General features: G+C 37.2%; 40 protein-coding genes, 1 tRNA gene and 1 other annotated feature. Of the genes, 32 read left to right on the top strand and 9 right to left on the bottom strand.

Annotated features, from left to right (window positions below; all coding sequences use genetic code 11):
- The coding region (locus tag D8Q48_RS14120; protein ID WP_121056924.1) for an IS4 family transposase at positions 1-1,310 on the bottom strand (1,310 nt) is incomplete at its 3' end.
- A gap of 450 nt (positions 1,311-1,760) precedes the next feature.
- On the opposite strand from D8Q48_RS14120, the gene D8Q48_RS14115 reads away from it, so the two are divergent.
- From D8Q48_RS14115 to D8Q48_RS14080, 8 genes are all read left to right on the top strand, one after another.
- Positions 1,761-2,093, top strand: a complete 333-nt coding sequence (locus D8Q48_RS14115) for a DUF3784 domain-containing protein (RefSeq protein WP_117990845.1) — start codon at positions 1,761-1,763, stop codon at positions 2,091-2,093.
- A 217-nt stretch (positions 2,094-2,310) separates the two neighbouring features.
- Positions 2,311-2,631 carry an SdpI family protein gene (locus D8Q48_RS14110; RefSeq protein WP_121056922.1) on the top strand — a complete coding sequence of 107 codons (321 nt, stop codon included), beginning with the start codon at positions 2,311-2,313 and terminating at the stop codon, positions 2,629-2,631.
- Positions 2,628-3,035 carry a nuclear transport factor 2 family protein gene (locus tag D8Q48_RS14105; protein ID WP_117990850.1) on the top strand — a complete coding sequence of 136 codons (408 nt, stop codon included), beginning with the start codon at positions 2,628-2,630 and terminating at the stop codon, positions 3,033-3,035. The genes D8Q48_RS14110 and D8Q48_RS14105 overlap by 4 nt, the downstream gene beginning before the upstream one ends.
- Positions 2,995-3,501: a hypothetical protein gene (locus D8Q48_RS14100; protein ID WP_347562306.1), complete on the top strand. Its 507-nt coding sequence runs from the start codon at positions 2,995-2,997 to the stop codon at positions 3,499-3,501. Before D8Q48_RS14105 ends, D8Q48_RS14100 begins: the two co-directional genes overlap by 41 nt.
- Positions 3,502-4,118: 617 nt before the next feature.
- Positions 4,119-5,432, top strand: coding sequence for an ABC transporter substrate-binding protein (locus D8Q48_RS14095; protein ID WP_172697010.1), 1,314 nt, complete (start codon positions 4,119-4,121; stop codon positions 5,430-5,432).
- 122 nt (positions 5,433-5,554) lie between these two features.
- Positions 5,555-6,451, top strand: coding sequence for a sugar ABC transporter permease (locus tag D8Q48_RS14090; protein WP_121056920.1), 897 nt, complete (start codon positions 5,555-5,557; stop codon positions 6,449-6,451).
- 9 nt (positions 6,452-6,460) lie between these two features.
- Complete coding sequence (locus D8Q48_RS14085) at positions 6,461-7,312, top strand: carbohydrate ABC transporter permease (protein WP_118688824.1); 852 nt, start codon at positions 6,461-6,463, stop codon at positions 7,310-7,312.
- Positions 7,313-7,331: 19 nt separating this feature from the next.
- On the top strand, positions 7,332-9,671 hold the full coding sequence (locus D8Q48_RS14080; protein WP_121056918.1) for a glycoside hydrolase family 95 protein: 2,340 nt from the start codon (positions 7,332-7,334) through the stop codon (positions 9,669-9,671).
- Here D8Q48_RS14080 and D8Q48_RS14075 read toward each other — a convergent pair whose 3' ends face one another.
- The gene (locus D8Q48_RS14075) at positions 9,672-10,676 is read right to left on the bottom strand and encodes a LacI family DNA-binding transcriptional regulator (protein ID WP_117990864.1); all 1,005 of its coding nucleotides are present in this window, start codon (positions 10,674-10,676) and stop codon (positions 9,672-9,674) included.
- Between the two features lie 207 nt (positions 10,677-10,883).
- Between D8Q48_RS14075 and D8Q48_RS14070 the strand changes: the two genes are divergently transcribed.
- From D8Q48_RS14070 to D8Q48_RS14025, 10 genes are all read left to right on the top strand, one after another.
- The gene (locus tag D8Q48_RS14070; protein WP_118688826.1) at positions 10,884-12,683 is read left to right on the top strand and encodes a histidine kinase; all 1,800 of its coding nucleotides are present in this window, start codon (positions 10,884-10,886) and stop codon (positions 12,681-12,683) included.
- Positions 12,671-13,423: a response regulator gene (locus D8Q48_RS14065; protein ID WP_117990869.1), complete on the top strand. Its 753-nt coding sequence runs from the start codon at positions 12,671-12,673 to the stop codon at positions 13,421-13,423. Before D8Q48_RS14070 ends, D8Q48_RS14065 begins: the two co-directional genes overlap by 13 nt.
- Complete coding sequence (locus tag D8Q48_RS14060) at positions 13,407-14,672, top strand: extracellular solute-binding protein (protein WP_117990871.1); 1,266 nt, start codon at positions 13,407-13,409, stop codon at positions 14,670-14,672. Before D8Q48_RS14065 ends, D8Q48_RS14060 begins: the two co-directional genes overlap by 17 nt.
- 214 nt (positions 14,673-14,886) lie before the next feature.
- Complete coding sequence (locus D8Q48_RS14055) at positions 14,887-16,188, top strand: ABC transporter substrate-binding protein (protein ID WP_117990874.1); 1,302 nt, start codon at positions 14,887-14,889, stop codon at positions 16,186-16,188.
- A gap of 70 nt (positions 16,189-16,258) precedes the next feature.
- Positions 16,259-17,194 (top strand): sugar ABC transporter permease, encoded by a 936-nt coding sequence (locus D8Q48_RS14050; protein WP_330514699.1) that lies wholly within the window; start codon positions 16,259-16,261, stop codon positions 17,192-17,194.
- Positions 17,195-17,212: 18 nt separating this feature from the next.
- Positions 17,213-18,067 (top strand): carbohydrate ABC transporter permease, encoded by an 855-nt coding sequence (locus tag D8Q48_RS14045; protein WP_117990877.1) that lies wholly within the window; start codon positions 17,213-17,215, stop codon positions 18,065-18,067.
- Between the two features lie 32 nt (positions 18,068-18,099).
- Positions 18,100-19,407, top strand: a complete 1,308-nt coding sequence (locus D8Q48_RS14040; RefSeq protein WP_121056916.1) for an alpha-L-fucosidase — start codon at positions 18,100-18,102, stop codon at positions 19,405-19,407.
- A 22-nt stretch (positions 19,408-19,429) separates the two neighbouring features.
- Positions 19,430-20,692 (top strand): Gfo/Idh/MocA family oxidoreductase, encoded by a 1,263-nt coding sequence (locus D8Q48_RS14035; RefSeq protein ID WP_121056914.1) that lies wholly within the window; start codon positions 19,430-19,432, stop codon positions 20,690-20,692.
- 63 nt (positions 20,693-20,755) lie between these two features.
- Complete coding sequence (locus tag D8Q48_RS14030; protein ID WP_118688827.1) at positions 20,756-21,868, top strand: aminoglycoside phosphotransferase family protein; 1,113 nt, start codon at positions 20,756-20,758, stop codon at positions 21,866-21,868.
- A 15-nt stretch (positions 21,869-21,883) separates the two neighbouring features.
- Entirely contained in the window at positions 21,884-24,115 is a 2,232-nt protein-coding gene (locus D8Q48_RS14025) for an alpha-galactosidase (RefSeq protein ID WP_121056912.1), read from the top strand.
- 116 nt (positions 24,116-24,231) lie between these two features.
- Here D8Q48_RS14025 and D8Q48_RS14020 read toward each other — a convergent pair.
- A tRNA-Leu gene (locus D8Q48_RS14020) sits at positions 24,232-24,315 on the bottom strand.
- A gap of 238 nt (positions 24,316-24,553) precedes the next feature.
- On the opposite strand from D8Q48_RS14020, the gene D8Q48_RS14015 reads away from it, so the two are divergent.
- The 3 genes from D8Q48_RS14015 (at position 24,554) to D8Q48_RS14005 (ending at position 26,811) form a co-directional block, all read left to right on the top strand.
- On the top strand, positions 24,554-25,123 hold the full coding sequence (locus D8Q48_RS14015) for a DUF6465 family protein (RefSeq protein ID WP_207723245.1): 570 nt from the start codon (positions 24,554-24,556) through the stop codon (positions 25,121-25,123).
- Positions 25,124-25,439: 316 nt separating this feature from the next.
- The gene (locus D8Q48_RS14010) at positions 25,440-26,027 is read left to right on the top strand and encodes an HD domain-containing protein (protein WP_118688828.1); all 588 of its coding nucleotides are present in this window, start codon (positions 25,440-25,442) and stop codon (positions 26,025-26,027) included.
- 55 nt (positions 26,028-26,082) lie between these two features.
- Complete coding sequence (locus D8Q48_RS14005) at positions 26,083-26,811, top strand: NAD-dependent protein deacylase (protein ID WP_121056910.1); 729 nt, start codon at positions 26,083-26,085, stop codon at positions 26,809-26,811.
- A gap of 62 nt (positions 26,812-26,873) precedes the next feature.
- Here the strand turns inward: D8Q48_RS14005 and D8Q48_RS14000 are convergent, their stop codons facing one another.
- Positions 26,874-27,899, bottom strand: coding sequence for a substrate-binding domain-containing protein (locus tag D8Q48_RS14000; RefSeq protein WP_117990897.1), 1,026 nt, complete (start codon positions 27,897-27,899; stop codon positions 26,874-26,876).
- Between the two features lie 222 nt (positions 27,900-28,121).
- Between D8Q48_RS14000 and D8Q48_RS13995 the strand changes: the two genes are divergently transcribed.
- The 5 genes from D8Q48_RS13995 to D8Q48_RS13975 all read left to right on the top strand — a co-directional run bounded on the left by D8Q48_RS13995 (position 28,122) and on the right by D8Q48_RS13975 (position 34,300).
- Positions 28,122-29,060: an ABC transporter permease subunit gene (locus D8Q48_RS13995; protein ID WP_117990900.1), complete on the top strand. Its 939-nt coding sequence runs from the start codon at positions 28,122-28,124 to the stop codon at positions 29,058-29,060.
- Positions 29,061-29,076: 16 nt separating this feature from the next.
- Positions 29,077-29,973 carry a carbohydrate ABC transporter permease gene (locus tag D8Q48_RS13990; protein ID WP_172697009.1) on the top strand — a complete coding sequence of 299 codons (897 nt, stop codon included), beginning with the start codon at positions 29,077-29,079 and terminating at the stop codon, positions 29,971-29,973.
- A gap of 21 nt (positions 29,974-29,994) precedes the next feature.
- Positions 29,995-31,674, top strand: coding sequence for an ABC transporter substrate-binding protein (locus D8Q48_RS13985; RefSeq protein ID WP_121056908.1), 1,680 nt, complete (start codon positions 29,995-29,997; stop codon positions 31,672-31,674).
- A 25-nt stretch (positions 31,675-31,699) separates the two neighbouring features.
- The gene (locus D8Q48_RS13980) at positions 31,700-33,184 is read left to right on the top strand and encodes a glycoside hydrolase family 32 protein (protein WP_121056906.1); all 1,485 of its coding nucleotides are present in this window, start codon (positions 31,700-31,702) and stop codon (positions 33,182-33,184) included.
- Between the two features lie 150 nt (positions 33,185-33,334).
- Positions 33,335-34,300: a carbohydrate kinase gene (locus D8Q48_RS13975; RefSeq protein ID WP_118688835.1), complete on the top strand. Its 966-nt coding sequence runs from the start codon at positions 33,335-33,337 to the stop codon at positions 34,298-34,300.
- 96 nt (positions 34,301-34,396) lie between these two features.
- On the opposite strand, the gene D8Q48_RS13970 is transcribed toward D8Q48_RS13975, so the two are convergent.
- From D8Q48_RS13970 to ugpC, 5 genes are all read right to left on the bottom strand, one after another.
- Positions 34,397-34,846, bottom strand: a complete 450-nt coding sequence (locus tag D8Q48_RS13970; protein ID WP_022074632.1) for a threonine/serine exporter family protein — start codon at positions 34,844-34,846, stop codon at positions 34,397-34,399.
- 54 nt (positions 34,847-34,900) lie between these two features.
- The gene (locus tag D8Q48_RS13965; RefSeq protein WP_330514695.1) at positions 34,901-35,695 is read right to left on the bottom strand and encodes a threonine/serine exporter family protein; all 795 of its coding nucleotides are present in this window, start codon (positions 35,693-35,695) and stop codon (positions 34,901-34,903) included.
- A gap of 107 nt (positions 35,696-35,802) precedes the next feature.
- Positions 35,803-36,303 carry a hypothetical protein gene (locus tag D8Q48_RS13960; protein WP_121056904.1) on the bottom strand — a complete coding sequence of 167 codons (501 nt, stop codon included), beginning with the start codon at positions 36,301-36,303 and terminating at the stop codon, positions 35,803-35,805.
- A gap of 1 nt (position 36,304) precedes the next feature.
- On the bottom strand, positions 36,305-37,213 hold the full coding sequence (locus tag D8Q48_RS13955) for a helix-turn-helix domain-containing protein (protein WP_121056902.1): 909 nt from the start codon (positions 37,211-37,213) through the stop codon (positions 36,305-36,307).
- A gap of 150 nt (positions 37,214-37,363) precedes the next feature.
- The gene (gene ugpC / locus D8Q48_RS13950) at positions 37,364-38,476 is read right to left on the bottom strand and encodes a sn-glycerol-3-phosphate ABC transporter ATP-binding protein UgpC (RefSeq protein WP_118724972.1); all 1,113 of its coding nucleotides are present in this window, start codon (positions 38,474-38,476) and stop codon (positions 37,364-37,366) included.
- A 262-nt stretch (positions 38,477-38,738) separates the two neighbouring features.
- Here ugpC and D8Q48_RS13945 point away from each other — a divergent pair, with 262 nt between their 5' ends.
- The 6 genes from D8Q48_RS13945 to tyrS all read left to right on the top strand — a co-directional run bounded on the left by D8Q48_RS13945 (position 38,739) and on the right by tyrS (position 44,577).
- Positions 38,739-39,257: a peptidylprolyl isomerase gene (locus D8Q48_RS13945; RefSeq protein WP_022074637.1), complete on the top strand. Its 519-nt coding sequence runs from the start codon at positions 38,739-38,741 to the stop codon at positions 39,255-39,257.
- Between the two features lie 208 nt (positions 39,258-39,465).
- Entirely contained in the window at positions 39,466-40,329 is an 864-nt protein-coding gene (locus D8Q48_RS13940; RefSeq protein WP_118738286.1) for an energy-coupling factor transporter ATPase, read from the top strand.
- Positions 40,330-40,343: 14 nt separating this feature from the next.
- Positions 40,344-41,192: an energy-coupling factor transporter ATPase gene (locus D8Q48_RS13935; protein WP_121056900.1), complete on the top strand. Its 849-nt coding sequence runs from the start codon at positions 40,344-40,346 to the stop codon at positions 41,190-41,192.
- A complete protein-coding gene (locus D8Q48_RS13930; RefSeq protein ID WP_117990926.1) occupies positions 41,185-42,009 on the top strand; it encodes an energy-coupling factor transporter transmembrane component T in 825 nt (274 codons plus the stop codon). Before D8Q48_RS13935 ends, D8Q48_RS13930 begins: the two co-directional genes overlap by 8 nt.
- A gap of 16 nt (positions 42,010-42,025) precedes the next feature.
- Positions 42,026-42,802 carry a tRNA pseudouridine(38-40) synthase TruA gene (truA, locus tag D8Q48_RS13925; protein WP_121056898.1) on the top strand — a complete coding sequence of 259 codons (777 nt, stop codon included), beginning with the start codon at positions 42,026-42,028 and terminating at the stop codon, positions 42,800-42,802.
- A gap of 100 nt (positions 42,803-42,902) precedes the next feature.
- Positions 42,903-43,147 (top strand) — a binding site (T-box leader).
- A gap of 206 nt (positions 43,148-43,353) precedes the next feature.
- Complete coding sequence (gene tyrS, locus D8Q48_RS13920) at positions 43,354-44,577, top strand: tyrosine--tRNA ligase (RefSeq protein ID WP_121056896.1); 1,224 nt, start codon at positions 43,354-43,356, stop codon at positions 44,575-44,577.
- The last annotated feature ends 93 nt before the right edge of the window (positions 44,578-44,670 follow it).

Here is a 44,670-nt window from a genome sequence, read left to right as displayed (position 1 = left end):
GGCTTTACAGTTTGTGATCTGACCTGTCGAGCGGTCTGTTGTTTCACCTTAATAGCTGTTTGATGTCGTAGCATTAGAGCTTTTACTATATCATTTGTCATTCGATGTTTTATGAATCTTCGTGCAATAGGAAGAACATCTTCAAAGGATATTTTGTATTCATATTTCCTTTTTTTCTTTCCTTGCTCTTTATTTTTTTCTTCTGTAGCAAAGGCGTGAAGAAGTGAGGCAAAGTTATACATAATAAGTTTTGCATATACTTCTTGAATAATCAGTTCCCGATTAACCGAATGTAAATACACTAGTGAAAGCGCATATTTTAGGCGTCGGAAAGAAGTTTCAATAGACCATCTTTTCCAGTAAAGTTCTCGTAGATCCAGTGCAGAAAAATTTTTTAATGGTAAATTAGAAATCAAATATTCGTAGTTTCCATTTTCAAGTTGTATACAGGTGCATCGAATTTTCATGGTATATACACTTTTCTTATCATCAATCGGAATCAACTCGAAAGTTCTTTTATTTTTTACTATTTTCATTTTATCCCCATGACAAAGATGCTTGTTTTTTTTCGATCTTGTTACGTCCAAAACAATCTCTCTATCTGATTCTGTTTCAGCTGGCAGAATATCTTTCAGAAAAGCAGATGGTGCAGACGGAGATTTCCAGCGAATGAGAAAAAATTCCTTTTTTTCAATTAAATGAGCCATTGTGTTTAGCGAGGCATATCCTCTATCTGCGATAAGTATCGTATTTTCTGGCAGATTACAGTGATCGACCATATGACAGAAAGCCTGTGTTTCATTCATTTTAGGGCGTGGTTGGGTAACAGCAGTAATATACCTGTTTTCACAGATATCAAACAAAGCGTTCAAATGCATCTGAAAAAACACATTGTCACTTCGAGCCTGTTTTATACGATATTCAAAATCATTTTTATTAGTAGGAAGATTAATATCAGAACCATCTACTGCAACAAGATGAAACCCTTTATACGTTTTGGTAAAAGGAATTTTTTCATTAAAAGATTTTAAAAGATACGGGAAAAAATCAGCAGTTAGTTTTTTTCGCTGTTGTGTGAAAGCTGATTTAGATGGAACTTTCTTGTTTTGGGACATAAAAAAGTTAAATAATTCTGTATTTGTCCTATTCATGGTGAGGCAGAGAGTAGATTTTACCGTATCAGAAAAAGGACAGAGTCTGTGTCTGGTCATATCTGAACCTGGAGTATTAACATACAAATGAATATTTTTCTCTGCTGTTTCAAGAACAGAGAAGAAACGTTTTCGAATAGTTGCTGGTGTCATGTACATGTGTGGTACCTCCTTGAAGTAAAAATATATCTAACTTCAAAGGGCACCTTACTGATTATAATAATCAGTAAGGTGCCGCACATTTTTACGATTTTGTCAACTATTAATTTGAAAAAAGCTTAACTAAATGTTATTGGGACGGGGATTTCCGGCTTTTTTCATAGAAAAAAGCCGGAAAACTCCGTCCCTATCTGGTTCATGGATAACTACCGCAGGTATCTGGAAAAATAGTTAAGAAGTTAGCGGGTGAAAATATAGATTACGAGATTATCCTGTGATATATTTTAAGAACGAATCTGTGAATAGAAAGCATAGCATTAGATGGTTTTGGCTGTGCATGGAGATCCAAGAAAAGAGGTCATTGCATTAGGTCAGAAAATTCTTGATTACATTGAAGAAAAATATGATATCATATGAGTAATAAAACAGAATTTAAGGAGGAGACTGTAAATGAAATTATCAGATTTAGCAACAGGTTCTGATTGGACAGTGTGGATTGTCTTTGTGATATTTGCTGTACTTTCTATTATTTTACTTTCTGGACACGGAAGCTGGTTCATTTCTGGATATAATACAGCTTCAAAAGAAGAAAAGGAAAAATATAATGAAAAGAAGTTATGCAGAACAATGGGAATTGGAATGTCTATTATAGCAATTCTTCTATTAACTATGGGCTTGTTTGAAAATGTTTTACCTGCATTTTTTGTATATATTGCATCGGGAATTATTTTGGTTGATGTCGTGGTAATTATCATTTTAGGAAACACGCTATGCAGAAAGTAACAATTATTTACTACTCCAGAAACAACGGCTTTATTTGGAAATAAAAAGGCGAGATTTATCGGAAGAATATTAGGTATGATACTTATAGCGGTTGGAATATGGGTAGGGTTTATTTGATGACAATTTCAGTCTTTGGAGCAAATTAATCAGAAGTTGAGAGGAGAACTTTATAATGTTTATATTTTTATCTGTGTGTTAACTTTTAGTACCGCTATCTATGATTATATTGGGATATACGTGGAAAGATAAGCCTCCTAAAGATCGGCAGGGGAGTTCGGGATATCGAACTACTATGTCAAGGATGAATGATGAAACATGGAGATATGCACACAGGTGTTGGGGCTGGATAAACTTTGTTTTAGGAATTATCCTGGTGATACTATCGATTTTTATTTTGATTTTAACGAAAGATAATACAAACTTTGAAATAATTTCTGTTTATTTGGTGTTTTTACAATTAGGAATTATGGTGCTTACAATTATTCCGACAGAATTTTTGTTGCATAAGCATTTTACAAAGCAAGGAATGAAAAAATGAATATACATGAATTTTGGAAAGCAGTTCTCGTTCAAGATGAGAATGAAATCAGAAAATATTTTCATGAGGATGCATATGTAAATTGGCATTGTACGAATGAACATTTCAATCTGGACGAGTATATTATCGCGAATTGCGAATATCCCGGAGAATGGAATGGAGTGGTTGAAAGAACAGAAGAAATGGGTAATTTACTGGTAACAGTTGCTAATGTATATCCGAAGGATAAGAGTGTTTCATTCCATGTAACGTCATTTATTAAAATTATTAATGATAAGATTATTTCATTGGATGAGTATTGGGCTGATGATAGTGATGCTCCGCAATGGAGATTGGATAAGCATATTGGAACTGTGATAAAATGTGAACCAGATAGGGACGGGGATTTCCGGCTTTTTTCATAGAAAAAAAGCCGGAAAACTCCGTCCCTATCTGGTTTGCGTCCCTATCTGGTTTGCGTCCCTATCTGGTTTGCGTCCCTATCTGGTTTGCGTCCCTATCTGGTTTGCGATGTTAAGTGGTGTGTTTGATAATTACTGGAATCAGACAGAAACCTATGAGGCATTAAAATCCTATATAAAGTTAAATTATGATGGTCTGAAAGATGCAGTGGTACGGATGCTTGCAGGAGATAAAGTTCAGATTAATACGGGAACATTTTCTAATGATATGACGAGCTTTCAAGGAAAAGATGATGTGTTGACATTGTTAATTCATCTGGGATATTTGAGTTATCATTGGCCGGATAAGACAGTTACAATTCTAAATAAAGAAGTTTCACAGGAATATATTAATGCAATTAGTACAATGGACTGGTCAGAAGTGACAGCATCTGTTGAGGCTTCAAGATTAAGGAAAAGAAATATATAGATACTTTAAATCATTATCGGGGGAATTTGCTGTTGGTTGGAATCAATTATGATAAAATTACGAAAGAGCATACGTGTGTGATAGAGAAGGAATACAAAGTTGGAATCGGATTTCTTTGGATTTTTCAGACGTTCATCATTAAGGACGAATCCCTATCTGGTTCCTGGATAAAATAAAAAAATCATGCATTCATATGGGTTTCTGCCTAGTGCGTAAGAAGAGTCTTGAACCTTGTGCCGCATCGGAAACACTAATAGAAAGGGGATTTCCACACATCATCATGCCCAGATAACCATAGTGGTAACCAAAATATACTAAAAAGATGGGTTTGTGGCGAATTCTGTAAATTTGAGTAAAGGCTTAATCAATAAAATTCCTACGAATGCCAAATTAATAACCTTAAAATTATTAAAAATTAAAGTAACAGAAAAAAAATAACTGTACATATTGCATTAAAAAATAGAAAAAATATTGTATAATATGACAAAATGAACAAAACGGATTGACACATGTGTTAGATATATGTATTATAAGAATTAGAAAGTGTTATTTTTAAAGAAAAAATGAACCGGTTCACTTTTTGAAAACACGAAAACAAAAGATTCAGGAGGATGTTTATGAAAGCAAAAAAAGTATTGGCTATGACGTTAGCTACAGCAATGACAGTTGGTATGCTTGCAGGATGTGGATCTACAGGAGAGAATAAAGAAAGTGGTTCAGATAGTGAGCAGATCACATTAAATTATTGGACATGGTTCCCAAGTAAGGATCAGATTCAAGAAACAGTTGATGCGTTTGAAAAAGAAAATCCTAATATTAAGATAAATATGACAGTAATGGAAAGTAAAGCTTTCCAAGAGAAAGTCCCGCTGGCATTAAGTACAGAGGAAGATATTGATGTTATTGGAGTTCAGCCATCAGCATTTGCAGAAGAAGTTCAGGATTATCTGGCAAATCTGGATGAATTAATGCCAGAGATTGCTGGTGCAGATTGGAAAGATGCTTATTCAGAAAAATGTCTTGAGCAGGGAAATCAGCTGACAAGTGGAGATACAAAGATGCTTGTGCTTACAAATTCTGGTTCAATGGTAGGATTTTATAATGCAGCCCTGTTAAAGGATATCGGAGCAGAAGTTCCAAAGACATTTGCAGAGTACAAAGCAGTGGCAGAAGCATTTAAAGCTAAATATCCTGATAAATATGTAAGTGTATTTGCCGGAAAAGACTCTTGGGTTGTAGACGAAATGATGCTGACAGTTCTTGGCCAGCAGGGAGATTATTATAATAAGTGGAGATATGAAGGTGCCCCTGTTGACAGCGAAGAGTTTAAACAAGCAATCAATGGATTAAAGAAATATTTTGATGAAGGAATCTTCTCAGCAGATGTTCTTGACCTGGATTATGCAAGTGCAACAGAGGAATTCACAAATGGTGATGCTCTTGTTTACTATATGGGTTCTTGGGAAGCACCATTATTATCTAAGACATTAAGAGAAGGAAATGGAATCGAACTTGAAAATGTTGGAGCAATGGCTCTTCCGACAGCAGAGGATAATGGACAGCTTACAGTACGTTCTTATATCGACTCCGGGATCGGTGTAGTTGATTATTCAGAGAAGAAAGAAGCAGCAGCTAAGTTTGTTGCTTACCTTACATTAGGAGATGGAGCTGACATCTTTGGAAAACAGCTTACAGGAACTTCCGCTAAAAAGGATTTTACAGTAGATGCTTCTTTATTTGATACAGATGAATCCAAGGCTGGATGGGATACAGTTGTTGATCTGATTAATACAGCTACAGCTGACAGAAATAACGTTTCGGGATATTCTGATATTGAAGGTGCTGCAGTACAGAGTGTACTTAACGGATCTGCAACTACAGAGAGTGCATTGAAAGATCTTCAGAAAGAATGGACAAGTGGAAAATATTAATCAGTAAGACAATTGAGGATCTGATGTTAATATAAAAAGGGGGCTTTCAGCTGCATGACTGGTATGAAAAACAAGTAAAGCAGTTGATGGTCCCTTTTTTTACAGGAATTGAGGATATAAACATGACAAGTAAAAAGACAAAATCAAAGGTGATGAAAAGAAATAACAAGGCGGGATTTTTATTTCTCCTTCCGCTGATTGTTATTTTTATAGGATTATTAGGATATAGTTTTTATTTTCTAATTTCAAATAGTTTTAGAGATGTAACGATAACATTTCGCAGATCCGAATTTGTCGGTTTAGCGAATTATCAAACAATATTCAAAGATAAAAGTTTTTGGAAATCACTTTTAAATACTTTTATTTTATCAACGGCTAATATTTTTTGTGGTTTAACTTTTGGATTTATTATAGCAATCATACTGAATTTTAAAATTAAAGGAAAAAGATTTTTTCATGCATTGTTTTTTATTCCGTCAATGCTTCCGATTGCATTGATGGCAACAGTTTTTGGATCAATGCTCGAGTATAAGAATGGTATTGTGAATCAGATTTTAAGAGGAGTTGGACTTGGTGCACTTGCACAGAGATGGCTTGCAGATCCAAAACTAGCAATGGGAGCTGTATGTTCCGTATCTATTTTTATGATAGGTATTCCGATTATGTATTATACGGCTGATTTAACAACAATCAGCAGAAGCATTTTGGAGGCAGCTACAATTGATGGTGCAGGTATGAAAGACCAGTTATTACTTATTATTTTCCCAGTTTTGAAAAATACACACAAAACAATCATTCTTTCCATGCTTCTTGGTGGATTTAGAGAAATGGAACGTGTTTATTTGATGACAGATGGAGGTCCAGGAGGAAGCACAGAGATTATCGGAACCTATATTTATCGTGCTACACGATCAGCAGGATCAAATATAGGGCTCGTGTGTGCAGCTGCGATTATTGTATTAATTGTTGCATTTATTATTTCATTTATTCAGTTAAAGATAACATCAAAGAATTGGTAGGTGTTGGATATGAGAAAGAAAAAAGAAAAAGACTATGAACTCGAACAAGATTTATTTGCGATTTCAAAAGCGAACAGAAGAGTAATGATCATCTTCCTTATCATAATGTTAGCTTTGTGGTGTGTGCCTATTTATTCTTTGTTGAAAGATTCTTTAAAGGTACATGGAATAGAGAACTACTGGTATGTTCTTACAAATGAAGTAAATGGTGTTCCATTTTACCAATACTTTGTAAACTCCATTATCAATGCAGTATTTGCATCTGCATTACTGGTTCTAATCTGTTCATTTTCAGGATTTGCATTTTCTAAAATTGAATTTGCGGGAAGAAAAGTGATTTATAATCTTGTTTTAATGTGTCTTGCAATTTCAGGACCGATTTTGATTATACCTTTCTTCTATATTTATAAGACTGCACATTTGTATAATACACATTTAGCAATTATTCTTTCAGAGTGTTTGATTACAATTCCGTTTGGTGTACTTATGATGAAAAATTTCTTCGATGGACTTCCGACTGAATTGATGGAATCAGCAAATGTTGATGGTGCGTCTATCCAGCGTTGCTTTTTCAGTATTTATTTACCATTGGCAAAACCAGCGATCATTAACCTTGCTGTATTGCAGATTATGTGGTCTTTCCAGGATTTCCTTTTCCCATTGATGTTCCTTACGAAAGACAAGGCATATACAACAACAGTTGCAGTAAATGCATTTAAGGGAGCTTATGGAATGACACCGCAAAATTTGGGACGATATAATGCAGCTCTTGTATTGATATCTATTCCAAGTATCTTGATATTTACTTTTGCACAGAAATTTATTGTAAATGGAATTACTTCAGGTGCGGTAAAAGAATAGATATGAAAGGTTTAATGCTATGAATAAAACATTAAAATATATTTCACCGGCAAAATCATTTACAGAAGCGCTGCCACTAGGAAATGGATCTCTTGGAGCAATGGTTTATGGAGGCGTTCCAGAGGAAAAAATCACTTTAAATTATGACACATTTTGGTCAGGAACAGGACATAGAGAAGAAAAAGAAGTTGATGCAAGTACACTTGAGCAGGCAAGAAAATTAATCTTTGAAGGAAAATTCTGGGAAGCAGAAGAGTATATGAAGAAGAATATGCTCGGATTTTATAATGAGTCTTATATGCCTTTAGGAAGTCTCAGTTATGTGTTTGAAAAGGTCGATAAACCAGAAGAATATGTGCGATTCCTTGACTTAGAAAATGCTATATTTACTTCAAAATTCAAAAATCATGAAACAGAATATATCTCTAAGATGTTTATATCAAATCCGGCAAAAGCACTTGTAATTAAGATTACAGCCAGCGGAAAGGACACACTGGATTTAAAAGTGAAGCTTGATAGCGAAGTGCAGCATACAATCAAGACAGAAAAGGATTGCTGTTTGTATGTAAGCGGAAATGCGCCGTCTAATGTACAACCTAATTATGTTGCTTGTGAAAATCCGATTGTATATGATGAGAAGAATCCAGGAATGGCATTTTGTTGTTATTTGCAGGTTACTCATAAAGGTGGAACTGTTAGTGCAGATTTAGACGGCTTGAAAATTCAAGAAGCTGAAGAAGTAGTGTTTTACTTGACAGCAGCGGATGGATATAAGAAGTACAATCAAAGGATTGAAACGAATCCAGAAGTGTGTGAAAAGAGTTGCGGTGATCAGATTCAGAAGTTGAATTCAAAAACATATAAAGAACTTGAAGAAGAACATATAGCAGATTATCAAGCTGTTTATAAAAATGTATCCCTTGAATTAGAAGAAATAGAAAATGATCTACCAACAGATGAACGTTTGAAACATGTTCAGAATGGAAAACAGGATTTGGGGTTGTCATGTCTGTTTTTCCATTATAATCGTTATCTGATGATAGCATGTTCACGAAAAGGAACTCAACCGGCAAATTTACAAGGTATTTGGAGCGAAAGTATAAGACCTGTATGGAGCAGTAACTGGACAGTCAATATTAATACCGAAATGAACTATTGGCTTAACGGCCCATGTAATCTAATTGAAAGCTTTACACCATTTGTAGATTTTGTCGAAGAATTAAGTCATGCTGGAGAAGAAACAGCAAAGAAACAGTGTCATTGTTCAGGTTGGACAGCAAATCATAATGTTGATATATGGAGACAGACTGGTCCAGTAGATGGCGAGCCTAAATATGCGTACTGGCCGATGGGCGGTGTATGGTTGTGCTCACAAAGTTATGAATACTATAGATATTCAAGAGATTTGGAGTACTTGAAAAATAAAATATATCCATCATTGAGAGGATCTGTTTTGTTTTGTCTTGATTGGTTGCAACAAAGAGAAGATGGGCTTTATTATACAGTACCTTCTACTTCACCAGAAAATACATTTAAAGATGGGGAAGGACATGCTTGCGGCGTGAGTTACATGACAACTATGGATTTGGCAATTATAAAAGAATTATTTGCTAATTATTTGGAAGCATGTAATGTTCTTGGAATCAAAGAGGATTTGATCGAACAAGTGAATGAGCGCAGTAAGTTATTACCAAATTATCAGATTGGAAGAACAGGAAAGATTCAGGAATGGATTAAAGATTTCGAAGAATTTGATGTTGGACATCGACATTTCTCTCCGGTATTTGGATTCCATCCGGGACACTCAATAAAGAAAACAGATACTGAATTAGTAAAAGCATGTCAGAAGTTCATTGAAGAAAAGGTTGCAAACTATAAACAGCAAATAGGATGGAGTTGTGCATGGCTCATTAACTTGTGGGCAAGATTAGGTGATGGAACGAAAGCTAATTACTACTATGAAGAGTTGTTACGGCAATCAGTTTATAACAATCTTTTTGACCTTCATCCGCCATTAGGTGAAACGGAAGGAGAACGGGAAGTATTCCAGATCGACGGTAATTTTGGAAGTGCAAGTGCTGTTGCTGAAATGCTTTTGAGCAGTGAAGATGGAAAAATTACTATTCTTCCAGCATTACCAGAGAGTTGGGAAAGCGGAAAAGTAAAAGGTCTTCTGGCTGTAGGTGGAGTTGAGGTGGATATCGCATGGAAAAATAAAAAACCAATTTCGATTTCACTTTGTTCTTCTGTAGATCAGTTTATAAATATTTTTTATGGAAATAAGAAGTTAACGGAAAAAATAGAATTAAAAAAACAGGAGCAGCAAATCATAGATCTGCACTCCTGTGAATGGATTTAATCATGTTAATTGACGGATGCTTTCCTTATAATGCATGGTTGGTTTGTGCATTATCGTTTTTGGATAATCAGAGTAGTCACCACAAATACGTCTGTAAAGAAGTTTTCCAGCCTCTGTGCCCATGACATTAGTAGGCTGTTCTGCAAAAGACAGAGGTGGATTCACTACATTCGCAAGTGGAAAGTTGTCAAATCCAATAACTGAGATATCATCGGGTATTTTTAATCGTAAATAGTTAATTGCAAGATAAGCACCAATAGTCATATCATAGTTACTGATGAATATGGCTGTTGGTCTTTTTGAGAGTTTACACAAACGCATCATAGCTTCATAACCACCGTCTATACAGTAATCTCCGCATTGAATATAATCATCCGTAATCGGTAAACCAGCGTTTGTTATAGCTTTTTTATATCCGTTTAGACGTCCATTACTTGTATAATGATTCGGACTTCCGGTGATAATAGCAATATCTTTATGCCCTAAATCAATCAAACGTTGGGTAGATTCATATCCAGCCAGTTCATTATCAAGAACGATACAATCAGTTGCATGATCCTGGATTTCCTGGTCAAGTAGAATTAATGGAATATTACTTTTCTGAATCATCTCAATTTGTTTGCCATCGGAGGCATACGGAATCAGAACAATCCCATCAACCATACGATCAATTAGATACTGGGTTTTTCGCAATTCCATTTCTGCATTGTTGTGGCATTCGCATACAATAACACTATATCCTAAAGGTAATAATGTTGATTCGATTGATGAAATCATAGAAGTACAAAAAGTAGAATCCAACATTGGCAACAAAATAGCAACAGAGAAAGATTTTGCATTACGTAATCCTTTTGCTATGTTGTTTGGATGAAAATCAAGTTCTTTGATTGCTTCTTCTATAGCTAAACGAGTATTTTCTTTTACAGTTTTGCCATTAATGTATTTAGAAACTGTACCGACAGAGAGCCCGGCACGAGCGGCAACATCTCGAATTGTTGAAGCCAAAATAATGCCTCCCTTCGTAAATATGATAGTTATATAAAAATTTTAGCATAATTGATAAAAGAAATCAAAGGTTATGAAAAATGCTGTCCGTCTTCATAATATTTCATTTTGCGTAGACGATAGAATAACGGGAAATCACTCGACTATATATACTAGGTGTGTTAGTATATATGAAATAAATAAACTTATTAAAATGGGGAAAATAAAATGAGAAAAAGGCATAGTTTAAAGAAAGAATTAACTGTTTTTATACTGATGGCATCATTAGTAACTTTGTTATCAGTGGCGATAGCAGTATGCTATGTGTTTTTCTCATTTTTTTTCAAAAATACGCAGGAAGATATAGAATATGTACTCAATAATACAACACAACAGTACCAGTCACATATGCAATTTATAGAAGATGGAGCAATTGCTATAAGACATAATAGTCTGTTGGAGAGTTTTTTTCAATGCGATGAATATGATTCAGAAGAAGCAAAAAAACAATTAGTATATAGTATGGAGTTATTTGCGGAAAGAAATAGAGTCAATCAGCAATATCCATTTGTTAAGAGTATGTATCTGTTTAATAATCAGGAAAAGTGTGTGAAAGAGCATTATTATGCTATAACACTGAACAGTGAAAAGGAAGAGGAAATATATTATCAAAATATGCAACAGTGGTTCAAATTAGAAAAAAATAGATATGCATGTGTTACAGATAGAGAGAATCTGAATATTCTTTTTCGTATCTATGATGATAATATGAAAGAGAAAGGAATCGGCATAGCACAAATTAGTTGTGATGCAATTCGAGAAATATTTAAGGAGGTAGAAGACTATCAGGATTATTCTTGGATTGTATTATCTAATAATGATTTGATGTTGCTATCAGGTGGAGATGAGAAACAAAATGAGCTGATGAAAGAAACATCTGTAGCTTGGGCGGGAAATAAGGAAATAGACGGAATAAAAGTAATAGGGAGTGCGGATTCGAGCGGATTTGGAACAAGAACCATTATTGCTGTGGGACAGAGTAATATTTTAGCAATTTTACAACCAACGTTATTTATCTTCTTGGTCGGACTTGTTATTGTAATACTCTTTACATTTTGTGTTTCCTACGGACTTAGTTATCGCTTTTCAAAACCAGTGACGAGGATGATCTCAAATATTCGTGCATTTGGAAAGCAGAACCTGGATGTGAGAATGGAGGATTCTACAATACAGGAATTTCATGACATTGGACAAGTGTTTAATGAGATGGCAGATCGAATAGAATATTTGATCACAGAGGTATACGAAAAGCAGTTATTGGCTACTAAATCACAGGTGAAATATCTTCAATCGCAGCTTAACCCTCATTTTCAGTTTAATATACTTGCGATGCTCAGTCTTAAAGCGAAAATGTCGGGCAACGAGGAATTATATGAAAGTTTGAATGCTTTTTCTAAATTAATGCAAGGTAAAATTTTCCGTGATAAGGAAATAAAAATAAAAGTGAAGGAAGAGCTGGAAATTGTTCAATTCTATTTATTTTTGCAAAAAGAACGTTATCAAGATAAATTGATGTATGAAATTAATTTATCAGACGAACAGATAAAAGAGAATCTTATTCCGCGACTTTTGATTGAGCCACTTGTGGAAAATGCTGTCTCACATGGATTGGAACCTCAAAAAGAGAGAGGAATGATAAAAGTATGTTTGTATGAGGAAAGTTCGTCAGAGAAATCTTCAAGGGAAGAAAAAATCAATAATACAGAACAGATAAAGAGGCTCCATATTATTGTTGAGGACAACGGAGTTGGAATGGATTATGAAAAGCTAAATGAGAATTATGAGAAAGAAACTTTGGAGAATGGGGAAATAGGTCATACTCATACAGGATTAAAAAACACACAAAGAATGTTACGGATTTTGTATGGCGAAGATTATGAACTTGACATTGAGAGTAAAAAAGGAAAAGGAACTAAAATTGAAATTATTCTTCCGTCAGAAAGGGGGACAATGTTATGTGGAAAGTAGTTGCGGCAGATGACGAAGGTTATATAAGAGAAGCATTAAAAAAACTCATTAATTGGGAAAAAATGGATTGTAATTTGATAGAAGTGTTAGAGGACGGACAAGAGCTTATCGAATGTATCGAAAAAGAATCACCGGATATTGTTATTACGGATATTCAGATGCCGGAAGTAAATGGACTTGATGTGTGCAAATATTTATATGAAACCAGACCTGAAACACAAGTAATAATATTAACGGCATATTCTAACTTTGATTATGCAAAATCTGCAATCAAATACAGTGCATGTGAATATGTTTTGAAGATTGCGATTATGGATGAACTTCCGGAAGCGTTAGGAAAAGCAATAGGAAAGCTATTAAAACTGAAAAAAGAAGTCGAGAAAGAGGAAGTTGTAATACCAGAGCAAAAGACACTTCTTCAGCAGATTGAACAATATGTAGAGCAAAATTATAAAAGCAAGATTTCTTTGGATGAAATAGCAGATGAATTGCATGTCAATAGAAGTTATCTAAGTAGATTTTATAAAAATAAAACAGGTGTAAATCTTTTTGACGAGATATTAAAGCTTCGAATAGAGTCGGCAAAAGAATATCTCTTAAAAACAGATATGAAAACTTACGAAGTTTCGGAAGCGGTTGGATTTGAAGATGCAGGTTATTTTTCAAAGATGTTTAAAAAAATTATGGGTGTTTCACCGAAGGAATTTAGGAAGCGAGAAAAGGATGAAAAGAAGAATTAGGCAAGTTGCATTTGTATTGGGAATACTGATAAGCTGCTGTTTGCTAGGTGGTTGTGAAGGCGAAGACAAACATAATGTCTCAATTACTTTAATTCATGCCTGGGGCGGTACAGAAAAAGATCATGCTGAAATGAGAGATATTTACGCTGAGTTTCAAAAAGAGTATCCGGAGATTGACTTACAGATTATTTCGATGCCGACGAGTGAAGAGATGATGAGAAAGGTAGAAGATATGGTAATGGTTGGTAATGTTCCGGATATTATCTCTTTTAGTGGAGTTGGTGAAAATTGTCTGTATGATTTTTTAGTTGAAAATGATATGGCATTAGATATTCAGCCATATATAGAGCGAGATAATGATTTTTCCCAAAGCATATCAGATGTGAATAAGGAATATTGGAAAACCAAGAATGGAGAGTTGTATTCTGTGTCAGATGTTCTTATGTTAAGTGGTGGATATTGGTACAATGAGGATATTTTAAATGCAGCAGGAATTGAGCAAGTGCCGAAAAGTTGGGATGAATTTCAGATGATGTGTAACCAGATTAGTGATTGGGCATTGAAAGAAGGAACAGAGATAACAGCACTTCAACCAGCGGCAGAGGGATATTTATATTGTATAGATCATATGCTTTCAGGTAGTGAACAAGCCAGGACAAAGGGACAGCAGTTTGTATATCAAGAGGAAGAGTTCACTACTGCGATAAATCAGCTGAAACAATTGTATAGTTTATCTGTTTCAAAAACTCCAGAGTATAGTTATCGAGATGAAACGAATCTCTTCAATGAAGGAAAACTGGCAATTTACATCAATGGTGTATGGAGTGCTCCAATGATTTCAGATGATATTAATGCAAAGTATGCTTTACTTCCATCATGTACAGAAAAAACTGTATCATGTGAATCTTCAGGTCTTGGATATGTATTAGGAAAGAGTGGAAATGAAGAAAGACAGGAAGCGGCAGTAAGCTTTTTAAAGTATATGCTTAGCAAAGATGTTCAGTTACAGATTCTTGAGAGGACGGAACAAATTCCGGCGAATCCGGATGTTTCGGTAGAGCTATATAAGGAAAATAAAGATAAATTATATCAAGCGGTATCATTGGTTCTTGAAGCTGATGAAAAAATAGAAGTTCCAAGTAACATCTGGTCACTAGAACAAAAAAATTATTTTACTGAATCAATTTTTGATTTATTGGCGGGAACAATTTCAGTACAAGAATTTGAAGAAAATATAAAAATGAAATAGTTGGAGAGAGTGCATATTGACTTAAAGTGAGTTGATACGCACTTTTTCTTTGTGCAAAACATGCAAAATATTGACAATAGGTAAAAATAATCCATGTTTTATTTAGCTATGTGTAAATAATACGCATGTTATTGTCAATACCATACATTCAAAATGCACAAAAAGTAAGGTAGAATTAATTCAACAAATAAGGAGAAACATAGGAGGAAAAAAGATGAGAAAGAAATTGGTAAGTGTACTTCTAGTAGCAGCAATGGGTGTATCCGTATTAGCAGGATGTGGAAGCAGTTCAGGAAACGAAGGAGATAAGAAAGCTTCCGGTGATGAAAATGTTTTGGAGTTTTATCATGGATATTATCAGGATGAAAGTGAATGGCCGGCAGCACAGGTAATGAGAGATATTTATGATGAATTTGCACAGGAACATGCAGACGGAGATGTAACTTTTAAACCGATTGCTGTTGAGAACAGAGATGATATTGTTAGTGCACAGGTTGCTGGTGGATCATACCCGGATATGGTAGATGTTGGAGGAAATGGAGTACCACAGGCTGCAATTTCACAGGAGCTTGTTTATGATCTGAAGCCATATATTGATGAAAATAATCTTCAGGACGCAGTAGGACTTAACTATACACAGCATGATCTAGATGGTCATATTTATGCTGTACATGATCAGATTGAAAGCCGTGGTCTTTGGTATAACGCAGCGCTGTTTGAAAAAGCAGGTGTTTCTGCAGATGCATTTGCAGACTGGAATACATTCAAAGATGCAATGACAAAGATTGCAGGTTTAGGTGATGAATCTTATGGATATATTGCCGGACAGGGATCTGGATGCATTATAAATGCAATTATGGCATCTACAGACGCTGGAAAGAAGATGGTAGAGTCTGAGTTGACAGAAGATATTATTAATTCTGATGAGTTTGCTAATGCATTCAAGACAACAGCAAAATTAGATCAGGCAAATGGTTCAGAGCATACAACAGATGATAATGGAAATCTGATGGCTGAGTTTAATACAAATGGAAAAGTAGGAGTACTTTTCAATGGTGTATGGAACGCAAGTGGAATTGATGAATCTTTAGTTGATGCTATTGAGCCTGCACTGTTCCCGGGAAATATCTCTATTTCATCAGCAGGTGGCGGACTTACAGTTGCAAACAACATGAGTGAAGAGAAAACAGCACTTGCACTTGAATTTGTTAAGTATATGACAAGTGCGGAAGTTCAGGAAAAAATCTTTACAGGTGTTCAGGCAAACCCATGTAACACAACAGTGGATCTGAATGCACTTGCAGAGAAGAGTGGAGATGCTGCCACAATGAAGCTTGCTGAAGCATGTGCTCAGGTTAACGAAGCAGATACAATTGTAATCGACATGAAATATACATGGGGATCTGATGTTAACAAAGCGATTATAAACGCACTTATGGAGTGTGCTGTTTCAGGAACAGACATCGATGCAAGATTTGAGGCACTCCAGAAAGAATTACTTGCATTAATCGGTTAATTATAAATGATTTAGTTTCAATGGGGGAGGGGAGCTATTGTCCCTTCCCATTTTTGTTGGAGGTATTAAATTGAAAGAGAATCTTAGCTATAAGAAGAAAAAAAGTAAATTGGGTATGAGGCGCACAGGATTTATTATTGCTTTTTTGACGCCGACAATTCTGGCGTTTTGTGTGTTTTATCTTTATCCAATTATTACAGTATTTGCAACATCTTTCTGTAAGTGGGATTACAGTAATATTACATCTCCGGAATTTTTTGGGTTTCAGGATTTATGGAACAACTATGAGTACATATTAAAAAAATATCCATTCTTTTGGGAAGCACTTAAAAACTCTGCAACTTGGGCACTCCTTGGTGCAATAGTTCAGATTCCAATTGCTACCTTGATAGCACTTGCATTATCAAGAAAGGTAAAGGGAATTAAGTTTGTACGAAATGTTTACATTATTCCGAATATGATTTCCACAGCGGCGATGGGAGTGATTTTTTTACAGTTATATAATCCATCCTATGGAATTATCAATCCTATCATTAGAATTTTCAACAAGGACTTTACAGATAGTATTCTGTTGTTAAAAGGACCGGCATTTATTGCTATGACATGTGCATATATCTTCTTTACAGGAACAACAACATTAATGATACTTGGTAATATCATGGCAGTTCCGGAAGAAGTGAGAGAAGCGGCAATGTTAGATGGAGCCAGTGGATTAAAGCAGGATTGGTTCATTACAATTCCAATGATTAAAGGAACGCTGAAAACAGTATCTGTGCTTGCGGCAACCTCAGGATTCCTTCTTTACAACGAAGTTTATTTCCTGACAAAAGGAGCAGCGGGAACGTACAGTATCAGTTATGTGATTCGAGAGTTAGCAATCACAAGTCCGAGGACTCAGTTTGGACGAGCAAATGCGGTGGCTATGATACAGATTTTAGCAGGTATGGTCATTATTCTTGTAATTAATTTCGCATACAGTGTTTCATTCAAAAAAGAGAAACATTAGGGAGGAGCGTGATAAATAATGAAAAAATCTTTACATGGAAAAACAGTAAAAAATATGCCGACAGGGACTAAAATCGTTACATATATCTGTTTAGCATGGGCACTGATTGTATCACTCGTACCATTAGTATGGTTGGGATTATCAAGTTTGAAAAAAGATCCTATGGCAAGACCAGGATTTCAGCTTCCGGAGTCGATTTGCATTGATGGATATATTTCTACATTTAAAGACCTTCATGTACTTCGTTATTTTGGAAACAGTTTGTTTGTTGCAGGCGTATCTGTATTGATCAGTGTGGTTATGATCTCTATGTCAGCGTATGTAGTGGCAAGAATGGAATTTCGTGGTAAAGCACTGGTAAATATTCTTTTATATTCCACTATGTTTATTCCCGCAACAGCTTTAACATATCCGGTATATAACCTTATTAATAATCTGCATTTATATGATACTCGTGCAGCATTAATTTTAATTTATTCTTGCAGTGGTATCGCAGTCAGCTTCTTTGTTATAAAAAATTATTATGACAATATTCCAAAAGAGTTGGAGGAAGCTGCAAGAATTGATGGTTGTACTTATTTCCAAACATGGGTAAAAGTTATTTTCCCAATTGCACGACCGGGAATTATGACAGCTGCAGTTTTAGCTTTCTTAAGTAACTGGAATGAATATTACTGGGCATCACTTGTACTGATCACAAGAGAAAAATTAACAGTTCCGGCATTGCTGTCAACATTTACAACATCATTTAATACGAACTATAACGGACTGTTTTCAGCAATGGTTGTTATCATTCTTCCACCGGTAATCTTATATTGCGTATTTAGTAAATTCTTTATTGAAGCATTATCCGGCGGTGCTGTGAAAGGGTAATTGTAGATAATTGAAAGACGAGGAGAAAATAAATGAATCAGGAAATTAGAGAACGAACAAAGTGGTTTATGGATGCACGATTTGGAATGTTTATACATTGGGGATTATATTCAATTCCGGCTTGTGGTGAATGGGTTATGTCAGAAAGAGAGATGACTGTAGAAGAATACAGGCCATATTTTGAACAATTTGATCCTGTAGATTATGATCCAAAAAAATGGGTTCGATTAGCCAAAGAAGCAGGAATGAAATATGTGGTATTAACTGCAAAACACCATGATGGTTTTTGTTTGTTTGATTCCAAACTTACAGATTATAAATCAACAAATACAAAAGCCGGACGTGATCTGGTAAGGGAATTTGTAGATGCATGTAGAGAAGAGGATTTAAAGGTAGGACTTTATTTTTCCATTATTGACTGGAAACATCCGGATTTCCCGAAATATGGAGATCGTCAGCACCCGATGAGAAATAATGAAGCCTATAAGGATGAAAAAATCGACTTTGACAGATATTTGGATTACATGCACGGACAGGTAAAAGAACTTGTTACAAATTATGGAAAATTAGATTTATTGTGGTTTGATTTTTCTTATGATGACATGACGGGTGAAAGATGGAAAGCAACAGAATTGATCAAAATGGTACGTCATTATCAGCCGGATGTAATCATTGACAATCGTTTGGAAGGCGCTGGAGATAACCATGGAAGTATTGCAACAGATAATCCGTTAATTTACAGTGGTGATTTTGCAAGTCCGGAACAGATCATTCCACCCAAAGGAGTATGTGATATCAATGGAGAACCAATTCCATGGGAACTTTGCGCAACAATGAATAATCACTGGGGATATTGCAACTTCGACCATCAGTATAAAACACCTGAGATGTTGGTGAGAAAACTTGTAGAGTGTGTTAGCAAGGGTGGTAACATGATTTTGAATGTAGGACCTGATGCGAAAGGAAACATTCCAAAGGAAAGTGTTGAAATACTCAAAGAAGTTGGAAACTGGATGGATAAGAATAAAGAAAGTATTTATGGATGTGGAATATCAGATCTTGAGAAACCTGATTGGGGAAGATATACAGAGAAAGACGGAGTGATTTATGCACATGTTTACGAGACACCTTTAGGAGCACTTCCGCTCTATGGAATCAGTCCTGAAAAACTGGATAGAATTACATATTTAGCTGATGGAAGTGAAGTGAAAAGAGGAGAAGCATGGAATACAGCTCTTTATACAGATGTTGCATTTGTATCATTTGGAGATGATCCGGTATTTACTTATCCATTGCCAGATGAAAAAGACACTGTATTAAAAATTCAACTCAAGAATTGAGAATGAGGAAGGAAGAAAAACGATGAAGCAGGTAACCAGTATTTTGATTGGGGCAGGATTGAGGGGTGGCTATGTATATTCTCAGTATGCATTGGATCACCCAGATGAATTTAAAGTGGTAGCTGTGGCAGAACCAGACCAAGAACGTAGAGAACTTTTTGCGGCAAAACATAATATTCCAAAAGAGCTACAGTATGAATCATATGAAGAATTATTACAACAAGACAAAATTGCAGATTGTGCTATGATTTGTACACAGGATAAAATGCATTATGAACCGGTTACTATGGCATTGCAAAAAGGATATCATGTTTTATGTGAAAAACCGATGTCTCCAAATAAAGACGAAATTGTAAAAATGGGAGCAATGGCAAAGAAATATAATCGAATATTATCAGTATGTCATGTTTTGCGCTACTCACCTTTTTTCTCAAAAATAAAAGAAATTTTAGACGAGGAAAGAATTGGAAGAATGATGTCAATTCAGCATATTGAGGAAGTAGGATATTGGCATCATGCACATAGCTTTGTGAGAGGAAATTGGAGAAATAAAGAAGAATCAAGTCCAATGATATTGCAGAAATGCTGTCATGATATGGATATTATGTTATGGTTAGCTGATAGTAAGTGTAAAAAAATTAGTTCTTTTGGAGAACTTACATATTTTACAGAAGAAAATGCACCTGTAAATGCACCGAGATATTGCATGGACGGATGTGAACATAGAGATAAATGTCCGTTTTATGCACCACGTTTTTACTTAGAACATCCGAAAGCTGTGGAAGACGGACTGGTATATGCAGTAACTGATCAGGCAGATTCAGAACATGTCCTAGAGGAGTTAAAGAAAGGACCTTATGGAAGATGTGTGTTCCATTCTGATAATACAGTTGTGGATCATCAGACAGTAGATATCGAATTTGAAAACCAAGTTACAGCTTCATTTTTGATGACAGCGTTTACAAATCAGTGCGCAAGAAGAATTCGAATTATGGGAACTAAAGGCGAATTAAAAGGTGATATGGAGGCAGGAACAATAGAAATCATAGATTTTGTAAGTGGAACAAATGATTTGATTCAACTTCATACACCTTCAAAGGGACATAGCGGAAGTGATATGAATATGATGCGTGAGTTTGTTCGTATGGTTGGAGAAGGAAAAACAGGAAAAACAGATGCGTCAGTTTCTGTGGCAAGTCATTTGATGGCTCTTGCAGCTGAAGAGGCCAGAATTAGAAAAACTGTGATTGATTTTGAAGAATACAGTGCCTACGAGACAAAATAGAAAATGAAAAACATAAAATGATGAAGGAATTTATCCTCAGCATTTATGGGAAGGGAGTAAGTGATGAATAGAGTATCAGAAGAACAGTTGAAAGAAGCAATTAATGGATTTCAGTTTGAAGGTAATCTTATCAGTATTAAGCCCTATGGAAGTGGCCATATCAATGATACATATTTGTTGATGTATGAGATTGGAAAAATGGGATCAATAAGAGTGATTTTGCAAAGAGTGAATCAAGAGATTTTTACTAACCCAGTTGAATTAATGCGGAATATTGAAGGAGTCACAACATACTTAAAGAAAATAATAAAGAAAAATGGAGGAGATCCAGAGAGAGAAACATTAAATTTGATTCCGGCAAAAGATGAAAAATATTATTTTGTGGATTCCAAGGGAGAGTACTGGAGATCTTATAAGTATATTACAGATGCAACAAGCTATGATCTTGTGGAAAATCCGAAAGATTTTTATGAAAGCGCAGTAGCATTTGGACATTTTCAAAAATTATTGTCAAATTATCCGGCAGAAACACTGAATGAAACAATTAAGGGATTTCATGATACAGAATCTAGATTGAATGCATTTAAGGAGGCTGTTGAAAAAGATAGCTTTGGACGTGCAGCAAAAGTACAAAAGGAGATTCAGTTTGTCCTTGAGCGTGAAGAAATAGCAAGTGTTTTTGGAAAACTATTGGCAAAAGGCGAGATCCCATTACGAGTAACACATAATGATACAAAGTTAAATAATATTATGATAGATTACGCTACAGGAAAAGGACTCTGTGTAATAGATTTAGATACGATTATGCCAGGACTGGCGATGAATGATTTTGGCGATTCTATTCGCTTTGGTGCGAGTACAGCAGCAGAGGATGAAAAAGATTTAGAGAAGGTTACTTGTAGTATGGAGTTATTTGAACTTTATACTAAAGGTTTTCTTGAAGAATGTAGAGAACAATTGACAACAAAAGAAATAGAACTTTTGCCAATGGGAGCTAAGGTGATGACTTTTGAATGCGGAATACGATTCCTGACGGATTATCTTGAAGGAGATCATTATTTTAAGATTCATAGAGAAGACCATAATCTGGATAGATGTCGAACACAATTTAAGCTTGTTGCAGACATGGAAAAGAAATGGGATTTAATGCAGAAGATTGTTGAAAAATACCAATAACAAGGGAAAATATATATGAGAAATATTGTATTTCATAAAGAGACAAAGACATTTCATTTATATAATGATAAAATAAGCTACATTATGTGTGTGTTAGAAAACAGACATATGGGCCAGATTTATTTTGGAAAGAAAATTCATGATAAAAAGGATTTTTCTTATCTGGTAGAGAAAATAGAACGTCCGATGACTTCCTATGTATATGAAGGGAACAAAAGTTTCTCATTGGAGCATATTCGACAGGAATATCCGGTATATGGGACAACGGACTATCGTCATCCTGCGATTGAAATATTACAGAAAAATGGAAGCAGAATCTCAGAATTTAAATATGATGGATATCAGATTTTACCAGGAAAGCCAAAACTTCAGGGACTTCCGTCTACTTATACAGAAACTGAAGAAGAAGCGATGACGCTTAAGATCTTTTTGAAAGATTCTCTTACGGGGATTGTAGTGGAATTGCTGTATACGATCTTTTCTGAATACAGTGCGATTGCCAGAAGTGTCTGTATAAAAAACACAGGGACAATGCCGGTACATTTGCTTACAGCAATGAGTTTAAATCTGGATCTTCCGGATAAAGATTATGTTTGGATGCAACTGTCTGGTGCATGGGCTAGAGAACGGTACGTGAAGATGAGGACTTTGGAACAGGGCATTACGGCAATTGATAGCATGCGTGGAAATTCTTCGCATGAACAGAATCCGTTCATGGTTCTTAAAAGAAAAAATACAGATGAATCTAAGGGAGAAGCAATAGGATTCAGTTTCATTTATAGCGGTAATTTTAGGATTCAGGCAGAAGTAGATACACATGATGTGACGCGAGTTACAGTAGGAATTAATCCAAATGGATTTGACTGGAAATTAGAATCAGGAGAAAGTTTTCAGACGCCAGAGGCAGTGATGCTTTACTCGGATAATGGACTTAATGAGATGAGTCAGAATTTTCATAAATTATATGCAAAGCGTCTTGCACGAGGGTATTGGCGTGATCGCGTCAGACCAATATTGAACAATAATTGGGAAGCAACATATTTTGATTTCACAGAAGAACGTTTGGTGAAAATTGCAGAGAAAGCAAAGGAATGCGGTATCGAATTATTTGTTCTTGATGATGGATGGTTTGGTGAACGTAGAAATGATAGTGCCGGATTGGGAGACTGGATAGTAAACAAGGAATTGCTTCCGAATGGGATTGAAGGTCTGGCAGATCGCATAGAAAATCTTGGTATGCAATTTGGTTTATGGATTGAACCAGAAATGGTAAATAAGGATTCAGACCTATATCGTCAACATCCAGATTGGATCTTACAAACACCGGGAAGAACGAGTTCACATGGACGTAATCAATATGTATTAGATTTTTCAAGAAAAGAGATTGTTGATTACATCTATACAATGATTTCAAAGATTCTTTCGAATGCAAAGATCTCATACATAAAATGGGATATGAACAGAAGCATTACAGAGTGTTATAGCATTGCTTATCCAGCAGGACGACAGGGAGAAATATTCCATCGTTATATACTTGGAGTGTATGATTTGTATGAAAGATTGACATCGGAATTTCCGAAAATCTTATTTGAGTCTTGTGCAAGCGGAGGAGGACGATTTGATCCGGGAATGCTTTATTATGCACCACAAGGATGGACAAGCGATGATTCTGATGCTATTGAAAGATTGAAAATCCAATATGGAACATCGATGTGTTATCCAATCAGCAGCATGGGAAGTCATGTGTCTGTAATACCAAATCATCAGGTGTTTCGAAATACACCGTTACATACAAGAGCAAATGTGGCCTATTTTGGAACATTTGGTTACGAGTTGGATTTGAATAAATTATCTGATACTGAAATTGAAGAGGTAAAGGCACAAATTTTATTTATGAAAAAGTATCGTCAGTTGATACAATTTGGAACATTTTACAGATTGAAAAGTCCATTTGAGGGAAATGAAACCATTTGGATGGTAGTTAATGAAGAGAAAACGACAGCACTTGTAGGATATTATCGAGTGTTGAATGGAGTAAATCAACCATATAGCAGAATTAAGCTTCAGGGGCTTGATCCTAATAAGCTCTATGATAATATATTAGCAAAGACGGAGCATTATGGGGATGAATTGATGAATCTTGGTCTTATTACAACGGATGTTACAGCAGGTCAAGTTCCAGGGAATGCGATACCTTGTACGGATTTTGAATCAAGGATTTATATTTTAAGAGAAAAAAACATATAGAACCAGACAGGGACGGGGATTTCCGGCTTTTTTCGTAGAAAAAAAGCCGGAAATCCCCGTCCCTGTCTGGTTCTGCAAAATAAAAAACCCATGCATTCACATGGGTTTCTGCCTAGTGCGGAAGAAGAGACTTGAACTCTCACAGGATAAACTCCCACTAGAACCTGAATCTAGCGCGTCTGCCATTCCGCCACTTCCGCTCGACAAGTGATAGTATATCAATAATTGGATAGTTTGTAAACCCTAAAACTCTAAAAAAATAAAAAAAGTTAATTTGTTCAAATAATATAAAAAATCAGAAAATTTAGAAAAAAAGTAGGAATGTAAAAATTATTGTTATTTTTTTGACCTTTTTAATAAAATGAGGTACAATAACACTTGTAGCAAAAAATGAAATCGAGTCAGAATACTTGAATATTTATTAGGAGGGAACAAGTAATGGCAAGAAAAACATTAAAAGAGCAAAAAGCAGCTAAAGCGTTAAAGACAGCAGAACAGACAGCGTTAAAGAATGAGACAGCAGCAGAGGCAACAGCAGAGGCAGCAACATCTTCTATAAAAGAAACAAAGACAACAGAGACAGTAAAAGAAGAAGTTAAAAAAGTTGAGACTAAAAAAGTAGAACCTAAGAAGGTAGAAGCAAAACCAGCTCCAAAGGCAATCTCAACTCAGAAAGATACAACAAAAGGAATTGAGACAAAAGCAGCAGTTCTTGTAGATGCACCGGCAAAAGAAGAGAAAGCACCTGCAAAGAAAACAGCAGCAAAGAAAGCACCTGCAAAGAAGACAACAGCAAAGAAAGCTGAAGTAAAAACAGAGATGTTCCTTCAGTTCGCAGGAAAAGAATATACAGAAAAAGAAATCTTCCAGAAAGTAAAAGACGTTTGGACAAAAGTTCTTAAGAATAAAGTTGGCGATTTGAAAGACGTTAAGATTTACTTAAAACCAGAAGATTCAGCAGCTTACTATGTAATCAACGGAGATACAACAGGTAGAGTTGAACTGTAAGATTAAATAAGAAAAGTGTAAGAACATACATAAAAGGAGAAGTGATATTGACAGGATATCATTTCTCCTTTTTAAGTTGCCATGCATACGACAAAAGGAGTAAGATAGAGTTATCTCAGTCGAGAAGACTCCCACCTCTTCAGGTGGTGAGTAATAATAAATTTGTCTCAGTGGGAGTCCAATCTCCGACTGAGATAAACGCTCCGCGAGGATGCGCAGTGATTCTGATAGGAATATGTCAGCTTTGCTGACCAGAATCACGCGCCAAGTCTCACGGACGTTCGACTTGAATAGAAAAGTAATGGAGGACTATAAAATGAATCGCTTAGAACAACAGCTCCAGTTCATTCTGGAAATTGATAAAGTAAAAAAGATTATACGTCAGACACCGCTTTCAGATGCATCACGCAAGGAGAATGATGCAGAGCATTCCTGGCATATCGCATTGATGGCATACCTGCTTCAGGAATACGCAGAGGAACCGGTTGAAGTATCAAAAGTAATGTTAATGGTACTGATCCATGATCTGGTGGAGATTGATGCCGGTGATACCTATGCATATGATGAGGAAGGTGCAAAAACAAAGGATGAGCGAGAAAGAAAGGCAGCTGAACATATTTTCGGAATGTTACCGGAAGATCAAGGAATGTATTTGAAAGCCTTGTGGGAAGAATTTGAAGCGTACGAGACAGCAGAGGCGAAGTATGCACATTTGCTTGATAATTTCCAGCCATTATTGTTAAATGATGCCGCTGGTGGAATTAGTTGGACAGAGCATCAAGTGAAGAAATCACAAATTTATAAAAGAAATGAAAAAGTAGAAGAAACATCTGCGACTATCTGGAAGTGTATGCAAGATAAAATAGATAAGCACATTCAGGCAGGTCATGTTTTGGATGAGTAATGTAAGTTGGGCACTTTATAGACGTGCAGGAGATTAATACAAGGGGTGATATGTGATGTATGAGAAAGAAATAGAACAGTTACAGAAGATGATAGATGAAAGTCAGAATATTGTCTTTTTTGGAGGCGCAGGAGTATCGACGGAGAGTGGAATCCCGGATTTTAGAAGTGCGGATGGTATTTATCATCAGTCTTATAAATATTCACCGGAACAAGTAGTGAGTCATTCTTTTTTTATACAGCATACAGAAGCTTTTTACGAATTCTATAAAGAGAAAATGATGATGCTGGATGCGAAGCCGAATGCGGCACATAGAAAGCTTGCAGAGTTGGAAGCAGCAGGAAAGCTGAAGGCAGTTGTAACACAGAATATCGACGGGCTGCATCAGGCGGCAGGGAGCAAAACGGTATATGAATTACATGGAAGTATTATGAGAAATTATTGCATGGATTGTCATGAATTTTATGATGCGGAATATGTGAAAAGTTCTGATGGAATACCAAGATGTAAAAAATGTGGAGGGATTATTAAACCAGATGTTGTTCTTTATGAAGAAGGATTGGATTCTGCAACGATCCAAGGTGCTGTAAATGCAATCAGCCAGGCAGATATGTTGATCATTGGAGGCACTTCATTGGTCGTATATCCGGCGGCCGGATTTATTGATTACTTCAATGGAAAATATTTGGCAGTGATCAATAAATCGGAGACCGGAAGGGCTGTGCGGTCGAATTTGACGATTTCAGCCCCAATTGGAGAAGTGATGGAGAAAATTTTTGTTTGAGCTATTTGCATGTGATATTAAAAGCAGTTAAATTTGCAACGTTCTCAATCATGAAAAATAAATTATTTTGTTGTATTACGGCGAATTAATACAGGGGCAATTTGTTTATGAACAGGTTCACCTAATGGTTTGGGAACACGCTTTTTCTGCTCTTCCATCTGTTGGACAAGAAGATCCATGGCAGTCTTTGCAATCACATCAATCTGCTGGCCGATGGTTGTGATCGGAAGGATTGCCTCGCTGGCAATCGGAGAGTTGTCAAATCCAACAATCTCATAAGTAGAAGGAAATGTTCCATATTTTTGGAAAATTAAATTAAGAAACATATTAGCATAGGTATCATTCGCAAGAAAGATACCTTTTTTTTGATTGGGGTATTTTGCTTCTATTTTATTGAAAATCTCTCGGATTACGTTTAAAATCTCATGATAAGAATCACCTTCTACACTAAGATCTATATCATACGGAACATGATATTCTTCGCAAGTAGCCTGAAAGGCCCGGATTCGGTCATAAGCCGGGGCGGATTTATTCACATTGACATTTATATGAATTAATATGTCACATTTATCCCGAATCAACAGGGAAGTAGCTTGAAGTGCACCCATATAGTTATCAGTATTGACACTGCTGATATATTCTGCTTCGCGTTCAATCGCGATGACAGGAATCTGATAGGAAGCAAGTTTCTCAGATGGAAGAGTGTGACTTAAAACAATCAGTCCTTCAATCTGATAAGACAGAAGTTCTTCAATGTACTGTTGTTCTTCTTCAGCGCCATGTTCACTGGCGAAAACAAGAAATTTATAGTGATAATCACTGTAGCTGGAAAGGAATTGTGTCAGCATCTCAGAATAATAGTGCAGGTAAAGGTTTGGAACAATGATTCCGATAAATTCGCTTTTTCCATTTGCCAGAACCTTTGCCAGCTTATTCTTTTTATATCCAAGTGTATCAAGAGCCTGTGAAATCTTTTCCTGGTTTTCAACTGTCAGTGAATCCGGGTGATTGAAATATCTTGATATTGTAGTTTTTGAAAAATTGGTGTATTCCGCAATATCTGCAAAAGTTACCTGTTTTTTACTCATAAAATTGAATCTCCTTCAATATGATGGCTGATGGTTAATAATATCTTTCAGTATAGCAATTTTCATGGAAAAATGCAATGCTAAAATAACCGGTCTCGTAACCGGTTATTTTAGCGCACAAAAGTGTTGACAGAAAGAGAAGAATATAGTAATATCAAACTACAAAGTAACCGGTTACGTAACCGGTTTTTCGTAAAGTTAAAGGAATGGAGGAACAAGTGCATGAAAAGAATGCAAAATCAAGCAAAGTCCGTAAGCAAACGAACGTGGAGAGAAAAGATGATTTATATGAAGAAAAACTGGCAGTTATATCTTTTCTTCCTAATGCCAGGGCTTTTACTGACAATTATTTTTAAGTATCTCCCAATGGGTGGTCTCCTGATAGCGTTTGAAGACTACAATGTAATAAAAGGAGTTCTAGGTAGTCCATGGGTAGGACTTGAGTATTTTAGGCGATTTTTATCTTCACCAGATTTTATGAATTATCTGATGAATACATTAAAATTGAGTATCTATGGACTGTTGTGGGGGTTCCCGGTTCCGATTATTCTTGCATTGCTTCTAAATCGCATCCGTAAGACAGGGATTAAAAAGAAAGTTCAGCTTTTGATCTATATGCCGAATTTTATTTCAGTCATCGTACTTTGCGGTATGGTTCGCATGCTTTTATCACCTGTAGGACCGTTGAATAAAGCACTCGGAATTAGCACAAACTGGATGACAATGCCTTCTGCATTCCGGACAATTTATATTGCAAGCGGAATCTGGCAAGCAGCAGGATGGTCATCTATCATGTATACAGCAGCATTGGCAAATGCAAGCAAGGAGCTGGAAGAAGCAGCGATCATGGATGGAGCTAATCTTCTGCAGCAGATCTGGTATGTAGAGTTGCCGGCAATTAAAAATATTATTGTAATTCAGTTTATTTTACAGGCCGGAAACATTATGAGTATAGGTTTTGAAAAAGCATATGCTTTACAGACAGACATGAACTTGCCGGCATCAGAAATCCTGTCTACATATGTATATCGTATTGGACTTCTGAACGGAGATTATGGATATTCGACAGCGGTAGGTCTATTCAATTCGGTTGTAAATGTTATCTTGTTGATCTTTGTAAACTGGGTTGTTAAGAAACTGAATGACGGAGAAGGATTATAGAAAAGAGGGAGAAGAGATGGAGAAAAAAAAGAAGAAAAAATATTCAAGGACAGACCAAGTAATCCTTGGAATCGGATTTACCATTCTTGGTTTATTCGTCCTTTCTATAGCAATACCGATTATCTATGTAGTACTTGCATCCTTTATGGATCCGACTGTTTTGAATAACCAGGGATTGAGTTTTAATATTAAGGACTGGACATTAGATGCATATCGAAGAGTATTAGAGAATGAAATGATCTGGCGTGGCTTTTTAAATTCCTTCCTGTATTCACTTGCATTTACAGTTATTTCTGTTTTTGTGACATTATTGGCAGCGTATCCGCTGTCCAAAAAAGAATTTGTAGGAAGAAAGATTTTTAATATTATTTTCTTAATTACTATGTTTTTTGGCGGTGGAATGATTCCTACATTCATTTTGATCAATCAACTGCATATGGTTAATACAGTGTGGGCAATCCTGATTCCAGGAGCATTTAATGTATGGAATATGATTCTTGCAAGAACTTATTATCAGTCAATTCCAACAGAATTAAGAGAAGCATCTGCAATTGATGGAGCGAATGAAATCCAACATTTCTTTAAAATTATGATTCCGGTATGTAAGCCAATCATTGCAGTACTGGCGCTTTGGTCTTTCGTTGGAATGTGGAACAGTTATTTCGACGCAATGATTTATTTGAATGATGCGAATTTGCAGCCATTACAGTTAGTGCTCCGTTCTATCTTAGTACAGAATACACCACAGCCGGGCATGATTGCCGATATTCAGAGCACAGCGGAAATGGCAAAAATAGCAGAACAGCTCAAATATGCAACCATTGTAGTATCAAGTTTACCACTGTTAGTAATGTACCCATTCTTCCAGAAGTACTTTGATAAAGGAATTATGGTTGGATCGGTAAAAGGCTAATAAGAAAGGAACGATACAGATATGAAGAAAAGAAAAGTAAATGCATTACTTGCAATTGTACTGTCTATGACGATGATGGTAGGAGTTGCAGGATGTGGAAAAGAGCAGCAGCTTGCAGCTGAAATTGATCCGGATACACCTGTATCGGAAGTGCAGTTTCCATTGAAGGAAACCGCAGAACTTTCATTTATTACAAGTGCACCGGCTACATCAACACAGGAGCCAAATGAACGAGTAATCTTTCAGAGAATGGAAGAGCAGACGAATGTTCATATTGATTGGACTTGTTTTGTATCGGATCAGTTTTCTGATAAGAAAAATCTGGCACTTGCTCAATTTGGAAATCTACCGGACGGATTATTCAATGCAGGTATGAGCGATTATGATCTATTGCGTTATGCAAAGCAGGGTATCATTATCCCATTGGAAAATCTGATAGATAAATATATGCCGAATTTACAGGCAGTATTTGATAAATATCCAGAATATAGGACAATGTGTACAGCACCAGATGGACATATTTATTCATTCCCTTGGATTGAACAGCTTGGAGCCGGGAAAGAAGCCATTCAGGCAATCGGAGATATTCCATATATTAACAAAAAATGGCTGGATTATCTAGGACTTGAGATTCCGACAACAACAGATGAATTGGAACAGGTATTGATTCAATTCCGTGATCATGCAGATGAGCTTGAAAAAGAATTTTCAATTGAAGGTAATGTGATTCCAATGTCATTTATTATCAATAATGGAGACCAAGATCCGGCAATTTTAATCAATGGGTTTGGAAAAGGTTATGGAGATACGGGAGATCATTTCGCTGTAACGGATGAAGGAAAAGTTATTTACACAACTGTTCAGGAAGGTTATAAAGAAGGAATTGAATGGTTACATAAACTTGTGACAGAGGATTTAGTTGACCCAGAAGCATTTACACAAGAGTGGTCTACCTATGTAGCAAAAGGTAAGAACCATCGATATGGTCTCTGTTTTACATGGGACATTGCAAATATTGATAACAATGAAGATTATGTGATGCTACCGGCGCTGACGGGGCCGAATGGCATGAGAAATATCACGAGACAGAACAACAGTGAAACAAGTGGATTTGACCGTGGAAGATGTGTTCTTACATCAAGTTGTCGGAATACAGCACTTGCTGCTGCATGGATTGACCAGATGTATGCACCACTTCAATCACCACAGAATAACTGGGGAACTTATGGAGAAAAGGACTCCTTTAACATTTTTGAACTGTCTACAAACAAAGATGGTGGAAAAATGCTAAAGCATATGGATCTTGGAAAACAGTCTCCGGTAGAAGTGCGTGAGGCACAATCGGTAAATGGTCCTCTTGCAGTTTTAAATGAATATTATGATGTATATGTAACACAGCCAGAAGATGCAAAATGGCGTTTGGATAATATGCATGAAACTTATTTACAGGATATGAACAGTAAATATGTTTATCCAAATGTGTTTATGAGCATTGATGATACGAATAAAGTATCTCAGTACGATACAGATATAAAAAAATATGCAGAACAGAAGAAAGCAGACTGGATTCTGAATGGAGGAATTGAAAAAGAGTGGGATTCCTATCTGAAGAAAATGGAACAGTATGGACTTTCTGATTATCTTTCAATTAAACAGAAATACTTTGATCAGTATCAGGAGTCATTGAGTGAAGAAAAATAACGATACAAACAATAGGAGAATTTGGATGAGTGAGATGTTAGAAAAGGCTAGAAAATATGAAGATGAACAGGGAAAGCAGATAAAAGCAGAAGACAGACCGGCTTTTCATATAAGTCCGTATATTGGCTGGATGAATGATCCGAATGGATTTTCATATTATCAGGGTGAATACCATTTATTTTATCAGTATAATCCATATGGTACACATTGGGACAGCATGCATTGGGGGCATGTGGTAAGTAAAGATTTATTACATTGGAAATATCTCCCGGTAGCCCTTGCTCCTGACGAAGATTACGATAAGATTGGATGTTTTTCGGGAAGTGCAATAGAGTTGGATGACGGTAGACAATTGCTTATGTATACAGCCGTAGATCATGAAACATTAGAAGATGGAAGTAAAAGAGATATACAGACACAGGCGGTAGCTGTCGGAGATGGAAGAGATTATGTGAAATACGAGAAGAATCCGGTTTTAACAGAAAAGAATCTTCCGGAAGGTGCAAGTAAAGTAGATTTCCGTGATCCAAAAATCTGGAAAGGAAAAGATGGAAACTTCTATTGTGTGATCGGAAGCAGACCGGCAGATGGAAGCGGACAGATTCTTCTTTACAGAAGTGCAAATGGATTTGACTGGGAATTTGTCAGCATCCTTGCAGAAAATAAGAAACGTTTTGGAAAAATGTGGGAATGTCCGGATTTCTTTGAACTGGATGGAAAACACATTCTCCTGACAAGTCCGCAGGATATGTTGCCGGAAGGCTTGGAATATCATAACGGAAACGGCACTTTATGTATCATAGGAGAACTGGACAAGGATACATATACCTTAAAAGAGCAGTTCGCTCAGTCTGTGGATTATGGAATTGATTTTTATGCAATGCAGACGGTGAAAGCACCGGACGGCCGCAGAATTATGATTGGCTGGATGCAGAACTGGGACACATTGGCTCATCGTGATAATGATTCGAAGTGGTTTGCACAAATGAGTTTGCCAAGAGAACTGTCTGTGAAAAATGGAAGACTTTATCAAACTCCAATCAAAGAACTCGATGCACTGCGCAAAAACAGAGTTGAGTACAATGATGTAGTAATAGATAATGATACGATCACATTAGATCGCGTCGAAGGACGAACCATCGACATGGAACTCGTGATACGTCCGGAAGATAAAGAAAATGTATATAAGAAATTCGCATTACGTTTTGCACAGAATGAGAAATTCCATACAGAATTGAGTTTCCGCCCGTATGAGTCTGTATTGAAAATTGACAGAAAATTTTCAGGAACCGAAAGAGCGTTGGTTCATCAGAGAAGATGTCTGGTAAATGGAGATGCAAATGAATTAAAGCTTCGTGTGATTCTTGACAGATTCAGTGCAGAAATATTTATTAATGATGGCGAGCAGGTTATGTCTGCAGTTATATTTACAGAACAAGAGGCAAAAGGAATTTCGTTCTTTGCTGATGGTGCAGCTAAAATCGATGTAGTGAAATATGATCTGATTTAGAAAATACATGATTGAACTTACATTGAGATTGAAAATGCATGGATAATGATAGGGGGATTCCTGGAATGGGAATCTCCTTTGTAGTATAGGAGCATAGTATCGATGATAGAAGAAATGTAGTCGTTTTATGACGGCAGAATGGAGAAAGTGATGAAGAAATATGATGTAGTGGCATTAGGAGAATTATTAATTGATTTTACAGAAAATGGAAAAAGTGCTCAGGGAAACCCACTTTTTGAAGCAAATCCGGGAGGCGCTCCGTGCAATGTACTTGCAATGTTGACAAAACTTGGACGTAAGACAGCATTTATCGGAAAAGTTGGGGAAGACTTTTTTGGAAAACAGTTGAGAGATGCGATAACAGAAGTTAGGATTGATGCTTCTGGATTATGCACAGACAAGGAAATCCATACAACACTGGCGATGGTGCATACTTATCCGGATGGCGACAGAGATTTTTCATTTTATCGAAATCCGGGAGCAGATATGATGCTGAATAAAGAAGAAATTTGTGAAGAACTTATCAAAGAAACAAAAATCTTCCATTTCGGAACATTATCTATGACACATGAAGGGGTACGTGAAGCAACAAAAGAGGCAATTCGCATCGCAGAAGAGTCCGGTGCACTTATTTCCTTTGATCCGAACTTACGTCCTCCGCTTTGGAATTCTTTGGATGAGGCAAAGGAACAGGTGTTATATGGATTAGCACATTGTCAGATTTTGAAAATTTCAGACAATGAGATTCAGTGGCTGACTGGCGAAGAAGATTATACTGAGGGTGTGAACTGGATTAGAGAAAGATATCAGATTCCGCTAATTCTTGTATCTATGGGGAAAGAAGGAAGCCGTGCATATTATAATAGAATTATGGTAGAGGTAAAACCATTCCTTCAGAAAGATACAATTGAGACGACAGGGGCAGGAGATACATTCTGTGGTTGTGTATTACATTATATCTGTGAACATGGAATGGAAGGTTTAGAAGAAGAAAATCTGAAAGAAATGCTGACGTTTGCAAATGCGGCAGCATCTGTGATCACAACAAGAAAAGGTGCGCTGCGCGTAATGCCGACAAGAGATGAGGTTCAGAATCTGCTGGACGAAAGGATGTAATATCAAGTCGAACGTCCGTGAGACTTGGCGCGTGATTCTGGTCAGCGAAGCTGACATATTCTTATCAGAATCACTGCGCATCCTCGCAAAAGTCATTTATATGGTTTCGTGGGAGGCAATCCTGCGGAACCATTTTTGTGGAAATTCAAAAACAAACAAAATACCAAGTACAATTGCAACGGCAATTTTTAAGGTTAGAAATCCGCGGGCAGAAGCTTTGGCAAGCTGGTCTGTCACTACATAGTAGGCGGTCCAATAGATGCCGGCTCCTGGAACCAGCGGGAAAATGCCGGCAATCAAAAAGACTGTTACCGGACAATGGCGATAAACTGCACTGAGGCGGGAGAGGAAAACGACAAGAACGGTCGCAAAAAAGGTAGAAGCGAAAAGTCCGCATCCAGAAAGAAGCAATTTATAACAAAGCCATCCACATCCGCCGATTATACCGCAGTTTACATAATATTGTTTTGGTACTTGAAAAAGCAGGGCAAACGCCATTGTACCAACAGCAGCGTTAAGAAATTCAAAAAATAAATGCATAGACATAACGCAAAGGTCTCCTTTGTAAATATAAGTGGTGAGTGTCATACTGATTAAATTTTAAGGAAGAAGCATACTGCCGACAATCTGGTGATATCCGATTATAATAAGTCCTACTCCCATGGCAATGCTGAAAGTAACAAGAAGAGCATCCAGCATTCGAACAGCTCCGGCGATATAATCCTGGTCTGCAATGTCGCGGATACCATTTGTAAAGGCAACACCGGGAACCAATGGGATAATAGCACCGATGATAATTTCATTTAAATGATGTCCAAGCCCCGTTTGGTAAATGAGTACAGCGATTAAAGTTACGACCATACCGCCGGAAATATTTGTTGCGATTTTTGAGAGGCGTCCTTTTACAAGACATAATAAATAGACATATAAAAGCAGTCCGGCTATAAAAGAAACAATACTATCAATAGCATCACCGCCAAACAGATAGCAAAAGCATCCGCTTCCGATACCGGAAGCAAGAATCTGGCACCATTTGGCCTTTGCCGGTGTTTTCTGGATTGCCCGGAGCTTCTGATATGCTTCAGTGGGACTGTAAATACCCTGCTCAATTTCGCGGGATAATTGGTTGACGGCTGTAACACGATCTAATCGTGTCGCACTCAGAGGAATGTGTCTTACCCAGGCAAAGTTCTGATCAGAATTGCTGTCAGCAGTGAGAAAGAATCCACTGCTTAAGACAAAAGGATCACAAGATTCAATACCATAGGCACGGGCAATTCTGTTAATTGTCTCTTCTACACGAGAAATCTCAGCACCGCTTTCCAGCAGGATATCGCCTGCAAGAGCGGCTGTGTTCAATGCCATTCGATTGTCTTCTTTTTCAAAAGTTTCCAAAATAAATTTCCCCCAGTTATTCTTGTTTTACAAAAAAGCGGATACAAAACGGAAATAGAATCCGAAGTGTATCCGCATCTTTTAAGATTATAGCACATTTTTTACAATTAATCCTGAAATAATTTCATTCCCATCCAACCCTTCATATGTCGGAGCATTTCATCATCAGGATCGAACAAGACAGTACAGAGGGTCTGATTCAATGTAATGATGATAGCATATGTGTTGGCATTTGCATTTCCGGAAGAAAAATCATAGCGTTTTGTTGTGTGATAAGAGTCCAGTCTGTGAGAGTTTTTCGGTGCTATAATTTCTGCATGCTGAATATCAATAGAAAGCTTGTCTTTTCTATTTGCTTTGCTGTAAATTGCTGCAATATCGAGTTCGTGGTTTAACAAGTCATATTCATATTCCACGTTAAAACGAGGAAAGATGAAGTAATAGGCAAGAACACCATATAAAGCAGCTAACATAAATGCAAACAATCCTAAAAACGGAAATCCAAAGAGGATAAGAATCAGGATTGGGAGAAAAGAAAGTACACGTAAAAGTGCAGTCTTTCCGGTTGGTTTACAAGTTACCAGTTGTTCATAATAAGTGTCATTCATGTTAAGAATTCCTTTCTGAATATAAATAATTTATAACCATACTTGCAAGCTTGAAGGTCATAGCATCTTCAAATTTGCGAAGGTCGAGACCTGTCTTTTTCTCTACCTGGTCAAGTCGGTAAATAAGTGTATTGCGGTGCATATGTAATTGTCTGGAAGTCTCGGCAATATTCAGGTTGTTTTGAAGAAATCTGGTAATTGTTATATCTGTTTCGTTATCAAATGAATCAGGAATATCATCACCAAATACTTCATGTAAAAATCCTTCGCAGATTGAAATTGGAAGCTGGTATAGCAAGCGCCCGACTCCAAGCCGGTTATACGGAAATACTGTTTGTTCTGAATAAAATAAATTTCCAACCTTTAAAGCGAGATAGGCACTTTTATAAGCTTCTGAGCATTCCGTAAGGGAATGAAAGCATCCACTGTAAGCCACCTGGATAAAAGAGAGAGCCTCCATATTCAGTGTATCGACAATCGTACGTGCAATCTGTAAAAAATCGTTTTCTGTTTCCGAATCCTTCACAGGACGAAGGACGACCATGCTGGATTCGGTTAAAGGAACCAGATAAGAGTGCGTCTGTGGCGGAAACAGATTCTTTAAAATCTCCGGAATTATTTCATCCAGAGGACCTTTGGTCTTTAATAAAAACAGAATACGTCGTTCCTCAAGATTGATATGCAGTCGAGGAGCTCTTTCTAAAATATCATATATCGGAATCGTTCCGGTTACAAGCCCCTGTAAAAAATGGGTCTTGTTATATTTTTCCTGATAAGCATTACAAAGACAACGTATCTGTGTGAGTGCCTGAATTTCCTCTTCTTCTGTATCAGCTTTTACATCCAGGGTGATGCCTGTAAGCTGTCTGAGATTTTTTAATGCATGTTCAAGTTCTGTGCTATGTTTCATGAAAGCCTCCGTTTATATCTCACTAAGTGTTGCAGATAAAGAGACAAAGGGAGGAGTTGTACAAAAGTACAACCCCTCTCTTATATGTAACCTCGTAATCGCTTGATTCTTTGTGATTACAGGGCGAACTCTTTCTTTTATAATAAACTACTAGTTTGTAATCGTCAACTCAGTATCTTTGTCGAAGAGGTGAATCTTTTCCATATCAAGAGCGAAGATTGCATCATCTCCTGTTCTCAGAGTTGTACGTGGATTAACACGTGCTGTCATCTGAGTTCCTTCTAAGTCGAAATACAAGAATACTTCTGCACCAAGCAATTCATAAACTTTGATCTTAGATTTGATCACGCTGTCAGGAGAGTTGCTGATAAATGCCTGTGAATCATGTACATCTTCAGGACGAATACCAAGAACAACAGTTTTTCCATCATAACCGCCATCGATCAGAGCCTGTTTTTTAGATGCAGGAACTTTTAATACATGCTCACCTACTGTTAATGTAACATCATTTCCATTTACATTAACAAGTGCATCCATGAAGTTCATCTGAGGTGATCCGATGAATCCGGCAACGAACTGGTTACATGGTGAATTGTAAAGGTTCTGAGGAGTATCTACCTGCTGAACAATTCCGTCTTTCATAACAACGATTCTTGTACCAAGTGTCATAGCCTCTGTCTGGTCATGTGTAACGTAGATGATCGTAGCACCTAAATTCTCATGCAGTTTGGAAATCTCGATACGCATCTGAACTCTCAGCTTAGCATCCAGGTTTGAAAGAGGCTCATCCATAAGGAATACCTTAGGATTACGAACGATAGCACGTCCCATAGCAACACGCTGTCTCTGTCCACCGGAAAGAGCTTTGGGTTTACGGTCAAGCAGTTTTTCAAGGTCAAGGATTCTTGCAGCCTCGCGAACTTTTTTATCAATCTCATCTTTTGGAACTTTACGAAGTTTCAAACCGAAAGCCATGTTGTCATATACTGTCATATGTGGGTACAGAGCATAGTTCTGGAATACCATTGCGATATCACGGTCTTTAGGCTCTACATCGTTCATTTTCTTTCCGTCAATTTCAAGAACACCACCGGAAATGTCTTCCAGACCTGCGATCATACGAAGTGTAGTAGATTTACCACATCCTGATGGTCCTACGAAAATGATGAATTCTTTATCTTCGATTTCAAGATTGAAATCTTTTACTGCGTGAAATCCGTTTGGATATATTTTTTCAATTCCTCTTAATGATAAACTTGCCATTTGAAATAGCCTCCTTAAAAATATAGTAATGAGTGTTAAAAGTTTTTGTTTTGTTCTGAGATAAGTATACAAATAAAGCGGGAAATGAACAATGTAACGAGTAACCAAAAAAATAAGAGATGGATGTACATTTTAACCATAAGGAGAAATTGAATGCCCAGATGCAGTAATATTTGACGGAAAGATAAGAATCCGTTACAATGAGCCTTAGAACACCTTATTTTAAGTGTTCAGAGTAAGGTAGAAAAGAGGATGAATGATTATGGCAAATCCAATCGTAACATTTGAGATGGAGAATGGAGACATTATGAAAGCAGAACTGTATCCGGAGATCGCTCCTAATACAGTGAATAACTTTGTATCATTAGTTCAGAAAGGATTCTATGATGGACTGATCTTCCATCGTGTTATCCGTGGATTTATGATCCAGGGAGGATGCCCGAACGGAACAGGTATGGGTGGTCCGGGATATTCAATCAAAGGAGAATTTTCACAGAACGGATTCGAGAATAATCTGAAACATGATCCGGGAGTGCTTTCTATGGCACGTGCAATGCATCCGGATTCAGCAGGATCACAGTTCTTCATCATGCATGAGAAATCACCACATCTGGATGGCGCTTATGCAGCATTTGGTAAGATCACAGAAGGAATGGATATTGTAAATAAGATTGCTGAGACAGCAACAGATTACAGTGACCGTCCACTGGAAGAACAGAAGATGAAGAAGGTTACAGTTGAGACATTCGGCGAAGAATATCAGGAGCCAGAAAGAGCTTAAGTAAAGTGTCAAAGATAAGAGGAGCTGCCGTTTCTATGATGAGAGTTGTAGAACGGGAGCTTTTTTTCGTCTCTTTTCGGAGAATGCTTTACAAAAAAGCCTTCATATTTTAGAATAAGGAACATGAATGTTTACTGATTGCCTTTTGCAGGTAAACAATAAGCATATGTGCCATATAAGGTAAATAAATAATGGAGGTTATGGCCTTATGGAGATGATACAGGCAGAAGAGCTTGTTTATGAATATGAAAAACGAGATGATGAGGGCAATGTAGTCGGAATGCATCGAGCGGTAGATGGTGTGGATATAGATGTCAGACCTGGACAGTTTGTTGCGATTCTTGGACATAATGGCTCTGGAAAATCTACACTCGCAAAGCATATGAATGCAATTCTTGTTCCTACAGGAGGGACGATGTGGGTGAACGGGCGCGATACGAAGGATCCGAATGAGCTGATGAATGTACGTCAATCAGCCGGGATGGTATTTCAGAATCCGGATAACCAGATTATTGGAACTGTCGTAGAAGAGGATGTCGGATTTGGACCAGAGAATTTAGGGGTCCCGACGGATGAGATATGGAAGCGAGTAGAAGACAGTCTCAGGGCTGTAGGTATGTTGGAATATCGTAAAAATTCACCAAATAAATTATCAGGCGGACAGAAACAACGTGTGGCAATTGCAGGTGTAATCGCGATGGAGCCACAGTGTATTGTGTTGGATGAACCAACAGCCATGTTAGACCCGAATGGAAGAAAAGAAGTGCTTCGTACAGTGCATGAACTTCGTAAAAGAAAAAATGTAACAGTTATCTTAATTACACATTATATGGAAGAAGTAGTAGATGCAGACTGGGTATATGTAATGGATAGCGGACATGTGGTGATGCGTGGAACACCGAGACAGATTTTTAGTCAGGTCGATGAATTGAAAAAATATCATCTTGATGTGCCACAGGTTACGATGCTTGCAGAGGAACTTCGAAAGAGAGGAATGGATATTCCAAAGGGAATACTGCATCGTGAAGAACTGGTAGGGTATATTATGAAAGCACAGAAAAAAGACGCATAGAAATGGAGAAACCAATGTCAATAAAACTGGAACATATAAATTATATTTACAATCCAGGTGATGCATATGAAAGACATGCATTGAAGGATATTAATTTGGAAATCCCACAGGGGCAGTTTGTAGGAATTATCGGACATACGGGTTCAGGAAAATCTACATTAATCCAGCATTTAAACGGATTGATCAAAGCAACTTCAGGACAGCTATATTATGAGGGTAAAAACATTTATGAAGCCGGTTATAATATGCGAACACTTAGAACACAGGTCGGACTTGTATTTCAGTATCCAGAGCACCAGTTGTTTGAAGTAGATGTACTGACAGATGTTTGTTTTGGACCTAAAAATCAAGGATTGTCAGAAGACGATTGTATGAAGCGTGCAAAGGAAGCGCTGGAACTTGTACAATTTCCTGAAAAATATTATCGTCAATCACCGTTTGAATTGTCGGGAGGACAAAAGCGAAGAGTGGCGATTGCCGGAGTTCTGGCTATGAAACCGAAAGTTCTTGTGCTGGATGAACCAACCGCAGGACTGGATCCGCAGGGACGGGATGATATTCTGGATCAGATAGCAAGACTTCATAAAGAAACAGATATGACAGTAATTCTTGTATCTCATAGTATGGAAGATATCGCCCGTTACGTGGACAGAATTATTGTAATGAATCATGGAGAGAAGATGTTTGACGGGGAGCCGAAAGCTGTATTTGCACATTATAAAGAGCTGGAACAGATTGGACTTGCAGCTCCGCAGGTGACGTATATTATGCATGACTTAAAAGAAAGAGGGCTGGATGTGCGTACAGATGCCACAACAGTCGAAGAGGCAGCAGACGAGATAATGAGGTGTTACCATGATTAGAGATATTACAATAGGACAGTATTACCCTGCACAAAGTCCGGTTCATCGATTAGATCCAAGGGTGAAGATTATTTGTACGCTGATATTTTTAGTATCGTTGTTTGTACAGAACAGTCTGCTTGGTTATGCAGTTGCAACCATATTTTTAATGATTGTAATCAAAGCAAGCCAAGTTCCGCTCAAATTTATGCTCAAAGGCTTGAAGGCAATCGTTATTTTATTGTTATTTACGGTTGTGATGAATTTATTTTTGACAAAAGGCGGAGAGACACTGGTACATTTCTGGATTTTTACAATTACAGAACAAGGGCTTAGAGTGTCCGTGTTTATGGCAATCCGTTTGATTTATCTGATTGTCGGATCTTCACTTATGACACTGACGACAACACCAAATTCCCTGACAGATGGGATTGAAAGCGTATTAAAACCGCTTAATAAAATAAATGTTCCGGTTCATGAGATTGCGATGATGATGTCAATTGCACTTCGTTTTATTCCAATCCTTTTGGAAGAGACAGATAAGATCATGAAAGCACAGATTGCCCGTGGTGCGGATTTGGAGAGTGGAAATATTATTCAGAAAACAAAAGCAATGGTTCCGATTTTAGTGCCGTTGTTTGTTTCTGCATTTAGAAGAGCAAATGACCTTGCCATGGCAATGGAATCAAGATGTTACTGCGGTGGTGAAGGCAGAACGAAGATGAAACCACTGGTTTATGAAAAAAGAGATTATCTGGCATATACATTTTCAGTTTTTTATCTTGTGGTTGTTATCATTGTGGGACATTTCATTCCATTTAAAGTATGGATCTTTTAAAAATGGAGTATAAGTAGTGAGAAGAATAAAATTAACAGTTGCCTATGACGGCACCGATTATTGTGGCTGGCAGATACAGCCAAACGGAATTACGATTGAAGAGGTATTGAACAAAAAACTGTCAAAACTGACAGGAGAAAACATTGTCATCATTGGTGCAAGCCGGACCGATTCTGGGGTGCATGCGATGGGAAATGTGGCGGTGTTTGATACTAAATCGCCGATTCCGCCGGACCGATTTTCTTATGCGTTGAATCAAAAACTTCCGGATGATATCGTGATAGTAAAATCAGAAGAAGTACCATCCGACTGGCATCCGAGATATCAGGATCATATTGTGAAAACGTATGAATATCATATTTTGAATACAGAGGTTCCAGATCCTACAAAGAGACATAACACATATTTTGTTTCATATAAACTGGACGTTGCGAAAATGCGTGAAGCGGCAGAATATTTGCTTGGCGAACATGATTTTGCAAGCTTTTGCAATATTAGGACGAATGTGGAAGATACGGTCAGAACAATTTACGAATTGGAAGTTTTGGAGTCAGAATGTGCTTATGCGAGAAATGGGCATGCGGCCGGACGAGAGCTGACAATTCGAATTAAGGGAAATGGTTTTCTCTATAATATGGTTCGGATTATTGTCGGGACGCTTCTGCGTGTTGGACGTGGGTTCTATACGCCAGAGCAGGTGAAAGAGATTCTGGAGGCGAAAGATAGACAGGCAGCAGGTGTGACAGCACCGCCGCAGGGACTGATGCTGATGCAGATTGAATATGAGAAATAAGATAAGGTGTAATATTTTCGGGAACGAAAATATTACACCTTTTTAAAACAGAGGGGTTGACAAGGTCCGTCTGTATACGTTACTATAAGCAACAGAGATGACAAAGGCATAGAAGAGAACAAGTAATAGCAATGAGTGAAAACAGAAAGCTGCCGGGTGATGAGAGGCGCATGATACGATTAGCTATGAATACATCTCGGAGCTGCGCACCGAACGGATAACAAGTAGGCTGCGACGGACTGGCAGACGTTAACATGCTAAGGCAATGATAGTTGCTGTTGAGGCAGCAGATGTGAATCTGTTGTGAATAAAGGTGGTACCACGGGAATAATACTCGTCCTTACAATTAGTTGATTGTAAGGACGTTTTTTGTTGTGAACACTTAGCGCGGTTCTATCGAGCTTAGTGAGAACACACACCTCGACACTTGGTGAGGTTCTATCGAACCTAGTGACGATGGTGTTACATTGTTATGAACACTTGAGCGAGGTAGTGTCGCAGAAACGCAGAAACACAATTACAAAAATATAATATAAAAGGAGAACACAAACATGACACTTTACGAAGAATTACAAGCACGTGGCCTGATCGCACAGGTTACAGACGAAGCACTGATTTCTGATTTGATCAACAACGGAAAGGCAACATTTTACATCGGATTTGATCCGACAGCAGATAGCTTACACGTAGGACATTTCATGGCATTATGTCTGATGAAACGTCTGCAGATGGCAGGAAACAAACCAATCGCATTGATTGGTGGCGGTACAGCTATGATCGGTGATCCATCAGGAAGATCTGATATGCGTCAGATGATGACACCGGAGCAGATTCAGCATAACTGTGACTGTTTCAAAGAGCAGATGAGTAAATTCATTGATTTCTCAGAAGGTAAGGCATTGATGGTAAATAATGCTGACTGGCTGATGGATTTGAATTACATCGAAGTACTCCGCGAAGTAGGTGCACATTTCAGCGTAAACCGTATGCTTTCACACGAGTGTTACAAACAGCGTATGGAAAGAGGACTTACATTTCTTGAATTTAACTACATGATCATGCAGAGCTACGATTTCTATGAGTTATTCCAGAATTACGGATGTAACCTACAGTTCGGTGGAGATGACCAGTGGGCAAACATGCTCGGTGGTACAGAGCTGATTCGTCGTAAACTTGGTAAAGATGCAAGTGCTATGACAATCACACTGCTTCTGAACTCAGAAGGTAAAAAGATGGGAAAAACACAGTCAGGTGCTGTTTGGCTTGATCCAAACAAAACATCTCCATTCGATTTCTACCAGTATTGGAGAAATGTAGCGGATGCTGATGTACTTAAATGTATCCGTATGTTGACATTCCTTCCGTTAGAGCAGATTGATGAAATGGATTCATGGGAAGGAAGCCAGTTGAACAAAGCAAAAGAAATCCTTGCATTTGAATTAACAAAACTCGTTCATGGTGAAGAAGAAGCAGTTCGTGCACAGGAAAGCGCCCGTGCATTATTCAGCCAGGGAAATGCAGCTGATATGCCAACAGCAGAATTAACAGAAGAAGATTTGACAGAAGGAACAATTGATATTCTTACATTGCTTGCTAAGAGTGGACTTGTATCTTCAAAATCAGAAGCAAGACGTGCTGTACAGCAGGGCGGAGTTGCAGTAGATGGTGAGAAAGTGACAGATATCTATGCGACAATTGAAAAAGATAAATTTGCAGGAGAAGGAATTGTCCTGAAAAAAGGAAAGAAAAACTTCCGTAAAGTAGTTGTGAAATAGAACTAGTGCCAAACGGGGGCAGACCAACGGGGACGGGGAGACCAATGGGGGACGGAGTTTTCTGGCTTTTTGTTAACAAAAAGCCAGAAAACT

The sequence above is a fragment of the Ruminococcus sp. B05 genome (assembly GCF_003628495.1).
GTDB classification, from domain to species: domain Bacteria; phylum Bacillota; class Clostridia; order Lachnospirales; family Lachnospiraceae; genus Schaedlerella; species Schaedlerella hominis.
Note: the sequence above shows the minus strand (reverse complement) of the source record. Positions and strands in the feature narration are given on the sequence as shown.

Bases quoted from the DNA above. Each gene is read 5' to 3' on its own strand.
- D8Q48_RS14115 (WP_117990845.1), top strand. From the start codon at position 1,761: ATGAAATTATCAGATTTAGCAACAGGTTCTGATTGGACAGTGTGGATT.
- D8Q48_RS14110 (WP_121056922.1), top strand. From the start codon at position 2,311: ATGATTATATTGGGATATACGTGGAAAGATAAGCCTCCTAAAGATCGG.
- D8Q48_RS14105 (WP_117990850.1), top strand. From the start codon at position 2,628: ATGAATATACATGAATTTTGGAAAGCAGTTCTCGTTCAAGATGAGAAT.
- D8Q48_RS14095 (WP_172697010.1), top strand. From the start codon at position 4,119: ATGAAAGCAAAAAAAGTATTGGCTATGACGTTAGCTACAGCAATGACA.
- D8Q48_RS14090 (WP_121056920.1), top strand. From the start codon at position 5,555: ATGACAAGTAAAAAGACAAAATCAAAGGTGATGAAAAGAAATAACAAG.
- D8Q48_RS14085 (WP_118688824.1), top strand. From the start codon at position 6,461: ATGAGAAAGAAAAAAGAAAAAGACTATGAACTCGAACAAGATTTATTT.
- D8Q48_RS14080 (WP_121056918.1), top strand. From the start codon at position 7,332: ATGAATAAAACATTAAAATATATTTCACCGGCAAAATCATTTACAGAA.
- D8Q48_RS14070 (WP_118688826.1), top strand. From the start codon at position 10,884: ATGAGAAAAAGGCATAGTTTAAAGAAAGAATTAACTGTTTTTATACTG.
- D8Q48_RS14065 (WP_117990869.1), top strand. From the start codon at position 12,671: ATGTGGAAAGTAGTTGCGGCAGATGACGAAGGTTATATAAGAGAAGCA.
- D8Q48_RS14060 (WP_117990871.1), top strand. From the start codon at position 13,407: ATGAAAAGAAGAATTAGGCAAGTTGCATTTGTATTGGGAATACTGATA.
- D8Q48_RS14055 (WP_117990874.1), top strand. From the start codon at position 14,887: ATGAGAAAGAAATTGGTAAGTGTACTTCTAGTAGCAGCAATGGGTGTA.
- D8Q48_RS14045 (WP_117990877.1), top strand. From the start codon at position 17,213: ATGAAAAAATCTTTACATGGAAAAACAGTAAAAAATATGCCGACAGGG.
- D8Q48_RS14040 (WP_121056916.1), top strand. From the start codon at position 18,100: ATGAATCAGGAAATTAGAGAACGAACAAAGTGGTTTATGGATGCACGA.
- D8Q48_RS14035 (WP_121056914.1), top strand. From the start codon at position 19,430: ATGAAGCAGGTAACCAGTATTTTGATTGGGGCAGGATTGAGGGGTGGC.
- D8Q48_RS14030 (WP_118688827.1), top strand. From the start codon at position 20,756: ATGAATAGAGTATCAGAAGAACAGTTGAAAGAAGCAATTAATGGATTT.
- D8Q48_RS14025 (WP_121056912.1), top strand. From the start codon at position 21,884: ATGAGAAATATTGTATTTCATAAAGAGACAAAGACATTTCATTTATAT.
- D8Q48_RS14015 (WP_207723245.1), top strand. From the start codon at position 24,554: ATGGCAAGAAAAACATTAAAAGAGCAAAAAGCAGCTAAAGCGTTAAAG.
- D8Q48_RS14010 (WP_118688828.1), top strand. From the start codon at position 25,440: ATGAATCGCTTAGAACAACAGCTCCAGTTCATTCTGGAAATTGATAAA.
- D8Q48_RS14005 (WP_121056910.1), top strand. From the start codon at position 26,083: ATGTATGAGAAAGAAATAGAACAGTTACAGAAGATGATAGATGAAAGT.
- D8Q48_RS14000 (WP_117990897.1), bottom strand. From the start codon at position 27,899: ATGAGTAAAAAACAGGTAACTTTTGCAGATATTGCGGAATACACCAAT.
- D8Q48_RS13995 (WP_117990900.1), top strand. From the start codon at position 28,122: ATGAAAAGAATGCAAAATCAAGCAAAGTCCGTAAGCAAACGAACGTGG.
- D8Q48_RS13990 (WP_172697009.1), top strand. From the start codon at position 29,077: ATGGAGAAAAAAAAGAAGAAAAAATATTCAAGGACAGACCAAGTAATC.
- D8Q48_RS13985 (WP_121056908.1), top strand. From the start codon at position 29,995: ATGAAGAAAAGAAAAGTAAATGCATTACTTGCAATTGTACTGTCTATG.
- D8Q48_RS13980 (WP_121056906.1), top strand. From the start codon at position 31,700: ATGAGTGAGATGTTAGAAAAGGCTAGAAAATATGAAGATGAACAGGGA.
- D8Q48_RS13975 (WP_118688835.1), top strand. From the start codon at position 33,335: ATGAAGAAATATGATGTAGTGGCATTAGGAGAATTATTAATTGATTTT.
- D8Q48_RS13970 (WP_022074632.1), bottom strand. From the start codon at position 34,846: ATGTCTATGCATTTATTTTTTGAATTTCTTAACGCTGCTGTTGGTACA.
- D8Q48_RS13960 (WP_121056904.1), bottom strand. From the start codon at position 36,303: ATGAATGACACTTATTATGAACAACTGGTAACTTGTAAACCAACCGGA.
- D8Q48_RS13955 (WP_121056902.1), bottom strand. From the start codon at position 37,213: ATGAAACATAGCACAGAACTTGAACATGCATTAAAAAATCTCAGACAG.
- ugpC (WP_118724972.1), bottom strand. From the start codon at position 38,476: ATGGCAAGTTTATCATTAAGAGGAATTGAAAAAATATATCCAAACGGA.
- D8Q48_RS13945 (WP_022074637.1), top strand. From the start codon at position 38,739: ATGGCAAATCCAATCGTAACATTTGAGATGGAGAATGGAGACATTATG.
- D8Q48_RS13940 (WP_118738286.1), top strand. From the start codon at position 39,466: ATGGAGATGATACAGGCAGAAGAGCTTGTTTATGAATATGAAAAACGA.
- D8Q48_RS13935 (WP_121056900.1), top strand. From the start codon at position 40,344: ATGTCAATAAAACTGGAACATATAAATTATATTTACAATCCAGGTGAT.
- D8Q48_RS13930 (WP_117990926.1), top strand. From the start codon at position 41,185: ATGATTAGAGATATTACAATAGGACAGTATTACCCTGCACAAAGTCCG.
- tyrS (WP_121056896.1), top strand. From the start codon at position 43,354: ATGACACTTTACGAAGAATTACAAGCACGTGGCCTGATCGCACAGGTT.